Here is a 54,101-nt window from a genome sequence, read left to right on the forward strand (position 1 = left end):
AGTGACAGCGGGACCGCTCAGCGGCCTGGTGGTGGTCGACAAGCCCGCCGGGATCACCTCGCACGACGTCGTCGCCCGGGTCCGCCGGCTCGCCGGCACCCGCAAGGTCGGCCACGCGGGCACGCTCGACCCGATGGCGACCGGCGTGCTCGTGCTCGGCGTGAACCGGGCCACCCGGCTGCTGGGACACCTGCTGGTCACCGACAAGTCCTACGACGCGACGATCCGGCTCGGCGCGTCCACGACGACCGACGACGCCGAGGGCGAGGTGGTCGCCACGGCGTCGACGAAGGACGTCACCGACGAGCAGGTGCTGGCGGCGCTCAGCGGGCTCGTGGGCGAGATCGAGCAGGTGCCATCGGCCGTCTCGGCGATCAAGGTCGACGGACGCCGTGCCTACGAACGCGTCCGCGCGGGGGAGGCGGTCGAGCTGCCGTCCCGCAAGGTCCGGATCGACTCCATCGAGGTGCACGAGCTGCGCCTCGGTGATGATGGGGTGGACGTCGAGGTCTCCGTGCGCTGTGCGAGCGGCACCTACATCCGGGCGATCGCCCGCGACCTCGGTGCCGGGCTCGGCGTGGGCGGCCACCTCACCGCCCTGCGGCGCACCTCGGTGGGGGAGTTCGGCATCGAGACGGCGCGCACCCTGGAGCAGCACCAGGAGGAGCTGATCGTGCTCCCGATCGCGGAGGCCGCCCGGGCGAGCTTCCCGGCGTACGAGCTGGACGACTCGCAGGCCGCCGACGTGCGCGTCGGGCGCAAGCTGCCGGTCCAGCTCGGGCACGGCGGCCCCGTTGCGGTCTTCGCCCCCGACGGGGAGTTCCTGGCCCTCTACGAGCAGGTCGCGGACGCCACCGATCCGCTGGCAGCGGCGGTCGCGGTCTTCGTCTGAGGCCGTCGCCAGTAGTGTTCACGCCGTGCGAATCTGGCGTTCCCTCGACGACCCTCCGGCCGACCTCGGCCGCGTCGTCGCCGTCATCGGCAACTTCGACGGGGTCCACCTCGGTCACCGTCACGTGATCCGGCGCGCCCGCGAGCTCGCGGACGCCCAGGACCAGCCCGTGGTGGCGGTGACCTTCGACCCGCACCCGATGGCGGTGCTGCGGCCCGAGCACGCCCCGCTGGCGCTGACCGACATCGAGCGCCGCTGCTTCCTGCTCGCCGAGGCAGGGGTCGACGACGTGCTGGTGATCCCGTTCTCGCGCGAGATCGCCGCCTGGAGCCCGCAGGAGTTCATCGACCGGGTGCTGGTGCAGGGCCTGCACGCTTCGGCGGTGGTGGTGGGCGCGAACTTCCGGTTCGGTGCCCGCGCCGCCGGCGACGTGGCGATGCTGGCCGAGGCCGGTCGCAGCCAGGACTTCGCGGTGGACGGCGTCGAGCTCGACGGCGGCCCGCAGGTGTGGTCCTCGACGTACGTGCGCACCTGCCTGGCCGGCGGGGACGTGGAGGGCGCCGCCGAGGCGCTGGGACGCCCGCACTCCGTGGTCGGTCCGGTCGTGCGCGGCGAGCGCCGCGGTCGTGAGCTCGGCTACCCGACGGCCAACGTCGCGGCCCGCGGTCTCGCCGCCCCCGCCGACGGGGTGTACGCCGGATGGCTGACCGTGCTCGATCCCGCGACGGGCCAGCCCGCCGGTGAGCCGCTGCCCGCGGCGATCAGCGTGGGGATGAACCCGACCTTCGCGGGGGAGCGCGACCGCAGCGTGGAGGCCTACGTGCTCCCGGAGACCCCGGACGGCGAACCGCGCGACCTCGATCTCTACGACGAGACGGTGGCGATCTCGTTCGTCGCGCGGATCCGCGGGATGGTCAAGTTCGAGGGCGTGGACGCCCTGCTCGAGACGATGGCCGACGACGTCGTACGCACTCGTGCCCTGCTGGGCCTGGACCGGGGATGAGGCGCGAGAGGCCGGTCGAGACCCTGGCCGCGACCGACGCGTGGTTCCTGCGCAATGGCCTCTCCTACTTCGTGCCCGAGCAGCGCCGGTCCGCCCGGGAGGCGCTGCGCCTGCGCCGCACGCTGCCGCTGCTGCTGACCGGCGTGCTGGTCGCCGCGGCCGTGGGGCTGGGCCTGGCCTGGTTCACCGAGGAGCTCAGCCTGGCCCCGGCCACCCTGCTGACCGTCGCGATGCTCGCCGCGGTCTGGTACGCGCTCACGGCGCTCAACGTGCGCCCGATCGTCACCTGGGCCCTGTCGCGGACCTTCGGCGGGCTGCGCACGCTGCTGCCGATGATGAGCCGGGCGCTGCCGTTGCTGCTGCTGTTCGTGACCTTCCTGTTCATCAACGCCGAGGTCTGGCAGGTCGCGGCCACCCTGGACGGGGGAGTCCTGTGGCTGACCGTGCTGCTGTTCGCGGTGCTCTCGGTCGCGTTCCTGCTGGTGCGCCTGCCCGAGGAGGTGGACCGCACCGACGACGACGTGGACGACGCGTTCCTGCTCAGCGCCTGCGCCGGCACGCCCCTGGAGCAGGTCGCGCGCGAGCTGGTCGCGGACCCCGCGATCGACCCGCGGGCGCACGCCGAGGTCACCGGCTTCGAGCGGTGGAACCTGGTGCTGGTCCTGGTGATCGTGCAGACCGTGCAGGTGCTGCTGATCGCCGTCTCGGTGTTCGTGTTCTTCCTGCTGTTCGGGTCGCTGGTGATGACCGGTGACGTCACCCGGTCGTGGATCGGCGAGGAGAGCGTGCACTCGATCCCGTGGCTGCCGAACGTGACCCTGGAGCTGTTCCAGGTCTCGGTCTTCCTCGCCGCGTTCTCCGGGCTCTACCTGACCGTGTCCACGGTGACCGACGAGACCTACCGGGAGCAGTTCTTCTCCCAGGTGCAGCGCCAGCTCGAGCGGGCCGTGGGGGTGCGGGCGGTCTACCTCGCGCTGCGCGAGCGTGACCGTGCGGACCAGACCCCGATGACGCAGCCGATCACCCCTGCCGGCGGGTCCCTCTAGCCGGGGAGCTGGCGCTTCATCACCTTGCCGGCGTCGTTGCGGGGCAGGTCGTCGAGGACCACCACCTGGCGCGGGACCTTGTAGCCGGCGAGGTGCTTCTTCACGTGCTGCTTCAGGTCCTCGGGGGTGGCCGCGGCGTCCGGCCGGAGCACCACGTAGGCGTCGAGACGCTGGCCGAACTTCTCGTCCTCGACGCCGATCACCGCCGCCTCCACGACGTCGGGGTGGGCGTCGAGCGTCTCCTCCACCTCCAGGGGGTAGACGTTCTCGCCCCCGGAGACGATCATCTCGTCGTCACGGCCGACCACGTAGAGCCGCCCGGCCTCGTCGACCCGGCCGAGGTCGCCGGAGACCATGAAGTCGTCGTGGAAGGACTTCGTGTCGCCGGAGGTGTAGCCCTCGAACTGGCTGTCGCTGGACACGGTGATCCGTCCCACCTCGCCCGGCGCCACCTCCCGGTCCTCGTCGTCGAGGATGCGCAGCGTCGTACCCACGACCGGGCGACCGGCGGTGTCCGGGGCCACCCGGAGGTCGGCCGCGGTGGCGGTGCTGATCAGGCCGGCCTCGGTGGCGTTGTAGGAGTTGTGCACCACGTCGCCGTACCGGTCCATGAACGCGGTCACCGCGTCGGGGCGCATCCGGGACCCGCTGGCCGAGACGAACCGCAGCGTCTCCAGCCGGTAGCGGTCCAGGGTCTCCGCGGGCAGGTCCATGATCCGCTCCAGCATCACCGGGACCAGCGCGAGCCCGGTGGCGCGGTGACGCTCGACGAGGTCGAGGGTCGCCTCGGGGTCGAACCTGCGCCGCATCACCACGGTGCAGGCCATCGAGGCGGAGATCGCCAGCTGCCCGAAGCCCCAGGCGTGGAACATCGGCGCGGCCACCACCGTGGTCTGGCCGGCACGCCACGGGATCCGCTCCAGCATCGCGGCCAGTGATCCGGCGCCGCCGCCGGAGCGCCGGGCGCCCTTGGGGGTGCCGGTCGTGCCCGAGGTGAGCAGCACGGTCCGTCCCGGACGTGGCGGCGTCGCGGGCCTCTCGCCGAGGTGCTGCTCGATGAGTACGTCGAGCTGGTGGTCCGCCTTCGTGGGGGCGTGGGGGTCGTCGCGCCAGGCGAGCACCTCGACGAGACCGTCCACCCGGGACCGGGCCTCCTCGAGAAGCGGAGCGAACTCCTCGTCGTACACCACCAGACTGGCGTTCTCCCGCTCCAGCACGTCGCCGAGCTGCGGGCCGGAGAAGCCGGTGTTCAGCAGCAGCGCGTCCGCCCCGATCCTGGCGGCCGCCGAGAGCGACTCGACCAGGCCCCGGTGGTTGCGGCACAGGATGCCCAGCGTCCCCGACCGGTCGCCGAGCAGCTCGCCCAGCGCCACGGCCGCGGCGTCGCTGCGACGGTCGAGCTCGGACCAGGTCAGCTGGCCGCGTTCGTCGATCAGCCCGACGGCGCCGGGACTGCGGACGGCCGAGAGGCTGATCCCGGTCATCGCGTTGGCGCCCTGGCGGCGCAGGACCGCCGACTGGCGCAGGTACTTGTCCGGCCGCATCGGCGCGACCAGTCCGGCCACCACCAGGACGCGGAACGTCCACAGCAGCATCCGCAGCGCGTGCAGGGCCGCGCGCAGCCGGTTCATCCGAGCACCGGGAAGCGGCGCTCGCGCTTCAGCTCGTTCAGGGCCGTCTGCATCCGCTCGCGGACCGCCTCGTCCACCTCGGCGATGTCGGGGTCGGGCCCGAACTCCTCCACGATGTCGATCGGGTCCAGCACCCGGGTGCGGATCTTCGTGGGCAGCGGCAGGTTCGGCGGGAACGCCAGGGTCAGCCCGAACGGGAAGCCGAAGCTCACCGGCAGGTACTTCGTGCGGGTCAGCCTCTCCAGCCTGAGCAGCCTGGCCAGCAGCTCACCGCGGAACAGGTGGAGCTGGCTCTCCTGGCCGCCGATGCTGACCACCGGCACGATCGGCACCCCCGCGGCCAGGGCGGTGCGGACGTACCCGCGGCGACCGCCGAAGTCGATCAGGTGCGCGCGGGCCGAGGGGCGAAAGACGTCGTAGTCCCCGCCCGGGAACACGATCGTCACCCCGCCGGAGGCGAGCACGGCGTGGGCGTTCTGCCTGGTCGCGGGCAGGAAGCCGACCCGGCGCATCACCGGCCCCGCCGCCCCGAGGAACAACAGGTCGTGGGCCAGCACGTAGAGCGGACGCTCGGCCCCGAACGCCTCGTGGAAGGCCACGGCCAGGATCGGCACGTCCATCGCGATCAGGCCGCCGGAGTGGTTGGAGACCATCAGGGCGCCGCCCTCGGGGACCTTCTCCATCCCGGTCACCTCCGAGCGGAACCAGGTCCTGACCACCAGCCGCAGCAGCGGGATCAGTCCGGCGACGTACGCGCCGTCGCGGTGGCCTACCTCCCGGGAGCGGTCGCCGTCCTCCTCGGGCAGGTTGTCCATGAGGGCTCCAGGCGTCGACGGCACGGCGGCGTGATGGGCTACAACCTAGAACGTGTTCTCCTTTTTGGAAACGAGAACTGGAACACATTCCAGTTCTCGCTTGCCGCCGGCGGGTCCACGCCCCAGACTCTCGGGGGTGGAGCGGATGGAGGGTGTCGACGCGGGCTACCTCTACATGGAGACGCCCGCGATGCACATGCACACCCTCAAGGTCGCGATCCTGCAGCCGGCCCAGCCCTTCGAGCTCTCCCGTCTGGTCGAGGAGCTCCTGGCCCGGCTCGCCCAGCTGCCGCCGCTGCGTCGCCGGGTGCTGGTGCCCCCCTTCCACCTGAACCACCCGCTGTGGCTCGCCGACCGCGAGGTCGATCCCGACCGGCACGTGTTCTGGCACGAGGTGACCGGTGGGATGCCCGGCCTGGAGGAGCTGATCGGTCAGGTCGCCGGCACGCCGCTGGACCGGTCCCGGCCGCTGTGGGAGATGCACGTGTGCCAGCCGTTCGACGACGGGCGGGTGGCAGTGATCACCAAGATGCACCACGCGCTGGCCGACGGGGCTGCGGCGAACGCGTTGATGTCCGGCCTGGTCGACGGCGCCGCCGGCAACGAGGTCCCGCCACCCGCGCGGGAGCGTGACCTGCCGGCGCTCGAGCTGGAGCCCACCCCGTCGCGGCGCGACCAGCTGCGCTCGGCGCTGTGGGACGCGATCCGCCAGCTGGGCAGCGTCCCGGGCCTGGTCGGCCGGACTGTGAGCGCGGTGCTCTCGCTGCTGCGGCACAAGCGCACCTCCTCGGTCGCGGTGCCGCGGCCGATCCTCGACGTGCCGGACACGCGGTTCAACGGACCGCTCACCCCGCGGCGCAACTTCGCGACCTGCACGCTGTCCCTGTCTGACCTCAAGGAGGTGCAGCGCGCCCACTCGGTGACGCTGAACGACGTGGTGCTGGCCGTGGTGGCGGGTGCACTGCGCAGCTGGCTGCTCAGCGAGGGGGAGCTTCCCGACCGGCCGCTGGTGGCCGGCGTGCCGGTCGGCACCGACGCCCCGGGCGCCCCGCCGCGGCTGGGCGGGAACCGGGTCTCCAACCTGTTCACCTCGCTGGCCACCGACGTCACGGACGCGGGGGAGCGCTTGCAGGCGATCGCGCGGGTCACCCGGGAGTCGAAGGTCGTCCAGCGCACGCTCGGCCCCGACATGCTCGTGGACTGGGTGCAGTTCGCGCCCCCGGCGCCGCTGAGCGCGGTGATGCGGCTCTACTCGCGCAGTGGTGCGGCCGCCCGGCACCCGTCGCCGTTCAACCTGGTGGTCTCCAACGTGCGCGGGCCGGGCGAGGAGATCGACATCTCCGGAGCGCGGCTGTGCGACCTGTTCAGCGTGGGCCCGATCCTGGAGGGCATCGGCCTCAACGTCACCGCCTGGTCCTATGTCGACCGGATGAACTTCTCCGTGCTGGGCTGCCCCGACCTGGTGCCCGACCTGGCGCCGCTGGTGGCCGGGCTGCCGGTGGCGCTCGAGGAGCTGCGGTCCGCGACACGCAGTTGAGCGTTCTGCACACTATTCCGCATCGCGTAGTAGTGTGCAGCGCATGGACACCACCCAGCTCCTCAAGGGAGTGCTCGACCTGACGGTGCTGGCCGTGGTCGACGACGAGGACGGCTACGGCTACGACATCGTCCGCCGGCTCCGCGACCGAGGCCTCGACGAAGTCGGTGACGCCTCGGTCTACGGCACGCTCCGGCGGCTCTACGCGGCCGGCGCACTGACGTCGTACGTCGTGGCCAGCGAGACCGGGCCGCACCGCAAGTACTACGGGATCACGCCCGCCGGGCGGACCCAGCTCGAGCAGCAGCGCGACGACTGGGCGTCGTTCTCCACCACCGTCACCCGCATCCTCCAAGGAGCCACCGCATGAACACGGTCCTGTTCACCCCCGAGATCCGGCTCTTCGTCCGGGCCGTCCGTGAGCGGCTCGAGGACCTCACCGAGGAGGAGCGCGAGGAGCTGGTCGGCGGGCTCGAGGCCGACCTCAACGACCTGGTCGAGGACAAGGGCGTCGATGCGCTGCCCGACCCGGGGGACTACGCGCGCGAGCTGCGCGCCGCAGCGGGCTTCGACCCGGAGATGCGACCCGTGCGGCCGCACCGCAAGCCGGTGGAGCGGGTGACCGCGTTCCTCGACGCAGCCCACCTGCGGTGGGAGACGTCGGTCTCCGGCCTGCCCGGCGACCCCTGGGGCCTGGCCCAGGCGCTTCGCCCCGCCTGGTGGGTGCTGCGGGCCTGGGTGGCGCTGCAGCTCGTCGACCTGCTGTGGGGCAGCGGCTCCTACAACTTCGGCCTGTCCCCGATCCCGTCGTTGCTGGGGTGGGGTTGGGTCCTGCTGGCCGTGGCTGCGCTGGTGAGCGTCCAGATCGGCCGTGGCCGACTGTGGCCGGGACGCCCCGGCGGCGGTCTCGTCGGCCGGCTGCTGCTCCTCGCCGCGAACGCGCTGGCGCTGGCATGCCTCCCGGTCACGGTGACCAGCGTGGCGACGCCGGCCAGCCTGGAGGTCGGATGGGGCGACCCCGTCGCGAGCTACGAGCAGGGGCGCAACGACGCGTTGGGGGAGTTCGATCGCGCCGGGCTGTACGCCGACGGCCGCTGGGTCTCCAACATCTACCCCTACGACGCCGCCGGGCGCCCGCTGGTCGGCGTACAGCTGTTCGACCAGACGGGGAAGCCGGTCGACGTGCAGACGCAGACCGAGTGCGTCTACGTCGACGGCACGCCCGTCGACAAGGGGCGTGTCTACTACCCCTGGACGACGGCGGCCGGCCAGGCGCGCAACGTCTTCCCGGTCCCGAGCCGGGTCCAGGGCCCGGAGACCCCCGACCCCGATCCCGACGCGTTCGCCGGAACGGACCGTCCCGGCGTCGGGCAGTTCCCGCGGACCGAGGTGCCTGCGGCGAGCCTTCCCGGGGTTCCGGTGAGCCGGGCGACCACGCCGGCGAAGGCCTACGTGCCCGGAACCTCGCTGGGCGCGCCGATCAACCCGATCGACCAGGGCTGCTGATTTCGCCCACCGGTGGTGCGCTGATAGCCTTGGATAGTTGCCCGCAAAGGGTGACTTTGCCGTGCAACGGCCGCGGACAGATAGTGCCCGGGTGAACAGGCCCCGGCGCGCCGCGCAACGACCAAAGAGAGATGGGTAGTTCAACGTGTCGATCGGTACTGACGCAGAGACCAAGAAGAAGATCATCGCCGAGTACGCCACCGGCGAGGGTGACACCGGTTCCCCCGAGGTGCAGGTCGCACTTCTGAGCCACCGCATCGCTCACCTGACCGAACACCTCAAGCAGCACAAGCACGACCACCACAGCCGTCGTGGCCTGCTGCTGCTCGTGGGCCAGCGTCGTCGTCTCCTGAACTACCTGGAGAAGACGGAGATCGAGCGCTACCGCTCGATCGTCTCCCGCCTCGGCCTGCGTCGCTGAACCCGGAACGCACCCACCTCGGTGGGTGCGTTTCTGCTAGACCACAACTGAAAACACACCACACATCCCCAGGAGCGGCCCGCGGACGCCGGCCTCCGGTAGTGGCTCCCTCTGTGCTCTGGAAGAGCAACCGGAACTCGGTACAGAGTGAGCCTCGATCGAAGACCGGCCTTGACGCCACAGGCTCAAGAGCGCGCGGCTCGCTCCGCGAAGAGAAAGGGAATCCCTTGACTGAGGGCCCCGAGATCACAGTTGTCGAGACAGTTCTCGACAACGGCAAGTTCGGCAAGCGCACCATCAAGTTCGAGCACGGGCTGCTCGCCCGTCAGGCCGCTGGCGCCGTCACGGCGTACATCGACGACGAGACGATGATCCTGTCGGCGACCACCGCCGGCAAGCACCCCAAGGACCACTTCGACTTCTTCCCCCTGACGATCGACGTCGAGGAGCGGATGTATGCCGCGGGCCAGATCCCCGGCTCGTTCTTCCGCAGCGAAGGCCGTCCGGGTGAGGACGCGATCCTCACCTGCCGCCTCATCGACCGCCCGCTGCGCCCGACCTTCAAGAAGGGTCTGCGCAACGAGGTCCAGGTCGTCATCACCGTGATGGCGCTCGACCCCGACCACCCCTACGACGTGCTCGCGATCAACGCGGCGTCGCTGTCCACCCAGCTCTCCGGCCTGCCGTTCTCCGGCCCGGTCGGTGGCACCCGCGTGGCGCTGATCGAGGGCCAGTGGGTTGCCTTCCCGACGCACAGCCAGCTCGAGAACGCCGTCTTCGACATGGTCGTCGCCGGTCGGGTCACCGACACCGGTGACGTCGCGATCATGATGGTCGAGGCCGAGGCCCCCGAGAATGCGTGGAACCTCGTGCAGTCCGGCACCCAGGCTCCCACCGAGGAGATCGTGGCCCAGGGCCTCGACGCCGCGAAGCCGTTCATCAAGCAGCTCATCGAGGCGCAGGCCGAGCTGGCCAAGCAGGCCGCCAAGCCCGTCCAGGAGTTCCCGATCTTCCTCGACTACGAGGACGACGTGTACGCCGCCGTCGAGGCTGCCGCGAAGAACGACACCGCCGAGGCGCTGACCATCGCCGGCAAGCAGGAGCGCGAGGACCGCCTCGACGACATCAAGGCCGGTCTGCTCGAGAAGATCGCTGGTGACTTCGAGGGTCGCGAGAAGGAGATCGGCGCGGCGTTCCGCTCGCTGACCAAGCAGCTCGTCCGCGAGCGTGTGCTCCGCGACAAGATCCGCATGGACGGCCGTGGCCTCACCGACATCCGGACGCTGTCCGCCGAGGTCGGCGTGGTCCCGCGCGTGCACGGTTCGGCGCTGTTCGAGCGTGGCGAGACCCAGATCCTGGGCGTCACCACCCTGAACATGCTCACCCTGGAGCAGAAGCTGGACACGCTCTCCCCGGAGAAGTCGCGTCGCTACATGCACAAGTACGTCTTCCCGCCCTTCTCCACCGGTGAGACCGGTCGCGTCGGTTCGCCGAAGCGTCGCGAGGTCGGCCACGGTGCGCTCGCGCGCCGCGCGCTGCTGCCCGTGCTGCCTTCGCGTGAGGAGTTCCCCTACGCGATCCGCCAGCTCTCCGAGGCGATGGGGTCCAACGGCTCCACCTCGATGGGCTCGGTCTGCGCCTCGACCCTGTCGCTGCTCCAGGCCGGTGTGCCGCTGCGCGCCTCCGTTGCCGGTATCGCCATGGGCCTGATCTCGGGCGAGATCGACGGCAAGCTCGAGTACGTCGCGCTGACCGACATCCTCGGTGCCGAGGACGCCTTCGGCGACATGGACTTCAAGGTCGCCGGCACCCGGGAGTTCGTCACCGCGCTCCAGCTCGACACCAAGCTCGACGGGCTTCCCGCCGAGGTGCTCGGGGCCGCGCTGACCCAGGCCCGTGACGCCCGGATCGCGATCCTCGACGTGATGGCCGAGGCCATCACCGAGCCCGAGGAGATGTCGGTGCACGCGCCGCGCATCATCTCGGTGCGCGTGCCCGTCGACAAGATCGGCGAGGTCATCGGCCCGAAGGGCAAGGTCATCAACCAGATCCAGGACGACACGGGCGCGACCCTGTCGATCGAGGACGACGGCACGGTCTACATCGGTGCGACGAACGGCGAGGCGGCCGAGGCTGCTCGCCAGGCCGTCAACGCGATCGCGAACCCGACGATGCCCGAGGTCGGCGAGCGCTACCTGGGCACGGTCGTCAAGACGACCAACTTCGGTGCGTTCGTCTCGCTGCTCCCCGGCAAGGACGGGCTGCTGCACATCAGCAAGCTGCGCGGCCTGGCCGGTGGCAAGCGGGTGGACAACGTCGAGGACGTCGTCTCGGTCGGCCAGAAGCTCCAGGTCGAGATCGGCGAGATCGACGACCGCGGCAAGCTGTCGCTGATCCCGGTCGTGGACCAGAACGCCGAGACGGTCCCGTCCTCGGACGACGACTCCGCAGACGACTCCGAGTGACCGCAAGGTCTTGAAGGGTCTTCCTGACGGCGTACGCCGGACCGTCCTGAAGGGCGGTCTGCGCGTCGTCACCGAGCACATGCCGGGCGTTCGCTCGGCAGCGGTCGGGGTGTTCGTGCAGGTGGGGTCCAGGGACGAGGCGGCGCAGCTCAACGGCGCGTCGCACTTCCTGGAGCACCTCCTGTTCAAGGGCACCCCGACCCGCTCGGCCATGGACATCTCCGCCGCCTTCGACGAGGTCGGCGGGGAGTTCAACGCCTACACCGCTCGCGAGTACACGTGCTACCACGCACGGGTGCTCGACGAGGACCTGCCGATGGCGCTCGACGTCCTCGGCGACATGCTCACCTCCTCGCTGCTCACCTCCGCCGACGTGGAGGCCGAGCGCGAGGTGATCCTCGACGAGATCGCCATGCACGACGACGATCCCGACGACGTGGTGCACAACCTGTTCGCCTCGACGGCCTGGGCCGGCACTCCGCTGGCCCGGCCGATCGCCGGCACGGCCGAGTCGATCAAGGCTCTCTCCGCGACCCAGGTGCGCGGCTACTACAAGCGGCGCTACCGGCCCGAGGTGATGACGCTGGCCGTGGCCGGCAACGTCGACCACGCGGACGTCGTACGCCGTGCCCGGCGCGCGTTCGGGCGCAACGGCTTCCTCGCCGGCGATGCCAAGCCCGCGGGCCCACGCCTCGCCGAGCGGCCCCGGCCGCTGCGGCACGGCGAGGTGTCCACCACCCGGCCCTTCGAGCAGGTCAACGTCGTGCTCGGGATGCAGGGCCTGACCCGGTCCGACCCGCGCCGCTACACCCTCTCGATCCTGCAGACCGCCCTCGGCGGCGGCTCCAGCTCGCGGCTCTTCCAGGAGGTCCGGGAACGGCGCGGCCTGGCCTACTCGGTCTACTCCTTCGGTCTCGGCTACTCCGACGCCGGCATGGTCGGCGTCGCGGCGGGATCGCTGCCCTCCAAGGCCGAGCCCCTGCTGCGCGTCGTGCGCGAGGAGCTCGTCAAGGTGGCCGAGTCCGGCCTGAGCGAGGAGGAGGTCGAGCGCGGCAAGGGACAGGCCCGCGGCGGCCTCGTGCTCAGCCTCGAGGACAGCGGCTCCCGGATGACCCGCCTCGGCGAGGCGGAGCTGTTCCAGCACCGGCTGCGCTCGGTCGACGAGGTGCTCGAGAGCCTGGAGTCGGTCACCGTGGCGGACGTGCACGCCTTGGCGCGCGAGCTCTACACGCGACCGCAGACGCTGGCCTCCGTGGGCCCGGCCAGCTAGTCAGCCCGCTCTAGGGTTCGTCCACGGGATCAGGGCTGCCCCCGAGGTTGGGCACTTCGTTCGGCGCGATCTCACGGACCTGCCAGTGGTCGTCCGCCCACTCCCACACCTGGGCCTCGGTGAGTCCTTCACGCGACGGCGGGTTGTCCTGATCTTGGTTCTGATCCTCCGAGTGGGTCATCTTTGATGCGTACCCATATCGCCGGTGGAGTAGTCCGCCGGGACAGTGCGGGCGAGCTCGTCGGCACGGCGGACAGACCCGGTTCCTGAGCGGGGAGAGGGCGCCGAAGGTGAGCATCACCTTCCTGGGGTGGCATGGAAGCCGGGGCTACCGTCGATCGGACCGTGTTCTGGACCCGATTCCTGCAGGAGGAACCATGAGCGCCGTCCTCGAGATGCCGCACGTCACCGGCTGCACCGCCACCTCGTGTGGCTACAACCACGACGGCTGCCACGCGTTCGCCGTGAGCATCGACACCGGGGCGAACTGCGCCACGTTCCTGCCCACGAACGACAAGGGCGGACTCGACGTGGTGGCCCAGGTCGGGGCGTGCCAGCGCCAGGACTGCGTGCACAACACCGACCTGGAGTGCCTCGCCCCGGCGATCGAGGTGGGCGGCTCCTCCGACAAGGCCGACTGCCTGTCCTACCAGGCTCGCTGAGCCCCCGACGGGGCCGCGGGGCCGCCGCGGCCGGTGGGTAGCCTGAGCCCGTGACTCTCAAGGTGGGCGTGCTCGGCGCGCTGGGCAAGGTCGGACGTGCGGTCTGCGACGCGGTCGAGGAGGCCGCCCGCGAGGACGGCGACCTGGAGCTGGTGGCTCGCGTCGACGTGGGCGACGACCTGCAGACGCTGGTGGACAACGGGGTGCAGGCGGTCGTGGACTTCACCCATCCCGACGCGGTGATGGGCAACCTGGAGTTCTGCGTCTCCCACGGCATCCACGCGGTGGTCGGGACGACCGGCTTCGACGCGGACCGTCTCGAGACCCTGCGCGGCTGGCTGGCCGACAGCGAGGGCACCGGCGTGCTGGTGGCTCCCAACTTCTCCATCGGCGCGGTGCTGATGATGCGGTTCGCGACCGAGGCCGCGCGGTTCTACGAGTCCGTGGAGATCGTCGAGCTGCACCACCCCGACAAGGCCGACGCACCCTCCGGCACCGCACGTCGTACGGCGGAGCTGGTCGCGGCCGCCCGCGCCGAGGCCGGCCTCGGCCCTGCCCCCGACGCCACCTCGACCGGCCTCGAGGGCGCCCGCGGCGCCGACGTGGACGGCATCCGGGTCCACGGCCTGCGCATCCGCGGCCTGGTCGCCCACCAGGAGGTGATCCTCGGTGGCGTGGGGGAGACGCTGACGATCCGGCACGACTCGCTCGACCGGGTCTCGTTCACCCCAGGGGTCCTGCTCGGGCTGCGCAAGATCACCGGCCACCCGGGGCTGACCGTCGGCCTGGAGAGCTTCCTCGAACTGTAGGGATTCCGGATAGTCCGAGACAGTCCCGTCGTCAAACTGGCCGATCGGGGACGGAAACGTCGCGGACTATCCGGCCAGGTCAGCTCAGCAGCAGGACCACGGTCTCCGCGACACAGGCGGGCTTGTCCTCGTTCTCGATCTCGATGACGTACTTCAAGGTCAGTTGCTTGCCGGCGGGGATGTCGGCGAGGTCGCCGATGGTGACCTTGGCGCGCACCCGGGAACCGACGCGCACGGGGTTGGGGAAGCGGACCTTGTTGACGCCGTAGTTCAGCTTCGCGCCCGGGGTCTCGAGCTTGAAGACCTGGTTGCCCAGCCACGGCACGAGCGACAGGGTCAGGTAGCCGTGGGCGATGGTGCCGCCGAAGGGGCCTTCCTTGGCGCGCTCGACATCGACGTGGATCCACTGGTGGTCGCCGGTCGCGTCGGCGAACTGGTCGACCCGATCCTGGGTGATCTCGACCCAGTCACTGGTCCCGATCTCCTCACCGGTGGCGGCTTCGATCTCCTCGGACGTGGTGAACACGCGCATGTGCGGGACCTCCTGGGACGTTCTTCGGCTGGGTGTTGAATGGGTCTGTGCCCGAACCTATCGTTCTCACGCCCGACCTGGTCAGGGCCGTCCCCAAGGTGCTGCTGCACGACCACCTCGACGGTGGCCTGCGGCCCGCCACGATCGTCGAGCTGGCCGGGGAGATCGGGCACGACCTGCCTGCCGGCGACGCCGAGTCCCTCCAGCGCTGGTTCACCGAGTCCGCCGACAGCGGTTCCCTGGTGCGCTACCTGGAGACCTTCGACCACACCGTCGCGGTGATGCAGCGCGCCGACCACCTCAGCCGGGTGGCGCGCGAGTGCGTGGAGGACCTGGCGGCGGACGGGGTGGTGTACGCCGAGGTCCGCTACGCCCCCGAGCAGCACCTGCAGCAGGGACTCACCCTGGAGGAGGTCGTGCGGGCCGTCCAGGACGGCTTCGACGAGGCGATGGCGGCCTCGGGCGGGCGGATCGTCGTACGGCAGCTGCTGACCGCCATGCGGCACCAGGCACGCTCCCGCGAGATCGCCGAGCTGGCCGTGCAGCACCGCGACGACGGCGTTGCCGGGTTCGACATCGCCGGGGCGGAGGACGGCTACCCGCCCACCCGGCACCTGGATGCGTTCGAGTACCTCCAGCGCGAGAACGCCCACTTCACCATCCACGCGGGCGAGGCGTTCGGGCTGCCGTCGATCTGGCAGGCGATCCAGTGGTGCGGCGCGGACCGCCTTGGCCACGGCGTACGGATCATCGACGACATCGAGGTGCGCGACGACGGGACGGTCGGCCTGGGCCGGCTCGCCCAGTACGTGCGCGACAAGCGGATCCCGCTCGAGCTGTGCCCGCACTCCAACGTGCAGACCGGTGCGGTGAAGTCGATCGACGAGCACCCCATCGGCCTCCTCTCCGACCTGCGGTTCCGGGTCACGGTCAACACCGACAACCGGCTGATGAGCGGCACCTCGATGAGCAAGGAGATGTCCGCGCTGGTGGAGGCGTTCGGCTGGGACCTCGAGGACCTCGAGTGGGTGACCGTGAACGCGATGAAGTCGGCGTTCGTGCACTTCGACCAGCGGCTGCACCTGATCAACGAGGTGATCAAGCCCGGGTACGCCGCGGTGCGGGAACAGAGCTAGGTAGGCCTACCGGGGACTGGCGTGGTGCTCAGTAGGAGGGGGTACGTCGGACCCGAGCCGTGATCTGCCGGTGGGCGTCGTCGGGTGGGAGCACCCGGCAGCCGAGCTCCTCCGCGCGCCGGACGACCGAGCGCTGGGCCAGCAGCAGGTGCAGCCCGCGCCGGACCAGCACGAAGGGGGGCTTTCGGTGCTCGCGGAGGTCGCGGGCCAGCCGGCGCAGGAACGTCACGACGGGCTGCTGGGTGACGCACACGGCGTCGGCCACCAGGCCGCGGGCACGGCAGTCCGCGACGATCTCCTGCGCGAAGATGCCCTCGGCCACGAAGTGAGCCGCCCCCGCGAGGTCCAGCGCCCGGTGGGCGGTGCGCGCACTGGTCGCGATGTCGTAGACGGGGGCGTCGGTGCGGCCGCTCTCGCACAGCTCTTCGATCGCGGCCATCGCGGCGGTGTGGTTCCAGGAGCGCGCGTCGTCCCAGTCCACGATCGGCTCACCGCCCGCGAGGTCGATCCGGGGCAGCGACGGGTCGTCGCCGTCCTTGTAGAAGTCGTCGAGGCGGAGGACCGGCAACCCGAGCCGTTCCGCCAGCCGGGACTTGCCGGACCCGGAGGGACCGGCGAGGACGATCACCTGCGCGCGCACCCCGGGATCATTTCATCCCGTGCGTGGCGGCCTCGCCTCAGATCCCCATCGGGTGCCAGACGGTCTTCGCCTCCTGGAAGGTGGTCATCCGGTCGAGCGCGGGGGCGGCCAGCAGGTCCTCGGGCTGCGGGCGGCGTACGCGCTTGAGGTTCTCGGCCGCCTCGATCTCGAGGTTGCGCGCGAGCTCGGGGTCCTCGACCCCGGTGAGGTCGATGCCGTTGACGTCCATGTGACCGGCCAGCCAGGGCCCGATCTCGACCTGGGGGCCGGTGAGCACGTTGACGACGCCGCCGGGCACGTCCGAGGTGGCCATCACCTCGGCGAGGGTGATCGAGGTGAGCGGGTACGGCTCGCTCGCGATCACCACCGCGGTGTTGCCGGTGACGATGACGGGCGCGATCACGCTGACCAGCCCCAGCAGCGGCCCTCTGGGGGCCACCACCGCGATCACGCCGCTGGGCTCGGGGGCGGTGTGGTTGAAGTACGGTCCCGCGACCTGGTTGGCGCCGCCGGTGACCTGCGCGATCTTGTCGGCCCACCCGGCGTACCAGACCAGCCGGTCGACGGCGGCGTCGACGTAGGTGCGCGCCTTGGCCGAGGTGAGGCCCTCGGCGGTGCGCAGCTCGGACTCGAACTGCTCGCGGCGGTCCTCGAGGACCTCCGCGATCCGGTAGACCACCTGTCCGCGGTTGTACGCCGTGCGTCCCGACCAGCCGCCGAACGCCGCCCGCGCGGCCGTGACCGCGTCGCGGGCGTCCTTGCGCGAGGCGTGCGAGGCGTTGGCCCAGAACTTGCCCTTGGCGTCGTGGACCTCGTAGGAGCGCCCCGACTCCGAGCGGGGGAAGGCCCCGCCGATGTAGAGCTTGTAGGTCTTGCGTACGTCGATGCGTGTCACTTGAGGTATCCCTCCAGTCCGTGGCGGCCGCCCTCGCGGCCGTAGCCCGACTCCTTGTAGCCGCCGAACGGGCTGGCGGGGTCGAACTTGTTGAACGTGTTGGACCACACCACGCCGGCGCGGAGCTGGCCGGCCACCCACAGGGTGCGCGAGCCCTTGTCGCTCCAGATGCCCGCGGAGAGGCCGTACGGCGTGTTGTTGGCCTTCTCGACCGCCTCCTTCGGCGTCCGGAAGGTCAGCACCGAGAGCACCGGCCCGAAGATCTCCTCGCGGGCGATCCGGTGCGCCTGGGTGACGCCGGTGAAGATCGTCGGCGGGAACCAGAAGCCGCGCGACGGCAGGTCGCACTCGGGGGCCCAGCGGCCCGCGCCCTCGGCCTCGCCGACGTCGGAGAGCTCGCGGATCCGGGCAAGCTGCTCGGCGGAGTTGATCGCGCCGACGTCGGTGTTCTTGTCCAGCGGGTCGCCGACACGCAGCGTGCCCATCCGGCGCTTGAGCCGCTCGAGCACGTCGTCGGCGACGGACTCCTGGACCAGCAGCCGGGAGCCCGCGCAGCACACGTGGCCCTGGTTGAAGAAGATGCCGTTGACGATGCCCTCGACGGCCTGGTCGATCGGGGCGTCGTCGAAGACGATGTTGGCGGCCTTGCCGCCCAGCTCCAGGGTGACCTTCTTGGTCGACCCGGCCACCGACCTGGCGATGGCGCGGCCGACCTCGGTGGAGCCCGTGAACGCGACCTTGTCGACGCCGTCGTGGGAGACGAGCGCCTGGCCGGTGGCCCCGGCACCGGTGAGGATGTTGACCACGCCCGGGGGCAGGTCGGCCTGCTGGCAGATCTCGGCGAACAGCAGCGCGGTCAGCGGTGTGGTCTCGGCGGGCTTGAGCACCACCGTGTTGCCGGTCGCCAGCGCCGGGGCGATCTTCCAGGCCAGCATCAGGAACGGGAAGTTCCACGGGATGACCTGGCCGGCGACCCCCAGCGGCTGCGGGCTCGGCCCGCTCTGCCCATTTCCTGGCAGCGCGTACTCGAGCTTGTCGGCCCAGCCGGCGTAGTAGAAGAACGTTGCCGCCGCCTGCGGGACGTCGACGTCGCGGGACTCCTTGATCGGCTTGCCGTTGTCGATCGACTCCAGCACCGCGATCTCGCGGGCGCGCTCCTGGATGATCCGCGCGATCCGGAAGAGGTACTTCCCGCGCTCGGCGCCGCTCATCCGCGACCACACCCGGGTGTAGGCCTTGCCGGCGGCCTTGACCGCCGTGTCCACGTCGGCCGCGTCCGCCTCGGCGACCTCGGCCAGCACCTCCTCGGTGCTGGGGGAGATCGTCTTGAACGACCCGCCCGCGGCGGGGTCGACGAACTCGCCGTTGATGAACAACCCGTAGGAGGACTTGATGTCGACCACCGACCGCGACTCGGGCGCGGGGGCGTAGTCGAAGACCCCGCCGGCGGTCGAGGTGGTTGAGCCTGTCGAAACCACGATGTCTCCTAGTCCAGGGTGAAGTAGTCGGGACCGGAGTAGCGCCCGGTCGTGATCTTGGTGCGCTGCATCAGCAGGTCGTTGAGCAGCGAGGACGCGCCGAACCGGAACCAGTCCGGGTCCAGCCAGTCGGCGCCGGCGACCTCGTTGACGGTCACGAGGTACTTGATCGCGTCCTTGGAGGAGCGGATGCCCCCGGCCGGCTTCACGCCGACCATCTGCCCGGTCGCTGCCCGGAAGTCGCGGACCGCCTCGAGCATCACCAGGGTCACCGGCAGGGTCGCAGCCGGCTGCACCTTGCCCGTGGAGGTCTTGATGAAGTGGCCGCCGGCCATCATCGCCAGCCAGCTGGCCCGGCGTACGTTGTCGTAGGTCTGCAGCTCACCGGTCTCGAAGATCACCTTGAGGTGCGCGCGCGTGCCGTCGGGGCGGACGCAGGCCTCCCGTACGGCGACGATCTCCTCGAAGACCTGCAGGTAGTGGCCGGAGAGGAACGCGCCGCGGTCGATCACCATGTCGATCTCGTCGGCACCCGCCTCGACCGCGTCCTTGACGTCGGCCAGCTTGATGTCGCGGGCGGCGCGGCCGCTGGGGAAGGCCGTGGCCACCGAGGCGACGTGAACGCCCGAGGAGCCCAGGGTCTGCTTGGCGAACGGCACCATGTCGGGGTAGACGCAGACCGCCGCGACCGGGGGGCACGTCGGGTCGGCGGGATCGGGCCGCATCGCCTTGGAGGCGAGTGCCCGCACCTTGCCGGGAGTGTCCGCTCCCTCCAGCGTGGTCAGGTCGACCATCCGGATCGCCAGGTCGATCGCGACCTCCTTGGCGCCCGCCTTGATCGACCGGCTGCCCAGCCCGGCTGCGCGCTGCTCCACGCCCACCTGGTCGACACCGGGAAGGCCGTGGAGGAACCGTCGCAGCGAGCTCTCCGAGGACGTCACGTCGGGGAAGAAGCTCGTCGTTGCACTCTGCGTCGTCACCGAAGCAGTCTAGGCGTCCGCTCCTCGCGCCCATGCCCGGCGCGAGTCGTAAGGTCGGCACATGACCTTCGAGCTCTCCGAGGACCACGAGCAGTTCCGCCGCAGCGTGCGCGACTTCGCCGAGAAGGAGATCGCCCCGCACGCAGCGCAGTGGGACCGCGACCACCACTTCCCGGTCGACGTGGTCCGCAAGATGGGCGAGCTCGGCCTGTTCGGGCTCACCGCGCCCGAGGAGTACGGCGGCGCGGGGGAGGACGGCGACTTCACCAGCCTGTGCGTGGCGATCGAGGAGATCGGCCGCGTCGACCAGTCGATGGGGATCACCCTGCAGGCTGCCGTGGGCCTGGGGATCAACCCGATCCTGACCTACGGGACCAAGGAGCAGAAGGACACCTGGCTCCCCGACCTGGTCTCGGGGGAGAAGCTGGCCGGCTTCGGGCTCACCGAGCCCGGTGCCGGGTCCGACGCGGGAGCGACCCGCACCCGAGCGGAGCTGCTGGGCGACGAGTGGGTGGTCAACGGCAGCAAGCAGTTCATCACCAACTCCGGCTCGGAGGTCACCAGCGTGGTGACAGTGACGGCCCGCACCGGCGAGCGTCCCGACGGACGCCCGGAGATCTCCACGATCATGGTGCCGGCGGGCACGCCCGGCTTCACCGCGGAGAAGGCCTACGACAAGCTCGGCTGGCACGCCTCCGACACCCACCCGCTGTCCTTCGAGGACGCTCGGGTCCCCGCGGATCACCTGCTGGGGGAGCGCGGGCGGGGCTACGCCCAGTTCCTGGCCACCCTCGACGACGGCCGGGTGGCGATCTCGGCGCTCTCGGTCGGGTGCATCCAGGCGTGCCTGGAGATGTCGGTGGCCTATGCGGGGGAGCGGCAGACCTTCGGCGGCCCGATCGGGCGCAAGCAGGGGGTCGCCTTCCAGATCGCCGACCTCGAGGTGATGCTGCACGCGAGCCGCGGGCTGACCTACCGGGCGGCGGCGCTCAAGGACGCCGGCGCGCCGTACCAGCAGTTCAAGCAGGCGGCGGCGGTGGCGAAGCTCTACTGCACCGAGTCCGCGGTGACCGCGACTCGGATCGCGACCCAGGTCTTCGGTGGCTACGGCTTCATGGAGGAGTACCCCGTTGCCCGGTTCTACCGGGACGCGAAGGTCCTCGAGATCGGCGAGGGCACCTCGGAGGTGCAGCGGATGCTGATCGCGCGGGGACTCGGCCTGCCGGTGGAGTGAATGGTCGGCGTCCGACTCAGTCTGCGACGCTGAGGACCCAGGCTGCCTGGTCGCCTCGAGACTGCCGGTTCAGGGCGTCTGCCTCCCGGCGCCAGCTCCGGATCTGCGCCTTCGTGAAGCTCGACGACGTGGGGTCGATGAAGTGGGAGTGCTCCGAGACGAGCGGGATGTCGCGGGCGTACTGCTCGCTGGCCCAGAACTGCGCCTCGTTGGAGTCGTCCGCCACCGCCTCCACCCGCAGCCCCAGCTCCTCGCACATCAGGTCCATCGACCGGCGGGTGAACAGGGTCATGTGCCGGGGTGCGTCGCACCCGAGCCAACAGGTGCCGTAGCGCTCGAAGGCCACCGAGTCGATGGTGGGCGTCCGGACCAGGATCCGCCCACCGGGGGCGAGGCGCTCGCGGGCCTGCTGCAAGGTCTCGCGAGGGCTCGGCACGTGCTCCAGGCTGTGGTGCAGCATCACGAGGTCCCAGGTGCCCTCCACCTCGGAGAGCTCACGGCGAAGGAGCTGGGCGCTCCTGCCGATCCGTCGGTCTCCTGTCGCGAACGGGTCGATGCCGGTGACGCCTTCGAGACCCACCAGGTCCAGGGCGAAGACCAGCGTCCCGGAACCGGCGCCGACGTCGAGCACGGAGGTCTGCATTCCGCGGGGCAGCCCGGCGAGCCGGATCGAGGAGAACAGCGAGACCAGGGTCCGGAACTCCCGCGAGGGAACCACGGCCGCTGCCCTGCTCACGGCGCGGTGGGGACCGAAGAGCACCGAGCGCCCGACCAGCTGCACCACCTGGCGCACGCCTGCCCGGCCCATGACCGAGGCCGGGTCGTCGTCGAAGGAGTAGTAGGCCGAGGAGTCGTAGTAGCGGCCCATCGAGTCGGGGATCTCCTCGATGAACAGCGAGCCGCAGTGGTCGCACTCGAGGTAGGTGAACGACTCCGGCATCCCGAACATCCGCTCCGGGATCTCGAGACGGCGCGAAGCGACCACCTGCTGGCACACGGGGCAGGGACGGACCTGGCTCATGGAGTGAGCCTAGAGGTCGGTCCCTCTCGTGGGCCTGAGGTCCTCGAGTGCCGTCCCGGCCGGCCGTCTGAAGGAGAAGTGCCGGTGGGCGAAGTAGGTGGAGACGACGGAGAGCCCGCCCGCCGCGCACTGCGCGAGCACGACGTGGAGACCGGCCACCTCCACGAAGACCGGAAGCAGCACCGCGTTGAGGCCCAGCGCGGCGAGGTTGACGACCTCGAACCGGGCGAGGTCGGTCCAGACGTGACCGCTCACGCGGAAGACGAACCTGCGGTGGAGGACGAACGCGCACAACACGGCGACCACGTGGGACAGGCCCAGCGTCGCCATGTACCGAACGAACCCGTCGCCGAGCAGGTAGTGGAAGGCGATGAACAGTGCCAGGCCGTTGAGCGTGTTGAAGCCGCCCACGATCAGGAAGGCGATCCGCCGGTCCCTGAAGAGACGCAGGAACGGCCCGGGTGGGGCCTCCTCGGACGGTGGTTCGAGGGCCGCCATGCCGTGTCCGTCCACTCCCGAGGTTCGCCTGTGGCCTTGACTATAGTCGGGCTCGTGCCAGCCGATGTCGCCCCATCCGAGAGCGAGCACCTGGTATCCGTCGTGATCCCCTGCTACCAGGCCGCCAGGCATCTCCCGGCGATCATCGAGGAGATCGCCCGGTTCACGGCGACCTCGACCTCGCCCGGCGGCACCGCCTTCCGGGTCACTGAGGTCCTGCTGGTCCACGACTGCGGTCCCGACGACTCGGCGAGGGTGATCCGCGAGATGGAGGCGGCACACCCGTTCGTGCGCCCGATCTGGCTCAGCCGCAACTTCGGCCAGCACGCCGCCACGCTCGCCGGGATGGCTTCGGCCGGGGCGGACTGGATCGTCACGATGGACGAGGACGGCCAGCACGACCCGGCGTACATCGGGGGCATGCTCGACGTCGCGCTGGAGCGGCAGTCCAGCGTCGTCTACGCGCGTCCCACCAACGCCGCTCCGCACGGACCGCTGCGCAACACCGTGTCCTGGGGAGCCAAGCGGGTCGTCACGAGCCTCAGTGGGGGCGTGGACGCCTCGGTGTTCCACAGCTACCGCCTCATCCTCGGCGAGGTCGGCCGCAGCGTGGCCGCCTATGCCGGCTCGGGTGTCTACCTCGACGTCGCGCTGGGCTGGGTGGCCGACGGCGTGACCACTGCGCCGGTCAAGCTGCGGGACGAGGGGGAGGGGCGACGCTCGGGCTACTCCGCCCGAAAGCTGCTCTCGCACTTCTGGCGGATGGTGCTCACCGGAGGGACCCGCGGTCTGCGGATGGTCAGCATCCTCGGCCTGGTCTTCGCCCTCCTCGGGCTCGTCTTCGCCGTGTTCCTCGTCTACAACCAGCTCACCCACCCGACGCCGACTGCGGGCTGGACCTCGCTGATCGTGGTGATCCTGATCTCCACGGGCGCGATCCTCTTCTCGCTGGGCGTGATCGCGGAGTACGTCGGGGTGGCGGTCAACATGGCGATGGGCAAGCCGCTCTACCTGATCACCCAGGATCCCTCGAGGGGCCCCCTTGGCCGCGCCCGACCCCGCCCCTGAGGCTGCTCGTACCCGAAGGCGGCCCGGACGGGTCGCCCTGGTCGTGGGCGCCCACGGGCTCCTCGGCAGCGGGGTGTGCCGCCGTCTCCGGACGCTGGGGCGGGAGGTGCGCACCACCGTGGTCCCGTGGGGGGACCACGGTGGTTCAGTGGCGGCGCTGCTGGAGGCTGCGAACGCGTTGCCTGCCGAGGGGTGGGAGCTCTACTGGTGCGCCGGAGCCGGGGTGGTGGGCAGCACCGCGGAGGAGCTCGCGGCCGAGGTCAGGGTGCTCGAGGAGTTCCTCGGCCAGTGGCAGCCGGCTGCCAGCAGCGGGTCGTGCGGTCTCTTCCTCGCCTCGTCCGCAGGCGGGGTGTACGCCGGGTCGGCCGGTGCCCCGTTCACCGAGCACACCGTTCCCGTCCCGCTGTCGCCCTACGGGAACGCCAAGCTCGAGACGGAGGAGATCGCGACCGCGTTCGCCGTACGCTCCGGCGCGGCCCTGCTGGTGGGCCGGCTCTCCAACCTCTACGGCCCCGGCCAGGACATCACCAAGCCGCAGGGGCTGATCTCCCAGCTGTGCCGGGCCCAGCTGACCCGCCAGCCGCTGAGCCTCTACGTCTCGACCGACACCATGCGCGACTACCTCTACGTGGACGACGCGGCCGCGATGGCCGTCTCCGGCCTGGAGGCGGTGACGAGCCGCGGCGCCCGGGCGCTGAAGGTCCTGGCCAGTGAGCGGTCGACCACGATCGCCGCCGTGCTCGGCGATCTGCGCCACGTCACCCGCAAGCGCCCGCCGGTCGTCCTGGGCACCTCGCCCAACGCACGGTTCCAGGTGCACGACCTGCGCCTGCGCTCGGTCGCCTGGCCGCACACGGCCGCGTTCGTGCGCACGACCCTGCCCGCGGGCATCTCGGCGACGCTGGCCTCGGTCCGCTCCCAGGTGCTGGCCGGCTCCCACCCCGAAGGAAGCAGATGACCCAGTCGGTGACCGACCAAGGGACCGCGGTCGAGGGGGATGACCCGGACGTTGCCCGGCCCCGGGAGCGCACGCGGGCCAGGCTCGCGGGGGCCCTGGCGTGGCCCGGCGCCCTGGTGCTCACGGTCCTGGTGCTCGCGGCGGTGCCGCTGCTCTTCCACCAGCGCTACTACTTCTCCGGCGACACCCAGGCAGGTGCGGTGGGGCAGTGGTACTACCTCGGCACCCAGCTGCGCGAGGGCACCTGGCCGCTGCTGGACCTCGGGACCTGGCGGGCGGGGAACTTCGTCGCCGAGGGGCAGTGGGGACTGTTCAGCCCGCTGACCATCCTGTTCGCGCTGGTCACGACGGTCGTGCCGAACCTGGTCGTGTTCGTGACCGTGCTCAAGGCCGGACTGCTCGTGGCAGGGGCCCTGGGCCTCTACGTCCTGGCGCGCTCCTACGGCGCCTCGAAGCCCGCGGCGTACCTCGGCGGGGTGGCGGTGACCATCGGAGGTGCCACCCAGTACCTCGAGTCGCCCTCGTGGGTGACCGGCCAGATGGTCTGGGCCCTGCTGCCCTGGGCCTGGTGGTCGTTCAGGCGCCTCTCCGACCGGTCGGCCAGCCCCGCACCGGCACTGCTGTTCGGGTTCCTGATCGTCTCCGTGGGCTACGTCTACGGGACGCTCTACCTGATCGTGGTCATCCTGGCGTGCCTGCTGGACGCGGCCGTGGCCCGGCAGCGAGCGGCGTTCCTCCGGACCCTGGTGGCCGGGGCGCTCAGCGGCCTCGTGGCCGTGACGGTCTACCTGCCGGGCCTGCTCACCGCGAGCGTGACCACGCGCGGGACCTGGGAGGTGCTCAGCGACGGCCGGCTGCAGGGCGACGTCCCGGGCCTGCTGGCCTCGATGCTGCCCACCGTGATGTCACCGACCGCGGCCTTCGCGCCGGTGCACTTCGTGGCCTGGTTCCTGCCGATGCTGTGCTGGCTCGACCGCGAGCGGGTGCGCGAGCTGTTCCGGCCGATGCTCGGCGCCTACCTGCTGCTCGTGGTGTTCGTGGCCTGGACGATCGGGCCCAACCAGATGGGTCCGATCCGGTGGCCACTGAGGGTGATGCCCGAGGTCGTGCTGGTGGCCGTGCTGGTCACGGTGGTGCTGCTCTCCCGGGCGCTCGGCAGCCGGCCGCGGCGCTCCGCCCTCGTGATGAGCGCGGCCTGGGTCCTGGCCGCGGGCTTCCTCGTGGTGTCGAGGTTCTGGACCGAGAAGGCGATGACCGCAGTCTCGGTGCTCATCGTCCTCGCCGGGCTGGCACTGATGTGGCGAGTGGTCGAACGCCGTGGCTTCGGGCCGCTGGCCGCCGGTGTGGGAGCCGCGCTCTGCCTGGTCACGGTCGTGGTCCAGCACGCCTACTACCCGTCACCGTCCTCTGCGGACCGGCACATGTCCGCGGACCCCGCCGACTACCGGCAGGTCGCCTCCGACGCCCGGGGGGACACGATGCTGATCGGCGACCCGGAGCAGCTGGTCCTGGAGCGGCCGCGCGCCACCCGCGACCAGCTCGTCGGGTCCTCGTGGTTCCTCACCGACAAGCCGGTGCAGAGCGTCTACACCACCATCGGGTACACGGAGTACAACCGCCGCTACTGCTTCATCTACCACGGTGGGACGTGCCCGGAGGCGCTCGGGCGGCTGTTCTCCAAGGAGCCGGTCACGGGCCTCAAGCGCGTCGACCTCCTCTCGGTCAGCAGCCTGCACCTCGTGAAGAAGAACTGGCCGCGCGAGCGGCTGCTCGATCCGCCGAAGGGCTGGTCGGTGGGCGGTGAGAGCCGCTGGGCGGTGACCTGGGTGCGTGACGAGGTGCTGCCGCCCGCGGGCGGCGTGGTGTGGACCTCGCCGGGGCTGGAGGTCCGTGAGACCTCCGTGGAGACCCGGTCGGTGCGGCTCCGCGTGGGCTCCGTGCCGCAGGGAGGCGGCCAGGTCGTGCTCAGCCGGCTGGACTGGCCGGGCTACTCCGTCGACGGGGCCTCGCTGTCCGAGGACCCCGTGGACTCCTACCTGGTCACCCTCGACGTGCCCGAGAGCGCCAGTGGCAAGGAGATCGAGCTGAGCTGGTCCCCACCCGGCTGGGGGATCGAGGTCACCACGCTCACGCTGGCCCTGGGCCTGGGACTGCTGTGGTCCGTGGCTGCGGCCGCCCGGCCGCGGCTCGCCCGGTTGCGGTCGAGGCGGCGTCCTAAGAGGTAGCCGGCGCGTGCATCCGGCGGCCGAGGTAGAGGTAGACCAGCCGTCGCTGGAAGGCCCGCAGGGTGGCGCGCGCGTTGCCGAGGCGTACGTCGCGCCGGCTCAGCAGCCCGGGGGCGAGCTCGGCGAGCTGCCGGTGCATCTCGGCGGCGGAGCGGGCCTGCTCACGGGCCAGGGAGACGCTCCACTGCGTCGCGCTGATCCGGAACGACGCCAGTGCCCCGGGGGCGGTGGCGAGGTCGCCGTCGAGCAGCACCCGGCAGTAGGTCGCCTGGTCGATCATGAAGCCGGGGTCGCCGTGCCATCCGCCCGCGGCCTCGAGCGCCTGCCGCCGGATCATGGTGCAGCACGGCTCGCCGAAGATGTTGGCCCCGCGCAGCACCGAGCGGCGTACCGCCTCGCGGCCGCTGACCCGCCCGGAGAGACCCGCCAGGCCGTGCTCGCGCACCACCGGGCTGCCCGAGGCGTCGACGATGTCGCGCGCCGAGACGACCATCGCCACGCCCTCGCCGTGCTCGTCGAAGGTGGCGACCTGGCGGGCCAGTGCCTCGGGGTGCAGCAGGTCGTCGCCGCAGACGAGCTTGACCAGCTCACCGCGGGCCTCGGAGGTGACCCTGTTCCAGTTCCGCTCGGCTCCGCCGCCGGTCGGCGTCACCAGCAGGCGCAGTCGGGGGTCGGCGGCGAACTCCTGGAGGATCTCCCAGGTGCCGTCGGTGGAGCTGTGGTCGGCCACGACCACCTCGAAGTCGTCGTAGGTCTGGGCGAGCACGGACTCGAGGGTCGCCCGGACGTACTGCGCGTTCTGGTAGGTGGGGATCACCACCGAGACGCGGACCGGCGCAGCCATCGCTCAGCTCTCGGTTCGCGGTGTGGTGCTGCCGGCCAGGGAGGCGGTGAAGGCCTGCGCCTCGTCCCAGGTGGCGAGCAGGCCCTGGTCGCGGACCTCGGCCAGCGTCGGGGCCGCCTCGTCCTTGGGGGAGAGCAGCGTGGGCAGGGGGCTGCCGTCGCGGGCGGTGGTCGGCCACTCGATGCCGATCTCCGGGTCGAGCGGGTGGATGCCGTGCTCACGGCCCGGGGCGTAGGGCGCCGAGCACAGGTAGTTCACGACCGTGTGGTCCTCCAGCGCGAGGAACGCGTGGCCGAGCCCCTCGGGCAGGTAGACCGCCCGGCGGTCCACGTCGTCGATCAGGACCGCGTCCCACTGGCCGAAGGTCGCCGACCCCACGCGCAGGTCGACCACCACGTCGAAGGCAGCGCCCTGGACGCAGGTGACGAACTTGGCCTGGCTGGGCGGTAGCTGCGCGAAGTGGATCCCGCGCAGGGTGCCGGCGGCCGAGACCGAGCAGTTCGCCTGGGCGAGGCGGAAGGGGTGGCCGGTGGCCTCCACGAAGTCGTCCTCACGGAACCACTCCAGGAACACCCCCCGGTCGTCCCTGTGCTGGACAGGGGTGAGCTCGAAGGCACCGGACACGGAGAGCGGGCGAACCATCACCGCCGAAGATTAACGGGTCGCTACCCTCAGTGCGTGACATGGCTGGTAGCAGGAGCGCGCGGAATGCTGGGCACGGACCTCTGCAGGGAGCTCGGTGCCCGTGGCATCGACTTCACGGCCCTGGGCAGGGGGGACCTCGACCTGCTCGACGCCGGTGCGGTCGGTGCCGCGGTGGCGGGGCACGACGTGGTCGCCAACTGTGCTGCCTGGACGGCGGTCGACGACGCCGAGACCCAGGAGGCCGAGGCCTTCGAGGTCAACGCCGTCGCGGCGGGCCTGCTGGCGCGGGCAGCCCGGGCCAACGGCGCCCGGATGGTCCAGGTCAGCACCGACTACGTCTTCGCCGGTGACTCCACCACGCCGTACGACGAGGAGGCGGCGCTCGCTCCGCGGTCGGCCTACGGGCGCACCAAGGCGGCCGGTGAGTGGGCCGTGCGGGCCGAGGCGCCCGAGGACCACCTCGTCCTGCGCACCGCCTGGCTGTACGGCGCACACGGCGGCTGCTTCCCACGAACGATCGCCCGGGTCGCCGCGGAGCGCGGAGCGGTGAGCGTGGTCGAGGACCAGGTCGGCCAGCCCACCTGGACCCGTGACGTCGCCGACCTGATGATCCGCCTCGTCGAGGCGGATGCCCCCTCCGGCACCTGGCACGCCACCTCGGGAGGGACGGCCTCCTGGTTCGAGTTCGCCCGGCGCGTCGTCGAGGCGGCCGGTCAGTCGCCTGACGTGGTCAGCCCCACCGACTCGGCGACGTTCACCAGGCCGGCGCCGCGCCCGGCGTACTCCGTGCTGGGACACCGCCGGTTCCACGAGCACGGCATCGCGCCGATCGGGGACTGGCAGGAGCGCTGGGAGGCGGCGTCCTCAGAAGTCCTGGTCGATCATCTGCAGTAGGTAGGACCCGTAGCCCGACTTCAGCAGCGGCTCGGCGCGCTCGCGCAGCTCGTCGTCGGTGAGCCAGCCCTGGCGCCACGCGACCTCCTCGGGCGCGCCGATCTTGAGGCCCTGCCGGTGCTCGATGGTGCGGATGAAGTTGTTGGCGTCGTTGAGCGAGTCGAAGGTGCCGGTGTCCAGCCAGGCGGTGCCGCGCTCGAGCACCTCCACGGAGAGCAGGCCGCGGTCGAGGTAGTGCCGGTTGACGTCGGTGATCTCGTACTCGCCGCGGTCCGAGGGCTTCAGGCCCCGGGCGATCTCGATCACCTCGTTGTCGTAGAAGTACAGACCGGGGACGGCGAAGTTGCTCCGTGGCCGCTGCGGCTTCTCCTGCAGCGAGATCGCCTTGCCGTCGGAGTCGAACTCCACGACGCCGTACGCGCTGGGCTCGGAGACGTAGTAGGCGAAGACGGTGGCGCCCTCGCGGGTCTCGAAGCGGCTCAGCTTGCGCCCGAAGCCGGGGCCGTAGAACAGGTTGTCGCCGAGGATCAGGGCACTGGAGTCGTCGCCGATGAAGTCCGCGCCGATGGTGAACGCCTGGGCCAACCCGTCGGGGGAGGGCTGCTGGGCGTAGGTCAGCGAGATGCCGTAGGCGCTGCCGTCGCCGAGGAGCCGCTGGAAACCCTCCGCCTCGTGGGGGGTGGTGATGATCAGGATGTCGCGGATCCCGGCGAGCATCAGCGTGCTCAGCGGGTAGTAGATCATCGGTTTGTCGTAGACCGGGACCAGCTGCTTGCTGATGCCCAGGGTCAGTGGATGGAGTCGGGAGCCGGTTCCACCGGCGAGGATCAGGCCGCGCATGCGTTCATCTTGTCAACTCGTTGCGTAGCCTGCACCCATGGGACTGAGACTCGGCCGGATCGGAGGCGAGGCGGCCAAGTTCTCGGTGGTGAACCTCGGGGCCACGGTGGTCGCGGTGGTGCTGTTCAACGTCCTGGTCCACGGCGTGCCGATGGCCTTCAACCCCGGGCCGCTCAACGGGTGGCCGGTGACGTCCTGGTTCATCGCCAACTGCGTCGGGATGGGGCTGAGCTTCTACGGGAGCCGTCGCTACGCGTTCAGGAACCGCCGGCCCTCGGGCGTGGGCGGTGGTGCCCTGAAGTACGCCGTGGTGAACCTGGCCTCGTTCGTCATCCCGATGGCCTGCCTGTGGATCACGCGCAACGTCCTGGACTGGCAGTCGGCGCTCGCCGACAACGTCTCGGCCAACGTCGTCGGGGCCGCCCTCGGGATGGCGTTCCGGTTCTGGGCGTTCCGCCGCTTCGTCTTCAAGCGGAACCCGATCGCGCTCGGCGCCGGGCCGGGGTCAGCGGTTCCAGAACTCCGTCCACACGAACCCGAGCTCGTCGAGCATCAGCCGCAGCAGGGGAAGGCTGATGCCCACGACATTGTGGGGGTCCCCGGTCACGCCCGAGACGAAGGCTCCGCCGAGACCGTCGAGTGTGAAGGCGCCCGCCACGGCTGAGGGCTCGCCGGTGGCGACGTAGGCCTCGATCTCCTCGTCGGAGACCTGCGCGAACCGCACCTGGGTGGCCGCGGAGCGGGCCAGCCAGACCTCGCGGTGGGTGTCGATCACGCAGTGACCGGTGTGCAGCACGCCGGCCCGGCCGCGCATCTTCTTCCAGCGGGCGATCGCCTCGGCCTCACTCGCCGGCTTGCCGAGGATCTCGCCGTCGAGGGCGAGGACCGAGTCGCAGCCGATCACGATGGCCCGCTTCTGCCCGGCCGCCACGGCGACAGCCTTGAGCTGCGCCAGCTTCAGCGTGTAGTCGGCCGGCTCGGTGTGCTCGAGCTGGGACTCGTCGACGCCGCTGACCACCACCTCGGGGGAGAGGCCGGCATTGCGCAGCGTCTTGAGCCTCGCGGGGGAGGCGGAGGCGAGTACGAGACGCGGAGGGGTGGCCACGATCGGGCAGCCTAGTCGCCGGCCCCGACAGGCCGGGACTCGCTCTGCAGCCTGGCCTCGAGGTCGCGGCGGAACCGGGGGTCCACCAGCGGGTGGGTGGTCCGGTGGACGGAGCGCTGCACGATCTCGAGCACCACGGTGTCGGCCTTGAGGATCTCCCGGATCAGGGTGTCGCGCGGGTTCGCCTCGGCCCACAGGAAGCTGCCCTCGGCGAACGCGTGCTGCAGGGTGGGCAGGCCGTAGTAGGCGAAGGAGTCGCCGGCCAGCAGGGTGCGGCCCGGGACCAGCCCGGCCGCGGGCCGGGTGCGCCAGGTGTTCAGGCCGTAGGTGTCCTTCTCCGGCCGGTAGCGAGCACTACCCGGCTTGGCGGTGACCGACGTGCCGTCGACGACCACCCCCGGCGCCTGCTCGCGGAAGAACAGCCCCGCGAGCACGGTCAGGTCGCCGCGGCGCTCCTGAGGGGTGGGGGTCAGCGCGAGCGGGGTCTCGGAGCCGGTGAGCTTGCGGCGGAGCAGGTCGGTGAAGACGGCGCTGCCGCGGTTGCCCCAGTGCGTGTCGGTCTTCCAGTACAGCTGCTCGCCCCGCTCGCTCCTCGCGCCGAGTCGCTGGTGCAGCGGCACCGAACGGGGGTGGTCGATCGCGTCGAGGGCGGCAGCCTGGCCAGCCATCCCGCGGCGCGCGCACTCCCCGTGGGGCAGGGCCTCGGGCAGGGCGTCCTGCTGCACCGAGGACTTGTTGGGTGCGACCGCGAACACCACCGCCCGCCCGGACCGTTCGATCACCTCGGCGAGCCTGGCGAGGTTGCGCAGCCCCCGGGCGAAGCCCGGGCCCGCCTCGCAGGCGCTGTCGAACTCAGGGCCGTAGAACAGGTAGCCCTGCTTGCCGCGGACGACCTCGGGTGAGCGGGTGACGACCTCGCCGTCGGGCTTCGTCTCGGTGCGCCCCATCGTGGTGGCGGTGCGGGGGAGCGAGTCGAGCGCGAAGTAGTCGATCCACGAGCTGAGCCGGACGGCCTGCTGGCGCCCGGGCAGGTGGTCGGCCGCCCACACGGGCACGGCGTCGAGGAGGTCCCAGCCCTCGGCCGGGTCCGGGGCCGGGGCGAGCGGCCGGTTCTCGAACGCGACGGGTCGCTGGCCGGCGGCGTACAGCATGGCCGGGCCGAAGACGAAGCTCGCCGCGACGAGCAGAGCGAGCAGGCGGTAGGGCTTGTCCATGGTCCTCATCAGAACTGGAAGTACAGGAAGGGGCTGAAGGACCCGGCCACCACGGCGAGCGCGGTGTACGGCGAGACCGCCAGGGCGACGAGCCGGGCACCGAGCTGTCGACGGGGCGGGGTCTCGTCGAGGCCGTCGATGACGCGACCCACGACCAGCGACCCCGGAAGGGCCACGATCGCCAGGAGCAGGGCCAGCAGCGCCACGGTCCGGAAGTCGAGCAGCAGGACGAGGTCGGGGGAGGCGCCCAGGAACGGCTCGCGCAGCCGGTCGGGCACGAGCATCGCGCGCATCATCACCCCGGCGTTGTTCAGGTCGGAGGCCCGGAACAGCACCCACCCGAAGACGACCAGCACGAAGGTCACCAGGCGGCGTACGACGACGTAGCCCTCGAGACGTGCCAGCCCGGTCGCGCGCTCGATGATCAGCAGCGCGCCGTGGTAGATCCCCCACAGGATGAACGTCCACGCCGCGCCGTGCCACAACCCGGTGGCGAAGAAGACGATCACTAGGTTGCGGTAGGTCTTGGCGGTGCCGTGGCGGTTGCCGCCCAGGGAGATGTACAGGTAGTCGCGGAACCAGCGCGACAGCGACATGTGCCAGCGCCGCCAGAAGTCGGTGATCGAGACGGCGGAGTAGGGCCGGCGGAAGTTCTCCGGGAGCCGGAGGCCGAACATCAGGCCCAGGCCGATCGCCATGTCGGAGTATCCGGAGAAGTCGAAGTAGATCTGCCCGGCGTAGGCGAGGGCGCCGATCCAGGCGGTGGTGAAGGAGGGGTCCTCGCTGGCGAAGGCGACGTCGGCCAGGGGCGCCAGGGAGTCGGCGATGACCACCTTCTTCGTCAGCCCCCACGCGAACCGCGGGAAGCCGTCGATGAAGTCCTGGAGCTTGTCGCTGCGCTGGTTGCGCAGCTGCTCGTCGATCTCGTGGTAGCGGACGATCGGCCCGGCGACGAGCTGCGGGAACATCGCGATGTAGGTGGCGAACGTCAGCGGGTTGCGCATCGGCGGCCGGGTGCCGCGGTAGACGTCGACGACGTAGGAGAGGTGGTGGAAGGTGAAGAAGCTGATCCCGATCGGCAGCGCCAGGTGGATCACGCTGACCTCTCCGAGGCCGAGGTTCTCCGCGATCGTGTGCGCGACCTGGGAGGCGAAGCCGAGGTACTTCCACACGGCCAGCACAGAGAGGTCGGCCACCACCGTGAGGACCATGATCGTCCGCGGCGTGGGCCGGGTCCCGCGGCTTCTGGCCGCGCCCACCGCCAAGCCCGCGAGGTAGTTCAGCGCCATCAGCGCCAGGAGCAGCAGGACGAACTGCTTGCCGCCCACGGCGTAGAAGGCGATGGAGAACACCGCGAGCACGGCGTTGCGGAAGTGGTGCGGCAGCACCCACCGGACGATCAGGATCGCGGGCAGGAAGTACCAGAGGAAGAGCGAGCTGGCGAAGGACAAGTCGGTGGGCTCCTGGACGGTCGCGGACGCGGACGCGGGTGAACCCTAGGGCTCAGCGCGCGTGCTGCCGCCACACGTCAGGTCCGTGGGCATGGGGCGCCCGCAGCTTGCGGTGGTGGCTGCTCCACGACGACCTGGTCTCCCCGGCCTCACCCTCGGCTGCTCCGGCCATCGCCGAGACGACGGTGACCAGGGCGGCCAGCTCCTCGGCAGTGGGGTCGCCCTTGACGACCCGCAGCAACGGCGCCTGCGGCTCGGGGGCCTCGGCGCCCTCCTCGCTCACCTGGTCGCTCACCTCGTCGCTCACAGCGGGATGTTCCCGTGCTTCTTGGGCGGCAGCGTCTCCCGCTTGGAGGCGAGCAGGCGCAGCGCGCGGACGATCTCCACCCGGGTCTCGTGGGGGGTGATCACCGCGTCGACGTAGCCGCGCTCGGCCGCGACGTAGGGGTTGGCGAGCCGGTCCTCGTAGTCCGCGACGAGCTCGGCCCGGCGGGCCTCGACGTCGCCGCCGTCGTCGGCGACCTTGGCGAGCTCCTTGCGGTGCAGGATGTTCGCGGCCCCCTGGGCGCCCATCACCGCGATCTGGGCCGTCGGCCAGGCGAGGTTCATGTCGGCTCCGAGGTGCTTGGAGCCCATCACGTCGTACGCCCCGCCGTAGGCCTTGCGGGTGATGATCGTGACCAGCGGGACGGTGGCCTCGGCGTAGGCGTAGATCAGCTTCGCGCCGCGGCGGATGATGCCGTTCCACTCCTGGTCGGTGCCCGGCAGGAAGCCCGGGACGTCGACGAAGGTGAGCACGGGGATGTTGAAGGCGTCGCAGGTGCGCACGAAGCGGGCGGCCTTCTCGGAGGCGTCGATGTCCAGGGTGCCGGCGAACTGCATCGGCTGGTTGGCCACGACACCGACCGACTTGCCCTCGACCCGGCCGTAGCCGATCACCATGTTGGGCGCGAAGAGCTCCATCACCTCGAGGAACTCGCCGTCGTCGAGCACCGACTCGATGACCGACTTCATGTCGTAGGGCTGGTTCGGGGAGTCCGGGATCACCGTGTCCAGCGCACGGTCCTCGTCGGTGATCTCGAGCGTGCCGCCGCCGAGCTGGTACTCCGCGTACGACGGCGGGTCGTCCTGGTTGTTCTGGGGCAGGAAGGAGAGCAGCGCCTTGGTGTACTCCAGGGCGTCCTCCTCGTCGCTGCCCATGTAGTGCGCGTTGCCGGACTTGGTGTTGTGCGTCCGGGCCCCGCCGAGCTCCTCCATCGTGACGTCCTCGCCGGTGACGGTCTTGATCACGTCGGGCCCGGTGATGAACATGTTGGAGGTGCCGTCGACCATGATCGTGAAGTCGGTGACCGCGGGGGAGTAGACGTGCCCGCCGGCGCAGGAGCCCATGATCAGGCTGATCTGCGGGATCACGCCCGAGGCGTGCACGTTGCGCCGGAAGATCTCGCCGTAGAGACCGAGGGAGACGACGCCCTCCTGGATGCGGGCGCCGGCGCCCTCGTTGATCCCGATGATCGGGCAGCCGGTCTTGATCGCCAGGTCCATCACCTTGCAGATCTTCTCGCCGTAGACCTCGCCGAGCGAGCCGCCGAAGACGGTGAAGTCCTGGGAGAACACGCACACCTGGCGGCCGTCGATGGTCCCGTAGCCGGTGATCACGCCGTCGCCGTAGGGGCGGTTCTTCTCCAGGCCGAAGGCCACCGACCGGTGCCGGGCCAGCTCGTCGAGCTCCACGAAGGAGCCGTCGTCGAAGAGGTGCTCGATCCGCTCGCGAGCAGTCCACTTCCCCTTGGCGTGCTGCTTCTCCACTGCCTTGGCCGACCCGGCGTGGACCGCCTCGTCGATCCGGCGGTCGAGATCGGCCAGCTTGCCCTCGGTGGTGTGGATGTCGATGTCCTCGGGGACCTCGGTGCCAGCACCTGGTTGTGCGCTCACGACTGTCGACTCCTCCTGGCCCCGTGGAGACGGGCCGGTGTCCGTGGCGGTGTAGCCACCCGTTGATTCCTGCGTCAATCTAGTGGCCATGACCGAGCAGCAGGACAGCCGCCCACCGATTGGCCCGGCAACGGCCGGTGAACGCTGGCGCGTGGAGGTGGTCGAGGAGACCACCTCCACCAACGCAGACGTCGCCGAGCGCTTCCGCGGCGGCGAGCAGGAGGGACTGGTCCTGGTCGCGGAGCACCAGACCGCCGGGCGCGGTCGGCTGGGCCGGACCTGGGAGACCCCGGCCCGCGCGTCGCTGACGGTCTCGATGCTGCTGGTGCCCGAGGGGGTCCCGGCCGAGCGCTGGCCCTGGCTCCCGCTGCTGACGGGGATCGCCGCCGCCGGGGCGGTACGCCGGGTCACCGGGACCAACGTCGACCTGAAGTGGCCCAACGATGTGCTGGCCGGGGGGCAGAAGCTGGGCGGGATCCTGCTCGAGCGCGTCGAGCGGCCCGGTGGTGCCGCCGCGGTCGTGGGGATCGGCCTCAACTGTGCGCAGTCCGGTGACGAGCTCCCGGTCCCCGAGGCCACCTCGCTGGCGATCGTCACCGGCGGTGCCGTCGACCGCAGCGCGCTGCTCACCGCGCTGCTCGAGGAGCTGGGCACGTGGTACGACCGGTGGCGTGCCGGTGACGACCTGCGCGAGGTCTACCTCCAGCTGTGCGCGACCCCCGGCCAGCAGGTGCGGGTCGAGGTGCCCGGCGGGGTGGTGCTCGGGACGGCCGTGGACGTGGACGCCGACGGGCGGCTCGTCGTACGCACCGAGGAGGGTGAGGAGCACCTCGGCGCCGGGGACGTCGTACACGTCCGCAGGCAGTAGCCGAGGCGCCGCCGGGTGCCCCGCCAGGTTTTCGCGACACGACTTCCCGGCAGCCGCACCGTGGCATGATCGCGCTGTGGCCATCTCGCGCAAGCTGCTCAACGACGGTGAGCACGTCATCCTCAGCACCCGCACGCACGTCAAGGCGTTGCTGCTGCCTGTGGTGGCGCTGCTGGTCGTGGCCGGGCTCGCGGGATACCTCTCCAGCCTGCCGAACGGCGCGAACGCCGACGTGTGGCGCTGGGTGGTCTGGGCGATCGCGGCGGTGCTGATCGTGTGGTTCAGCCTGGCGCCGTTCCTGCAGTGGCTGTTGACCACCTACACCTTCACCACGCGGCGACTGATCACCCGGACCGGGGTGCTCACCCGGCGCGGGCACGACATCCCGCTGAACCGGATCAGCGACGTCTCCTACGAGAAGAGCCTGATCGACCGGATGTTCGGATGCGGGACCCTGGTGGTCTCCGACGCCAGCGAGCTCGGCCGGGTGGAGCTGCGCGACATCCCCCGGGTCGAGCAGGCCCAGCTGACCGTGAGCGAAGAGCTCTACCACCGCACCAGCGCCTCCGGGACCCATGACGGATCCTGAGGACCTCGAGCGCGCGATCATCGGTTCGGCCCCCAACCTGACCGGTGAGCAGGTGACCGAGCCGACCGGTCTCACGGTCCAGCACGCGCAGCGGCTGTGGCGGGCGCTCGGCTTCCCAGAGGCCGGCGACGCCCCCGCGTTCAACCGCGCCGACCAGGAGGCACTGGTCCGGGTCGCGTCCATCGTGGAGAAGGGCGGGCTCGACTTCGACACGATCGTGCGGATGACCCGCGCGGTCGGCCAGACGATGGACCGCCTCTCCGAGTGGGAGGTGGCCACCCTGTCCGCCGTCCTCGACAAGTCCGCGACCGCCGCGGCCCAACGGGACCAGGCACTGGACCTGGTCAAGGCGATCGGTCCCGACTTCGAGGCGCTGCTGGTCTACGTCTGGCGCCGGCACCTGCTCGCCGCGGTCACCCGGGTCGACAGCCTCCAGAGCGCGGACGACGAGCAGGTCGCCGAGGCCACCGTGGGGTTCGCCGACCTGGTCAGCTTCAGCGCGCTGACCAACCAGCTCGCGGAGCACGAGATCGGCGACCTGGTCGAGGTGTTCGAGGGGCGCAGCCACGACGTGGTCTCGCTGCACCGCGGACGAGTGGTGAAGACCCTGGGCGACTCCGTGCTCTTCCTGGCGCCGAGCCCGGCAGCGGCGGTGGAGATCGCCTGGGACATCGTCCAGGTCATCGGCGGCGACACCCGGCTGCCCGACGTCCGCGTCGGCCTGGTCACCGGGTCCGTGGTGCTGCGGATGGGCGACGTCTACGGCCCCGCGGTGAACCTGGCGGCACGCCTGGTCGCGGTCGCGCGGCGCAACCGGGTGATCACCGACAAGCACACCGCCGCGGCGCTGGACCGCGACAGCTACGAGACGCGTGTGCTGCCCGCCCGGCCGGTGCGCGGGTTCGGCGACCTCGAGCCCGTCGCCGTACGCCGCACCAGCCGCTGACCCCGCGTGCGGGATCGGCCACCGGTCACAGGAAGTCGGCGGGGTCGAACTCCTCGATCGGGATGACCCGCAGCCGCGGCAGCCGCTCGTTGAACGCGAGCACGTCGTACTCGAGGTCGAAGAACTCCAGGCCGCGCTCGATCAGCGAGGTGAACCCACTGTTCTTGAACTCGCGGAACGCCATCAGCCCGGCCCTGCGGCCGTCGAGCAGGCGTTCCATCTGGGGCAGGAAGTCGCCGTCGTTGCTGACCAGCATCACGTCGGCGTCCCGGCGCGCGAGCTCCTCGAGCGTGCGCTGGATGGCGAGGTCGACGACCTTCTCGTTCTGGGCCCCGGACAGCGGGATCGGCCGGTAGCCGATGCTGGTCAGCGCCTGGATGAAGCTCATCGGCAGCTCGTCCTTGACCGCCAGGAAGAACAGCCCCTTGGCCGGCTGGCGCCAGGTGGCCTCCGCGAAGGTGAGCAGCCGCTCCCAGCGGGGCCGTTCGGTGGGGTTCGGGCGGCGACCGAAGATCGAGGCGCCGAGCGTGGCGTCGATGTTCTCGCCGTCGACGAGGACGTAGCTGGTGCGCTGGGAGTCCAGTGGCATGGCACGACCCTAGGGGAGTCCGGCCGCCGGCGGTCGGTGGATAGGGTCAGCGCGTGACTTCTGCGGCGACATCGGGCCAGACATCGGGCCGGACACCGGGCCAGGCACCGGGCCGGGCCCCCACCGTGGCCGTGATCGGCGGCGGCCAGCTGGCCAGGATGATGGCCGAGCCCGCCGCCGCGCTCGGGATCCCGCTGCGCCTGCTGGCCGAGGCGCCCGGCGTGAGCGCCGCGCAGGTGATCCCCGACCACCTCGTCGGCGACTACACCGACCTGGAGACGCTGCGCGAGGTCACCCGCGGCTGTGCGGTGGTCACCTTCGACCACGAGCACGTCCCCACCGACCACCTGCACGCGCTCGAGGCCGACCTGGCGGTGCGTCCGGGCCCCGAGGCGCTGGTGCACGCGCAGGACAAGGGCGTGATGCGGGCCCGCCTGGCCGAGCTCGGCATCCCGTGCCCGCGCAACGCGCTGGTCGCCGACGTCGACGACGTCGTGGCCTTCGCCGAGTCGGTGGGCGGGTGGCCCTGCGTCCTGAAGACCACGCGCGGCGGGTACGACGGCAAGGGAGTCTGGTTCGTCGAGGGCCCCGAGGACTGCGCGGCCGCCTTCGAGTCGGGCACAGCCGTCCTCGCCGAGGAGCGCGTCGACTTCCGGCGCGAGCTCTCCGCGCTGGTGGCGCGCTCGCCCTCGGGCCAGGTCGCCGCCTGGCCGGTGGTCGCCTCCACCCAGCGCGACGGGATCTGCCACGAGGTGATCGCCCCGGCCCCTGACCTCGACCCCGGGCTGGCCGTGCAGGCACAGCAGATCGCGATGCGGGTCGCCGGCGAGCTCGGCGTCACCGGCGTGCTGGCGGTCGAGCTGTTCGAGACCAACGACGGCAAGGTGCTGGTCAACGAGCTCGCGATGCGGCCGCACAACACCGGCCACTGGACCCAGGACGGCGCGGTCACCAGCCAGTTCGAGAACCACCTGCGCGCGGTGCTCGACCTCCCGCTCGGCGCCCCGGACGCACGGGCGCCGTGGACGGTGATGGTCAACATCCTGGGCGGCGACCGCCAGACCGGGCACCTCTACGACGGCTACCCGCACGCGATGGCCCGCGACCCGCGGCTGCGGGTGCACCTCTACGGCAAGGAGCTGCGGCCGGGACGCAAGGTGGGACACGTCAACGCCTACGGCGACGATCTCGAGGACTGCCTCGAACGTGCCCGGCATGCGGCAGCATGGTTTGCAGGAGACCTCGGCGAGGAGAGCGAATGAGCAGCACGGCAGCACCCGAGGGCCCCGCCCGCGTCGGCATCGTGATGGGCTCCGACTCGGACTGGCCGGTGATGAAGGCGGCCGCCGAGGCGTGCGAGGAGTTCGGCATCGCCTTCGAGGCCGACGTCGTCTCGGCGCACCGGATGCCCGACGAGATGCTCGCCTACGGCCGCGAGGCCGCCGGTCGAGGCGTCCAGGTGATCATCGCCGGGGCCGGGGGAGCGGCCCACCTTCCCGGGATGCTCGCCGCGGTCACCCCGCTGCCGGTGATCGGCGTGCCGGTGCCGCTGAAGTACCTCGACGGGATGGACTCCCTGCTCTCGATCGTGCAGATGCCGGCCGGTGTCCCGGTCGCGACGGTGGCGGTGGGCAACGCGCGCAACGCGGGCCTGCTCGCCGTACGCATCCTGGGAGCGGGCGACCCGGCCCTGCAGCAGCGGATGGTCGACTTCCAGGCCGAGCTGCGCGACGCCGCCCACGCCAAGGGCAGGACCGTCCGCGACGCCGCGGGCAAGCCACGCCGTACCGGCTTCTGAGCGACTCGCTGCCAGCCCGTACGGCGGCGGGATCAGCCGCCGGCGGCGACGCGGTAGCGCTCGGCCAGCTCGGCGAACAGCTCCCGCAGCTCGGGCGGGTCCAGCACCTCGAAGCCCACCTCGAGGCTGGTGAGGAAGCCGACGAGGTCGCCCAGGGACCCGCTGCCGGTCTCCAGCACGCACCGGTCCGGGCCCTCGGGGGTCAGCAGGCCGGCTGCGGGCGGGATCCGGTCGCCGATGCCGGCGGCGGAGACGTGCAGCCGGACGCGCGCGGGGTGGGGCCAGCCGGTGGAGCTGGTGCCGCGGACCACGTGGCGCACGACGTCCTCCGGCGGTTCGCGTGGGGCGAAGCGCGGGCCCGGGGGCAGGCGCGGCTGCACGCGGTCGGCGCGGAAGGTGCGCCAGTCCTCCCGTTCGCGGTCCCACGCCACGAGGTACCAGCGGCGGCCGGTGTAGACGAGGCGGTGCGGCTCGACGTCGCGCCGGCTCGGCTCGCCCTCGTGTCCGAGGTAGTCGAAGCGCAGCCGCTCGTGGTCCCGGCAGGCGGCCGCCACGGTCGTCAGGGTCTCCGCGGCCACCGTCGGTCCCCGGCTCGCGGCGGAGACGGTGGCCAACCGGAGCGCGTCGACCCGGTGCCGCAGCCGCGAGGGCAGCGTCTGCTCGAGCTTGGTCATCGCCCGCAACGACGTCTCCTCGATCCCGGTCACGGACCCGGAGGCGGCGGCACGCAGCCCGAGCGCCACCGCGACCGCCTCGTCGTCGTCGAGCAGGAGAGGGGGCAGCACCGAGCCGGCGCCCAGCCGGTAGCCGCCGGTGATCCCGGTGCTGGAGTGCACCTGGTAGCCGAGGATCCGGAGCCGCTCGATGTCGTTGCGCACCGTGCGGGTGGTGACCTCGAGCCGTTCGGCGAGAGCGGACCCCGACCACTCGCGGCGTGCCTGGAGCAGCGAGAGCAGCCGCAGCAGTCGAACCGAGGTGTCCAGCATCGGCCCAGTCTGGCAGCCATTGAGGAACCGCAGGTTCCGCAAGTCGATCTAGCGTGGAATCACCGACACCGAGGAGAGGAAAGGCCGATGAGCCTTCGAGGATTCGCAACGCTGAACATCTGGGCCGCGGACGTGCCGGCGGCCGTCGAGTGGTACGCCGACCTGCTGGGCCAGGACGCCTACTACCGCGTGCCGGGGCCCGACGGGCGCACGGCGTACGCCGAGTTCCGGATCGGCGACTACCAGGCCGAGCTGGGCATCATCGACAGCCGCTACCGGCCGCCGTCGTCGGCGACCGAGCCGGGAGGCGCGCTGATGCACTGGCACGTCGACGACCTCCAGGGCACCTTCGACCGCCTGCTGGCCATGGGCGCGAAGGAGTACCAGCCGATCACGGCGCAGGGCGCCGGCGAGGGGTTCGTCACCGCCTCGGTGGTCGACCCCTTCGGCAACCTGCTCGGGGTGATGACCAACCCGCACTACCTGGAGATCCTGGCGGCGGGTCGCTGAGGCTCAGTCGCGCACGCGGCCGCGCATCGCCTTGACCTGGGAGCGGCGCTTCTTGCCCTCGATCCGGCGCCGCTGGGAGCCCCTGGTCGGCTTGGTCGGGACCCGGGGGAGTGCGGGTGGGGCCAGCGCCGTGCGCAGCCGGTCCGCGAGGCGCTGGCGAGCGGCGACGCGGTTGCGGTGCTGGGAGCGGTGCTCCGAGGCGGTGACCACGATCCGCCCGGAGCCGAGGGCGCGCAGCGCCCGTTCGCGCATCGCGTCGGTGAGCACCGAGGACGCGGACACGTCGAAGACGACCTCGACCCGGCTGTCCGTGGTGTTCACCGACTGGCCGCCCGGGCCCGAGGAGCGGGAGAACTGCTCCACGATCTCGCCCGCGGGGACGACCAGCCCCTGGGGCAGTCCCGGCCCCGGGCGCAGGACGAGGTCCTGACCCGGCTCCGGGTCGTGGCTCGACCTCGGCACGGATCAGCCGCCGGCCGGGCGCTTGCGCCACTCGATGGCAGGGCAGGTGTCCATCACCATCGGCACGCCGGCCGCGCGCGTCCGGTCGAAGGCCGCCTCGTCGATGACGCCGAGCTGGAACCAGACGGCCTTGGCGCCGACAGCGACCGCCTCGTCCGCGAACTGTCCGGCCGTCTCCGAGCGCCGGAAGACGTCGACCACGTCGATCCCGAACGGCACCTCGGCCAGCGAGGCGTAGCCCTGCTCGCCCAGCACCGTGGGGGCGTCGGGATGGATCGGGACGATCTTCTTGCCGCGCTGCTGGAGCAGCGCGGCGATGCTGTACGCCGTCCGGCTGGGGTCACCGGACAGGCCCACCACCGCCCAGGTGGTGCACTCGTCGAGCATGAACCGGACCGCTTCGTCGTCCTGCCACTTCGCCATGCGGCAACGCTAACCCGGCCGTGCCCACAGGGGTCCCCCGTGGGCTGCGACGAGAGGGGCTCGTCGTCTAGGTTCGAGCGCACTGACGAGCCGAGGAGCACCATGAGCGAGACCGGAACGACGCAGCCCGCAGGCCTGACCGTGGCGGTCACGGGCCCGACAGGGGAGATCGGGCTCGCGTTCCTGCGGGCACTGGAGCGCTGCGACCGGGTTGCCGAGGTCCGGGGAATGGCGCGGCGGCCGTTCGACCCGCAGGCCAAGGGGCTCGCCAAGACCGTCTACGTCCAGGGCGACGTGCTCGACCGGGAGGCGATCGACCGGCTGGTCGAGGGGGCCGACGTCGTGGTGCACCTGGCGTTCCTGATCTTCGGGTCCCCCGAGGAGAGCCGTGCGGTGAACCTGACCGGCTCGCGCAACGTGTTCGAGGCCACCGTGGCGGCGGGCGCGAAGCGTCTCGTCTACACCTCCTCGGTGGCGGCGTACGGCTTCCACGCCTCGAACCCCCAGCCGCTCCACGAGGACGTCGGGCCGGCAGGGACCGAGGAGTTCTACTACTCGGCGCAGAAGGCCGAGCTGGAGGCCACGCTCGCGGACTCGCTGGCGGGGAGCGACGTGGAGGCCTACGTGTTCCGCCCCTGCGTCGTGGGCGGTCCCGACTCGCCCGCCCTGGTGAGCAACATCCCCTACCTCGGCACACCTTCGCTCGTGCCGGCGGTCATCCGCAGCCTCCTCGACCGGGTGCCCCAGCCCGGTCCGGTCATCCTCGATCCCGGCACCCCGATGCAGCTGGTGCACGCCGACGACGTGGCGGACGCACTGGTGCGCGCGGTCGAGGGCGCGGGCGAGCCCGGCTACTACAACCTCGCCGCTGAAGGTGAGTTCACGATGCGCGACCTGGCCCGCGAGCTGGGCTGGCACAGCATCCCGGTCCCCGCGGTGGCCGTCGACGTGACCGCCGAGCTCGTCGGGCGGCTTCCGGCGATGCCCTCCCAGGTCGAGTGGATCCAGGCAGCCAGGGTCCCGGTCGTGATGGACACCAGCCGGGCACGGGAGGTGCTCGGTTGGCGGCCCGAGCACGACACGATGGCGACGCTGCAGGCGACGGTCCGGGGCGCCCGGGAGGCGGGGATCGTGACGGCCACCGGGCGCACCGCCACCTGACGTGGCATCGGACTCCGGCCCCCTGCCGATCGAGCAGATCGGCCCGGACCTGCACCGCTACGTCGCGCGCGTGCTGGCCGAGAGCCTCGACCTGCCCCTGGACGCGGAACTGGAGCGGTGGTGCCGCGAGATGATGGCCGCGCCCGGGCGCACGACGTACGCCGTCTTCGACGGGTGGGACATCGTCGCGGTCGCCTCCTTGCTGGTGGAGGGCGGCTCGGCGTACCTGTCGGGCTCCGCGACGCTCCCGCGGTGGCAGGGGCGGGGGATCCACGCCGCGCTGGTCGCCCGCCGGATCGAGGACGCCGCCCGGCTGGGGGTGCGTGACGTGCACACCGAGGCGGAGGCCGGGGAGCCCGGGATCGGCCCGTCGAAGGCGCCGGATCTCGCTCAGTAGGATCAGGGCATGACTGACTTCCCCCTGTTCGCGTTGTCCGAGGAGCACCAGGCGATCCGTGAGGCCGTCCGCGCGGTCGCCGAGGCGAAGATCGCCCCGTTCGCCGCCGAGGTCGACGAGGACGCGCGCTACCCCGAGGAGGCGGCGAAGGCGCTGCTGGCCGCGGACTTCCACGCACCCCACATCCCCGAGGAGTACGGCGGCGCCGGCGCCGACGCGCTCGCCACCGTGCTCGTGATCGAGGAGGTGGCCCGGGTCTGCGTGAGCTCCTCGCTGATCCCGGCCGTGAACAAGCTGGGCTCGCTGCCGGTGCAGATCTCCGGCTCGGAGGAGCTGAAGGCGAAGTACCTCGGCAAGCTCGCTGCCGGCGAGGGCGGGTTCTCCTACTGCCTCTCCGAGCCCGACGCCGGCTCGGACGCGATCGGCATGAAGTGCCGCGCGGTCCGCGACGGCGACCACTGGGTGCTCAACGGTGTGAAGCGCTGGATCACGAACGCGGGCGAGTCGGAATACTACACGGTGATGGCGGTGACCGACCCCGAGGCGCGCTCCAAGGGGATCTCGGCGTTCGTGGTGGAGAAGTCCGACGAGGGCGTCTCCTTCGGCGCGAAGGAGAACAAGCTCGGCATCAAGGGCTCGCCCACCCGCGAGGTCTACCTCGACAACGTGCGGATCCCGGCCGACCGGATGATCGGGGCCGAGGGCACCGGCTTCTCGACCGCGATGAAGACCCTCGACCACACCCGCGTCACCATCGCCGCCCAGGCGGTCGGCGTGGCCCAGGGAGCACTCGACTACGCGCTGGAGTACGCCAAGGAGCGCCAGCAGTTCGGCAAGGCGATCGCGGAGTTCCAGGGCCTGCAGTTCATGCTCGCCGACATGGGGATGAAGGTGGAGGCCGCGCGGCAGATCACCTACGCCGCCGCCGGTCGCTCCGAGCGCGGCGACAAGGACCTGACGTTCTTCGGTGCGGCAGCCAAGTGCTTTGCCTCCGACGTGGCGATGGAGGTCACCACCAACGCGGTCCAGGTGCTCGGCGGCTACGGCTACACCCGCGACTACCCGGTGGAGCGGATGATGCGCGACGCCAAGATCACCCAGATCTACGAGGGCACCAACCAGGTGCAGCGGATCGTGATGGCACGCCAGCTGCTGGCTGGGATTCAGTCCGAGCTCTGACACGGGGCCGTGCGGGGCCTGCCTATGCTGCACAGATGGAGTCCATCCATGGCTGACCTCGCCGAGCTCGACCGGTTCCTCGCCGGTGCGCAGGTGCACCCGGACGTGTTCGCGCTGCGGCCCGACTACCGGGCGATGCTGCTCGCCGTCGACGGGCTGGTCCCCGGGCCGAGCGGCCAGGCCGGCATCGCGGCGCTCGAGGCCGCGGAGCGGGCAGCCGTGGCGGCGCTCGAGGCTCACCCCGTCGACCAGCTCCCGCACGTGGCCGCGTGGCGGGAGGCCTACCGGGCGTTCGGGGCCAAGCCGCAACGGACTCGCAACAGCCTCGAGGCGCTGCTGCGCCGAGCGGGCGACGGGTTGCCACGGGTGAACGGGCTCACCGACCTCTACAACGCCGTCTCGGTGCTCCACCAGCTGCCCATCGGCGGTGAGGACCTCACCCGGTACGCCGGTCCGCCCCGGCTCGTGCGTGCCAACGGCAGCGAGCCGTTCGACACCGTGGCCGGGGGAGCCGAGGTGGTCGAGCACCCCGAGGCCGGTGAGGTCGTGTGGTGCGACGACGCGGGGGTGACCTGCCGTCGCTGGAACTGGCGGCAGGCCCGCCGTACCCAGCTGAGCGACGAGACGACCACCGCGCTGTTCATCCTCGACGCGCTCGACCCGATGACCGACGACGAGCTCGAGGCCGCCACCGAGGACCTCGTCGGGCACCTGACCGGGCTGGGTCCCGAGGTGCTGGTCGCCCGTCGCCTGCTCTCACCCGGCTGACGCCGGCTGGGTGAGCCGAGCCCCTCAGGGGTTCTCCGCGGACTCCTCGACGGTCAGCTCGGCCGTGGGGACGGCCTCGAGGCGCTCGTCGGGGATCGGCTCCCCGCTTCGCACCGAGAGGCCGTAGGTGCCGTCGGCGAGGCGCTGCTCGGCGCGCTCGATGGCGGCGAGGCGGGTCCGCAGGGACGCCTCGACCGCGTCGTCGACGCCCTCGGACTCCAGCGGCTGCGCCGAGTCCCCGGTGTCTCCCGGCTCCTGCTCGCTCTCCCGGTCCTGGGTGCCGGACCTGGTGATCTCGGCGAGCATGGCCTCCACCTCGGCTCGCTCGGTCTCGAGCAGGGTGCGTGCGCGGGCTGCGTCCATGTTCGGGGTTCCTGTCCTAGGTGGGGCTACGGCCTTTCATTCCTACGCCGGGCGGGGGGCGATGTCGAGTTCGCCCCCGGACAGCCGCTCGTGGGTCCTCCCGGTGACCCGGCTGCCGAGGCGGGTGGCGCACCGGACCTGTGCGTCACGACGTACGCGAAGCTCGAGAAGTCTGTTTACGACGTAAGGCTGCGGGTACCGCCAGAGGAATGCGAGACCCGCAGCCTACGAGAGGATCAGAAATAATGGATGAGAACCAGGCCCAGGACCTGATCGGAAGGACCGCCTACTCGAACGAGGGGGAGAAGATCGGCAAGGTGGGACAGGTGTTCCTCGACGACCAGACCGGTCGCCCGGAGTTCCTCACTGTCAACACCGGTCTGTTCGGCAACAAGGAGTCGTTCGTGCCGGTAGAGGGAGCCTCGGTCGATGGCGAGAACGTCACCGTCCCGCACGCCAAGAGCAAGGTGAAGGACGCGCCGCAGGTCGATCTCGACGATGGCCACCTCGACGAGGCGGACGAGCGCCGGCTCTACGACTACTACGGCCGCAGCTACGGTGACGCCGGCCAGACCCAGGCGGCTCAGGGCCAGGCAGCCCAGACCGGGACGGGACAGGCCCAGACGGGACAGGCCCAGACGGGCCGGGCCGACCGTGACGTGGCAGGGGCGGGCCACGACACCTCGGGCCCGACCACCGACGACGCGATGACCAGGTCGGAGGAGCACCTCAAGGTCGACAAGACGAAGCAGGATGTCGGCCGCGCCCGGCTGCGCAAGTACGTCACGACCGAGACCGAGACGGTCTCCGTGCCGGTCCGCAAGGAGCGCGCCGTCCTCGAGACCGAGCCGGTCGATGCCTCGAACGTCGGCGACGCCAAGGACGGGCCTGCGATCTCCGAGGAGGAGCACGAGGTCATCCTCAGCGAGGAGCGAGTCAACGTCGAGACGGTCGCAGAGCCGGTCGAGCGGGTGCGTCTGGGCAAGGAGACCGTCACCGACGAGGAGACGGTCAGCGAGGAAGTCCGCAAGGAGAACATCGAGGTCGAGGGAGACGTCGACCGCCGCTGAGACACGGCACGTGGTGCCGCGGGTCTCGGCCTGCGGCACCCGGCCTGCTCGCTCCGGCAGCGGACCTCACCGCCACCCGGACTCCTCATGAAAGGAATCTCGTCATGTCCCAAGACTCAGGCACAGGACGTCGCGACACCGGAGCCTCCGCTCTCGGAGCCGAGACCGGAGGCGTCGAAGGGTCCCGGCCGGACCACCGGGATCGCCGGGACCAGGAGCACCATGCCCGGGAGAAATTCGGTGGCCTCAACATCGGCGCCGCGTTCTTCGGCTGGATCGTCGCCATCGGGATGGCGATCCTGCTGACGAGCATCGTCGGTGCGGTCGGCGCCGCCGTCGGCTACAACGGCAACCTCACGCAGTCCGACGCCCAACGGCAGGCCGGGACGATCGGGATCACGGCCGCCGTGGTGCTGGGGGTGGTCCTGATGGTTGCCTACTACGCAGGCGGTTATGTCGCAGGTCGCATGTCGCGCTTCGACGGTGGCCGTCAGGGCGTGGCGGTATGGCTGATCGGGCTCCTGGTGATGATCGCCGCGATCGTCGTCGGGGCGGTCTTCGGTTCGAAGTACAACATCTTCGACCGGGTCAGCCTGCCCCGGATCCCGGTCACCCTGGACGCACTCAGCTGGGGTGCGGCCATCACGGGCATCGCCGTGCTGCTCCTGACCCTGCTGGCAGCCGTGCTGGGTGGCAAGCTCGGTCACCGGTACCACGACCGCGTCGACCGCGCGGCGGGCCGCTGACGCGACGGATCGGGCTCAGCACTCCATCCGGATGAGCTCGATGCGGTTCAGCAGGTCCTCGAGAGACTCCTCGAACTCCTCGGCGGCGTGGTCCTCGGTCAGGGCGGCACGCAGCTCCCGCACGGTGGGATGGCGAGGAGCGCTCTCGTCGACGTTCTCCTCCTCGACCACGTCGAGGGGGCCGAGGTCGGCGCCGAGCATGGCCACCTCGAGCAGCAGGTGTCCGAGCAGGAAGCTGCTGAAGCAACGGTAGGAACGCACGGCGGCGTCGTGGCTGAAGCCCTCGTCGATCAGTCCGCGCAGAAATGCCTCGACCCAGTGCAAGCTGCGCAGCGGCGGCCGCAGCCACGGTGCCTCGGCGGGGCGGGAGGCCACGAGGGGGAAGGCCTTGGGGTGGGACAGCGCCATCCGGCGTACGCCATGGGCGAGTCGCTGGAGGAAGTCCTGCCAACCGGCGCTCGGCCGGTCGATCACGTCCGCGTCGTCGGCCAGCGAGTCCGTCATGGCGTCGGCGATGGCGTCGAGCAGGGCCTCGCGGCCGGACAAGTAGCGGTACAGCGACATTGCCTCCACGCCGAGGACGCTGCCCAAGCGGCGCATCGAGAGACCGACCACCCCGAACTCGTCGATGTAGGCCAGGGCGGCAGAGACGATCCGCTCCTGGGACAGGGCGACCCGGACCGAGGGGAGCTCGTCCCCCTCGATGACCGCCCTGTCGACGTCGAGGCCCACGGCGGCGGACTCGTTCTGCTCGCTCAGCTCACCGTCCTCGGACAGCTTGCCGGCATCGTGGGCTCCCGCCTCGTCGGCGTCGGACTCCCGTGCCATCACATCTCCTGGGTGCCTCGTTGCGTTGAACCCAAGGTAGAGCCGTCGCGACGGATCCGACAGCCCGGGTTGTTGGTGGGGTGGCGTCCGACGCGGTCAGGGACGCCCCGACACCAGCACCGCCCGCAGGGTTCTCACGGTGTCCAGGGAGAGACCGAGACCGTGAACGAAGTAGCCCTCGATGTCGCCGTACGACGCCCGCACCTGGTCCAGCGCCGACTCCAGGTAGCTCTCCTGCACGCCCACGACCGGACGCAGCAGCTCGGGGTCACCGCCGGCCTCGCGGAACTGGTCCAGCCAGGGCTGGGTCATCGGCAGCAGGTCGGTGTTGGTCTGGAGGTACTCCGTCATCACGTCCTCCTCGCTCACCCCCAGCAGCAGGAGCAGCGCGGCGCTCGCCCAGCCGGTGCGGTCTTTGCCGCTGGCGCAGTGGAAGAGCACGGCCCGCCCGTCGGCGGTCGCCACCGCCGTGAACAGCCGGGCATAGGCCGTGCGCGCCGAGGGCAGGCTCACGAAGCCGCGGTAGGCGTCCTCGAAGTGGCGCTCCGCCCGGCCGTTCCCGAGGTGCTCGCCGGCCAGCTCCGGTCGGGTGAGCATCTCCCGCAGCTCGGCCGGTGGCGAGGTGTCGCGGTCGGCGAGCACGTCGAGCTGCTCCACCGGCAGGCCCTCGGGAAGGACATCGGGCCGGGCGTCGATCTCGCGGGTGGTGCGCAGGTCGTAGACGGTGCCGATGCCCAGCTCGGCGAGGGCCGCGAGGTCGGGCTCGGTCAGCCCGGTGAGCTCGGCGGAGCGGTAGACCAGGCCCGTGCGGGTGCGGGCGCCGTCCCCGGTGGGCCAGCCGCCGAGGTCGCGCAGGTTGGGCGCGGTGGGGATCGTGATGCGTGGTCGGGGGTCGGTCATCGGCGCCACGGGTCCTCTCGCTGCCACAGGGTCGGGAAGCTGATCTCGACCCCCTGGGCGCGGCCGAGCTCGTCGAGCACCCGCATCGTCGCGTGCAGGTCGTCGCCGGCGTACGGCAGGGCCCGCAGGTCGCGGTCGAGCGGGCGGAAGAAGTCGTCCCAGTGGGTCAGCACGACCCTGCTCGCGCCTACCGCCTCGACGGTCTCGGCCCAGTAGGTGCGGATGTAGTCCTCGCTCTGCACCCCGAGCTGACCCACGCCGAGGTAGGCCACCTGCGCCGTGTGACCGGTCAGTGCTCCCGTGACGTAGCCGGCGCTGCCCTGGAGCAGGGCAGTGCTCCCGCTGGTGTGCTCGACCAGGACCGACCAGGCCTCCCCGCACCGGTACGCCGACATCCTGGCCGGCGGGACGAGGGGCTCCTCGATCCGGCCCGGGCTGCGGTCGGGTGGACAGTGCCGTGACTCCACCAGGGTCAGCGTGAACGCGCCGTAGGTGACGGGCTCGCCCGGCGTCGCCACCCGGATCCGGTCGGCGGGGAGACCGTGGCCGCGCCCGATGTTGGCCGCCGACTCCCCGCCGAGCAGCACGGCGCCGGTGCGCTCGGCCACCACTGCGGCGTCGAGAGCGTGGTCGTAGTGGGTGTGCACCGGGAGAAGGGCGTCGAGCCGGCCGACCCCGGCACGCGACAGGGCGGAGTCGATCCGCTCGAGGTCGGGGGAGAGCCTCCCGAACGCCGTCCTGAGCAGGCTGGGGCGGGAGAAGAACCCGTCGGTCATCACCGCCGACTCGCCGTCGTCGAGCAGCAGGCTCGCGACGCCGAGGAAGGTGACCCCGAGCCCGTCCTGCGCCGGGGGCACGTCGAACCGGTCGGCGTAGGTCGCGAGATCGGGCCGACCGGGCTTGAGGCGCATGGTGCGCACGTTAGCGGGGGAGCCGCGTACGCGGTCACCTCACCGGTCGGCGGCCACCAGCAGGTCGCGGGTGATGTCGGGGATGCCGGCGGCACCGACGAGGCCCATCGTCAGGTCGAGCTCGGCGATGATGTTCTCCAGCACCTGCCGGACACCGTCGGCGCCGGCGAGCGCGAGGCCATAGAGGTGCGGGCGGCCCACCAGGCAGGCGTCGGCGCCCAGCGCCAGGGCGAGGAACACGTCCGCGCCGGTACGGATGCCGCTGTCGAACAGGACCGTGGGCTCGGGACCGACCCGGTCGCGGATCGCCACGAGCGCGTCCAGCGACGCGATGCTGTGGTCGACCTGGCGGCCGCCGTGGTTGGACACGATCAGCCCGTCCACCCCGGCCTCGAGGGCGGTGGCCGCGTCGTCGGGGTGCAGGACGCCCTTGAGCAGGATCGGCAGCGTCGTACGGCTGCGCAGGGTGGCGAGGTGGTCCCAGGACAGCGCGGGGTTGGAGTAGATGTCCAGGAAGGTCTCCACCGACGCCCGCGGCTCCTTCGAGCGCAGGTTGTCCAGGAACCGGCCCGGGTGGTTGCGGGTGATCGAGAGCAGGCTGCGGATGGCGTCGGCGGTCACCTTCACCTTCTCCGCGGGCCGGGAGGCGGACGCGGCGATGCGCTCACGCACGATCTCCAGGAACCGCGGGTCGGAGGTGTACTGCGCGATGCCCTCGCCCTGCGCGAACGGCAGCGACCCGAGGTTGAGGTCCTTGGGACGCCAGCCGAGTGTCGTGGTGTCCACGGTGACCACGAGTGCCTTGGCCCCGGCGGCCTCGGCGCGCCGGATCATCGAGTCCACGAGGGGCTCGTCGATCGACCAGTAGAGCTGGTACCAGAACGGGGTGTCGCCCATCGCCTCCGCGGTCGCCTCCATCGGGCTGCACCCCTGGGAGGAGAAGACGTACGGCGTGTCGGCGGCCGCGGCCCCACGGGCGATGTGCACGTCGCTGTCGCGCCGGATCAGCGCGCCGGCACCCACCGGCGCGACCATGATCGGTGCGCGCAGGGGAGTGCCCAGCACCGAGGTGCCCAGGTCGCGGGTGCTGGTGCCGTGCAGCATCCGCGGCACGATCCGCCACCGTTCGAACGCCGACCGGTTGTGCCGCATCGTCGCGCCCTCGCCGGCACCCCCGGCGACGTAGGCCCAGGCCTTGCGCGACATCGCCTGCCGGGCACGTTCCTCCAGCAGGGCCGCCTCCACCGGCACCGAGGGAGCCTGGCCGAGCACGCCGGCCCGGTAGACGATGCCCTGCCGCTCACGGCCGGGCCCGATCTCGGGTCTCGCCGCGTCCGCCGGCGCGGACTGGGTCGCAGCGGGGTGGGTGGTCGGCGAGCCTGCCTGTCGCTGGTCGGTCATGGTCCTAGAAGAACCGACGGGTCAGCGCGCGCTTCCAGCGGGGGTAGGGGGCGTTCAGCAGCGGTGCGTCGACCAGCCACGACGGCCGCTTCCACACGGCCCGGCGGTGGCTGAACGTCTCGAAGCCCGCCTGGCCGTGGTACGCGCCGTACCCGCTCCCGCCGACCCCGCCGAACGGCAGCGAGGAGATCAGCAGGTGGCTGAGCGCGTCGTTGACGCACATCGCGCCCGACGAAGTGTTCGCCAGCACCTGCTCGACGGTCTCGTCGGAGGAGGTGAACAGGTAGAGCGCGAGGGGCTTGTCGCCCGCGTTGATCGCGTCGGTCACCTCGCTGAGCTCCTCGAACCTGAGCACCGGCAGCACCGGGCCGAAGATCTCCTCGCTCATCACCCCGGCCTCGCGGGTGACGTCACGCAGCACGGTGGGGGCGATGTAGCGACCCTCCACGTCGACCTGCCCGCCGCAGACGACCTCGTAGCCGCCCTGGTCCAGCAGGTTCTTGACCCGCTGCGCGTGCCCCGGGTTGATGATCCGTCCGAAGTCCTTGCTGGCCCGCGGGTCCGACCCGTACCGCTTGGCGACCTCTCGCCCCATCGCCGCGAGGAACTCCTCCTCGACGTCCGCGTGCACGTAGACGTGGTCGGCGGCGACGCAGGTCTGCCCCGCGTTGAGGAACTTCGCGAAGGCGACCCGGCTGGCCGCGAGCTTGATGTTGGCGTCGGCGGTGACGATCACCGGGGACTTCCCACCGAGCTCCAGCGTGACCGGCGTGAGGTGCTTGGCGGCGGCGGTGGCCACGATGCGGCCGACGGCCCCGTTGCCGGTGTAGAAGATGTGGTCCCAGCGCTGGTCGAGCAGCAGCGTGGTCTCCGGGATGCCGCCCTCGACCACGGCCACCGCGCTCTGGTCGAGGTATCGAGGCAGGAACCTCGCCATCGCGGCCGAGGTCGCCGGAGCGACCTCCGAGGGCTTGCAGACCACGGCGTTGCCGGCCGCGAGCGCCGCCGCCAACGGCGAGACCAGCAGCTGCACGGGGTAGTTCCACGGCGCGATGATCAGCACCACGCCCAGCGGCTCGCGCACGATCGAGGCCTTGCCGGGCTGCAGCAGTGCCGGCGCACGCCGCCGCTCCGGCTCGACCCAGCGGCCGAGGTGCCGCTGCAGGTCCTCGATCTCGCGTCCGGTGGCGCGCAGGTCCGCGGCCCAGGCCTCGAACGGCGCCCGGCCGAGGTCCTTGCGCAGCGCCTCGACGAGCTCCTCCTCGCACTCCACCAGCATCCGGCCGAGCGCGGCGAGCTGCTGGTGGCGCCACTCCAGGGACTTGGTGCGCCCCGTCGCGTACGTCGCCCGCAGCCGCGCGAGCAGCTGGTCGGCCTCCACGGGGGAGAACCGGGGCTCCTCCGACGAGGTGGCGGGGGTGCTCAGGGAGGGGTTGGCGACCTGACTCATCAAGGGGCTCCAGGGGTCGGGGGTGGTGCTTCGGTGGCTGCTTCTGGCACGGGCGTCCGGGGACTGCGCGGGTCCAGGGGTGCCAAGGCTGTCGGAGCGAGTGCAG

Annotated in this window: 58 protein-coding genes and 1 pseudogene (1 of these 59 cut by a window edge); 31 read left to right on the top strand and 28 right to left on the bottom strand. The window is 71.3% G+C overall.

All coding sequences use genetic code 11. The features are described 5' to 3' along the window. The 4 genes in view from rbfA to AC4BGB_RS17785 are tightly spaced (at most 25 nt apart) and all read left to right on the top strand, a layout consistent with a single transcriptional unit that may run on beyond the window. On the top strand, window positions 1-5 hold the final stretch of the coding sequence (rbfA, locus tag AC4BGB_RS17770; protein ID WP_490548264.1) for a 30S ribosome-binding factor RbfA. It extends 502 nt beyond the left edge of the window; 5 of the gene's 507 nt are visible here — the last part of the coding sequence; its start codon lies beyond the left edge, outside the window; it ends in the stop codon at window positions 3-5. Further along, on the top strand, window positions 2-892 hold the full coding sequence (gene truB, locus AC4BGB_RS17775) for a tRNA pseudouridine(55) synthase TruB (protein ID WP_490548266.1): 891 nt from the start codon (window positions 2-4) through the stop codon (window positions 890-892). The genes rbfA and truB overlap by 4 nt, the downstream gene beginning before the upstream one ends. Before the next feature lie 25 nt (window positions 893-917). After that, complete coding sequence (locus AC4BGB_RS17780; RefSeq protein ID WP_490548267.1) at window positions 918-1,895, top strand: bifunctional riboflavin kinase/FAD synthetase; 978 nt, start codon at window positions 918-920, stop codon at window positions 1,893-1,895. Beyond that, window positions 1,892-2,941: a hypothetical protein gene (locus tag AC4BGB_RS17785; protein ID WP_490548268.1), complete on the top strand. Its 1,050-nt coding sequence runs from the start codon at window positions 1,892-1,894 to the stop codon at window positions 2,939-2,941. The genes AC4BGB_RS17780 and AC4BGB_RS17785 overlap by 4 nt, the downstream gene beginning before the upstream one ends. On the opposite strand, the gene AC4BGB_RS17790 is transcribed toward AC4BGB_RS17785, so the two are convergent. Together AC4BGB_RS17790 and AC4BGB_RS17795 are read right to left on the bottom strand one after the other, a co-directional pair. After that, a complete protein-coding gene (locus tag AC4BGB_RS17790; RefSeq protein WP_490548269.1) occupies window positions 2,938-4,572 on the bottom strand; it encodes an AMP-binding protein in 1,635 nt (544 codons plus the stop codon). The genes AC4BGB_RS17785 and AC4BGB_RS17790 overlap by 4 nt on opposite strands. After that, the gene (locus AC4BGB_RS17795; protein ID WP_490548270.1) at window positions 4,569-5,387 is read right to left on the bottom strand and encodes a 1-acyl-sn-glycerol-3-phosphate acyltransferase; all 819 of its coding nucleotides are present in this window, start codon (window positions 5,385-5,387) and stop codon (window positions 4,569-4,571) included. Before AC4BGB_RS17795 ends, AC4BGB_RS17790 begins: the two co-directional genes overlap by 4 nt. Before the next feature lie 145 nt (window positions 5,388-5,532). Here AC4BGB_RS17795 and AC4BGB_RS17800 point away from each other — a divergent pair, with 145 nt between their 5' ends. From AC4BGB_RS17800 to AC4BGB_RS17825, 6 genes are all read left to right on the top strand, one after another. After that, a complete protein-coding gene (locus tag AC4BGB_RS17800) occupies window positions 5,533-6,924 on the top strand; it encodes a wax ester/triacylglycerol synthase family O-acyltransferase (RefSeq protein ID WP_490548465.1) in 1,392 nt (463 codons plus the stop codon). A gap of 43 nt (window positions 6,925-6,967) precedes the next feature. Further along, entirely contained in the window at window positions 6,968-7,294 is a 327-nt protein-coding gene (locus tag AC4BGB_RS17805) for a PadR family transcriptional regulator (RefSeq protein WP_490548271.1), read from the top strand. Then, window positions 7,291-8,430 (top strand): hypothetical protein, encoded by a 1,140-nt coding sequence (locus tag AC4BGB_RS17810; protein ID WP_490548272.1) that lies wholly within the window; start codon window positions 7,291-7,293, stop codon window positions 8,428-8,430. Before AC4BGB_RS17805 ends, AC4BGB_RS17810 begins: the two co-directional genes overlap by 4 nt. Before the next feature lie 145 nt (window positions 8,431-8,575). Further along, window positions 8,576-8,851, top strand: coding sequence for a 30S ribosomal protein S15 (rpsO, locus tag AC4BGB_RS17815; RefSeq protein WP_490548273.1), 276 nt, complete (start codon window positions 8,576-8,578; stop codon window positions 8,849-8,851). Window positions 8,852-9,078: 227 nt separating this feature from the next. Then, window positions 9,079-11,316 carry a polyribonucleotide nucleotidyltransferase gene (locus tag AC4BGB_RS17820; RefSeq protein WP_490548274.1) on the top strand — a complete coding sequence of 746 codons (2,238 nt, stop codon included), beginning with the start codon at window positions 9,079-9,081 and terminating at the stop codon, window positions 11,314-11,316. A 10-nt stretch (window positions 11,317-11,326) separates the two neighbouring features. Continuing rightward, the gene (locus AC4BGB_RS17825; protein ID WP_490548275.1) at window positions 11,327-12,586 is read left to right on the top strand and encodes a M16 family metallopeptidase; all 1,260 of its coding nucleotides are present in this window, start codon (window positions 11,327-11,329) and stop codon (window positions 12,584-12,586) included. Window positions 12,587-12,596: 10 nt separating this feature from the next. On the opposite strand, the gene AC4BGB_RS17830 is transcribed toward AC4BGB_RS17825, so the two are convergent. Next, window positions 12,597-12,767, bottom strand: a complete 171-nt coding sequence (locus tag AC4BGB_RS17830) for a hypothetical protein (protein WP_490548276.1) — start codon at window positions 12,765-12,767, stop codon at window positions 12,597-12,599. 196 nt (window positions 12,768-12,963) lie between these two features. Between AC4BGB_RS17830 and AC4BGB_RS17835 the strand changes: the two genes are divergently transcribed. Both AC4BGB_RS17835 and dapB read left to right on the top strand, forming a co-directional pair. Then, entirely contained in the window at window positions 12,964-13,248 is a 285-nt protein-coding gene (locus AC4BGB_RS17835; protein ID WP_490548277.1) for a DUF1540 domain-containing protein, read from the top strand. Window positions 13,249-13,298: 50 nt separating this feature from the next. Then, on the top strand, window positions 13,299-14,057 hold the full coding sequence (gene dapB / locus AC4BGB_RS17840) for a 4-hydroxy-tetrahydrodipicolinate reductase (RefSeq protein ID WP_490548278.1): 759 nt from the start codon (window positions 13,299-13,301) through the stop codon (window positions 14,055-14,057). A 79-nt stretch (window positions 14,058-14,136) separates the two neighbouring features. Here the strand turns inward: dapB and AC4BGB_RS17845 are convergent, their stop codons facing one another. Beyond that, window positions 14,137-14,589 carry a MaoC family dehydratase gene (locus AC4BGB_RS17845; RefSeq protein ID WP_490548279.1) on the bottom strand — a complete coding sequence of 151 codons (453 nt, stop codon included), beginning with the start codon at window positions 14,587-14,589 and terminating at the stop codon, window positions 14,137-14,139. Between the two features lie 47 nt (window positions 14,590-14,636). On the opposite strand from AC4BGB_RS17845, the gene AC4BGB_RS17850 reads away from it, so the two are divergent. Then, window positions 14,637-15,725: an adenosine deaminase gene (locus tag AC4BGB_RS17850; protein ID WP_490548280.1), complete on the top strand. Its 1,089-nt coding sequence runs from the start codon at window positions 14,637-14,639 to the stop codon at window positions 15,723-15,725. A gap of 28 nt (window positions 15,726-15,753) precedes the next feature. Here the strand turns inward: AC4BGB_RS17850 and AC4BGB_RS17855 are convergent, their stop codons facing one another. Genes AC4BGB_RS17855 through deoC form a run of 4 tightly spaced genes read right to left on the bottom strand, consistent with a single transcriptional unit; the run spans window position 15,754 to window position 19,718 of the window. Further along, on the bottom strand, window positions 15,754-16,365 hold the full coding sequence (locus AC4BGB_RS17855) for an ATP-binding protein (protein WP_490548282.1): 612 nt from the start codon (window positions 16,363-16,365) through the stop codon (window positions 15,754-15,756). A gap of 37 nt (window positions 16,366-16,402) precedes the next feature. After that, window positions 16,403-17,260, bottom strand: a complete 858-nt coding sequence (locus AC4BGB_RS17860; protein ID WP_490548283.1) for an aldehyde dehydrogenase family protein — start codon at window positions 17,258-17,260, stop codon at window positions 16,403-16,405. Then, window positions 17,257-18,738: an aldehyde dehydrogenase family protein gene (locus tag AC4BGB_RS17865; RefSeq protein ID WP_490548284.1), complete on the bottom strand. Its 1,482-nt coding sequence runs from the start codon at window positions 18,736-18,738 to the stop codon at window positions 17,257-17,259. Before AC4BGB_RS17865 ends, AC4BGB_RS17860 begins: the two co-directional genes overlap by 4 nt. 8 nt (window positions 18,739-18,746) lie before the next feature. Next, complete coding sequence (deoC, locus tag AC4BGB_RS17870; protein WP_490548285.1) at window positions 18,747-19,718, bottom strand: deoxyribose-phosphate aldolase; 972 nt, start codon at window positions 19,716-19,718, stop codon at window positions 18,747-18,749. Window positions 19,719-19,779: 61 nt separating this feature from the next. On the opposite strand from deoC, the gene AC4BGB_RS17875 reads away from it, so the two are divergent. Then, window positions 19,780-20,952, top strand: coding sequence for an acyl-CoA dehydrogenase family protein (locus AC4BGB_RS17875; protein ID WP_490548286.1), 1,173 nt, complete (start codon window positions 19,780-19,782; stop codon window positions 20,950-20,952). A 16-nt stretch (window positions 20,953-20,968) separates the two neighbouring features. On the opposite strand, the gene AC4BGB_RS17880 is transcribed toward AC4BGB_RS17875, so the two are convergent. Continuing rightward, window positions 20,969-21,973: a class I SAM-dependent methyltransferase gene (locus AC4BGB_RS17880; RefSeq protein ID WP_490548288.1), complete on the bottom strand. Its 1,005-nt coding sequence runs from the start codon at window positions 21,971-21,973 to the stop codon at window positions 20,969-20,971. A 9-nt stretch (window positions 21,974-21,982) separates the two neighbouring features. Further along, window positions 21,983-22,471 (bottom strand): GtrA family protein, encoded by a 489-nt coding sequence (locus AC4BGB_RS17885; RefSeq protein ID WP_490548289.1) that lies wholly within the window; start codon window positions 22,469-22,471, stop codon window positions 21,983-21,985. A 54-nt stretch (window positions 22,472-22,525) separates the two neighbouring features. Between AC4BGB_RS17885 and AC4BGB_RS17890 the strand changes: the two genes are divergently transcribed. The 3 genes from AC4BGB_RS17890 to AC4BGB_RS17900 are packed head-to-tail and all read left to right on the top strand — an operon-like array spanning window position 22,526 to window position 26,722. After that, entirely contained in the window at window positions 22,526-23,539 is a 1,014-nt protein-coding gene (locus AC4BGB_RS17890; protein WP_490548290.1) for a glycosyltransferase, read from the top strand. Further along, window positions 23,514-24,497: an NAD-dependent epimerase/dehydratase family protein gene (locus AC4BGB_RS17895; protein WP_490548291.1), complete on the top strand. Its 984-nt coding sequence runs from the start codon at window positions 23,514-23,516 to the stop codon at window positions 24,495-24,497. The genes AC4BGB_RS17890 and AC4BGB_RS17895 overlap by 26 nt, the downstream gene beginning before the upstream one ends. Further along, a complete protein-coding gene (locus AC4BGB_RS17900) occupies window positions 24,494-26,722 on the top strand; it encodes a hypothetical protein (protein ID WP_490548292.1) in 2,229 nt (742 codons plus the stop codon). The genes AC4BGB_RS17895 and AC4BGB_RS17900 overlap by 4 nt, the downstream gene beginning before the upstream one ends. Here AC4BGB_RS17900 and AC4BGB_RS17905 read toward each other — a convergent pair. Continuing rightward, window positions 26,712-27,566, bottom strand: coding sequence for a glycosyltransferase family 2 protein (locus AC4BGB_RS17905; protein WP_490548293.1), 855 nt, complete (start codon window positions 27,564-27,566; stop codon window positions 26,712-26,714). The two genes, AC4BGB_RS17900 and AC4BGB_RS17905, sit on opposite strands and share 11 nt — an antisense overlap. A gap of 3 nt (window positions 27,567-27,569) precedes the next feature. Next, complete coding sequence (locus AC4BGB_RS17910; protein ID WP_490548466.1) at window positions 27,570-28,208, bottom strand: dTDP-4-dehydrorhamnose 3,5-epimerase family protein; 639 nt, start codon at window positions 28,206-28,208, stop codon at window positions 27,570-27,572. Window positions 28,209-28,244: 36 nt separating this feature from the next. Between AC4BGB_RS17910 and rfbD the strand changes: the two genes are divergently transcribed. Next, window positions 28,245-29,105 carry a dTDP-4-dehydrorhamnose reductase gene (rfbD, locus tag AC4BGB_RS17915; protein ID WP_490548294.1) on the top strand — a complete coding sequence of 287 codons (861 nt, stop codon included), beginning with the start codon at window positions 28,245-28,247 and terminating at the stop codon, window positions 29,103-29,105. Here rfbD and rfbA read toward each other — a convergent pair. Continuing rightward, a complete protein-coding gene (rfbA, locus tag AC4BGB_RS17920) occupies window positions 29,076-29,945 on the bottom strand; it encodes a glucose-1-phosphate thymidylyltransferase RfbA (protein ID WP_490548295.1) in 870 nt (289 codons plus the stop codon). The genes rfbD and rfbA overlap by 30 nt on opposite strands. A 37-nt stretch (window positions 29,946-29,982) precedes the next feature. Between rfbA and AC4BGB_RS17925 the strand changes: the two are divergent. Continuing rightward, window positions 29,983-30,402 (top strand): annotated as a pseudogene (locus AC4BGB_RS17925) (GtrA family protein); the annotation flags it as partial. Window positions 30,403-30,450: 48 nt separating this feature from the next. On the opposite strand, the gene AC4BGB_RS17930 reads toward AC4BGB_RS17925, so the two are convergent. Genes AC4BGB_RS17930 through AC4BGB_RS17950 form a run of 5 tightly spaced genes read right to left on the bottom strand, consistent with a single transcriptional unit; the run spans window position 30,451 to window position 35,650 of the window. Beyond that, the gene (locus AC4BGB_RS17930; protein WP_490548296.1) at window positions 30,451-31,050 is read right to left on the bottom strand and encodes a Maf family protein; all 600 of its coding nucleotides are present in this window, start codon (window positions 31,048-31,050) and stop codon (window positions 30,451-30,453) included. Between the two features lie 11 nt (window positions 31,051-31,061). Continuing rightward, window positions 31,062-32,264, bottom strand: a complete 1,203-nt coding sequence (locus AC4BGB_RS17935) for an alginate O-acetyltransferase AlgX-related protein (RefSeq protein WP_490548297.1) — start codon at window positions 32,262-32,264, stop codon at window positions 31,062-31,064. A gap of 8 nt (window positions 32,265-32,272) precedes the next feature. After that, window positions 32,273-33,715: an MBOAT family O-acyltransferase gene (locus AC4BGB_RS17940; protein WP_490548298.1), complete on the bottom strand. Its 1,443-nt coding sequence runs from the start codon at window positions 33,713-33,715 to the stop codon at window positions 32,273-32,275. Between the two features lie 52 nt (window positions 33,716-33,767). Beyond that, the gene (locus tag AC4BGB_RS17945; protein WP_490548299.1) at window positions 33,768-34,022 is read right to left on the bottom strand and encodes an acyl-CoA carboxylase subunit epsilon; all 255 of its coding nucleotides are present in this window, start codon (window positions 34,020-34,022) and stop codon (window positions 33,768-33,770) included. Beyond that, entirely contained in the window at window positions 34,019-35,650 is a 1,632-nt protein-coding gene (locus tag AC4BGB_RS17950; RefSeq protein WP_490548300.1) for an acyl-CoA carboxylase subunit beta, read from the bottom strand. Before AC4BGB_RS17950 ends, AC4BGB_RS17945 begins: the two co-directional genes overlap by 4 nt. An 88-nt stretch (window positions 35,651-35,738) precedes the next feature. On the opposite strand from AC4BGB_RS17950, the gene AC4BGB_RS17955 reads away from it, so the two are divergent. The 3 genes from AC4BGB_RS17955 to AC4BGB_RS17965 all read left to right on the top strand — a co-directional run bounded on the left by AC4BGB_RS17955 (window position 35,739) and on the right by AC4BGB_RS17965 (window position 38,053). Next, a complete protein-coding gene (locus AC4BGB_RS17955; RefSeq protein ID WP_490548301.1) occupies window positions 35,739-36,518 on the top strand; it encodes a biotin--[acetyl-CoA-carboxylase] ligase in 780 nt (259 codons plus the stop codon). A gap of 76 nt (window positions 36,519-36,594) precedes the next feature. After that, the gene (locus tag AC4BGB_RS17960; protein ID WP_490548302.1) at window positions 36,595-37,107 is read left to right on the top strand and encodes a PH domain-containing protein; all 513 of its coding nucleotides are present in this window, start codon (window positions 36,595-36,597) and stop codon (window positions 37,105-37,107) included. After that, window positions 37,094-38,053 carry an adenylate/guanylate cyclase domain-containing protein gene (locus tag AC4BGB_RS17965; RefSeq protein ID WP_490548303.1) on the top strand — a complete coding sequence of 320 codons (960 nt, stop codon included), beginning with the start codon at window positions 37,094-37,096 and terminating at the stop codon, window positions 38,051-38,053. The genes AC4BGB_RS17960 and AC4BGB_RS17965 overlap by 14 nt, the downstream gene beginning before the upstream one ends. A 25-nt stretch (window positions 38,054-38,078) precedes the next feature. On the opposite strand, the gene AC4BGB_RS17970 is transcribed toward AC4BGB_RS17965, so the two are convergent. Next, on the bottom strand, window positions 38,079-38,642 hold the full coding sequence (locus tag AC4BGB_RS17970; RefSeq protein WP_490548304.1) for an NYN domain-containing protein: 564 nt from the start codon (window positions 38,640-38,642) through the stop codon (window positions 38,079-38,081). A gap of 125 nt (window positions 38,643-38,767) precedes the next feature. Here AC4BGB_RS17970 and AC4BGB_RS17975 point away from each other — a divergent pair, with 125 nt between their 5' ends. Both AC4BGB_RS17975 and purE read left to right on the top strand, forming a co-directional pair. After that, the gene (locus tag AC4BGB_RS17975) at window positions 38,768-39,904 is read left to right on the top strand and encodes a 5-(carboxyamino)imidazole ribonucleotide synthase (protein ID WP_490548467.1); all 1,137 of its coding nucleotides are present in this window, start codon (window positions 38,768-38,770) and stop codon (window positions 39,902-39,904) included. Continuing rightward, window positions 39,901-40,440: a 5-(carboxyamino)imidazole ribonucleotide mutase gene (purE, locus tag AC4BGB_RS17980; RefSeq protein ID WP_490548305.1), complete on the top strand. Its 540-nt coding sequence runs from the start codon at window positions 39,901-39,903 to the stop codon at window positions 40,438-40,440. Before AC4BGB_RS17975 ends, purE begins: the two co-directional genes overlap by 4 nt. A gap of 32 nt (window positions 40,441-40,472) precedes the next feature. On the opposite strand, the gene AC4BGB_RS17985 is transcribed toward purE, so the two are convergent. Beyond that, window positions 40,473-41,426, bottom strand: a complete 954-nt coding sequence (locus AC4BGB_RS17985) for a helix-turn-helix transcriptional regulator (protein ID WP_490548307.1) — start codon at window positions 41,424-41,426, stop codon at window positions 40,473-40,475. 87 nt (window positions 41,427-41,513) lie between these two features. Between AC4BGB_RS17985 and AC4BGB_RS17990 the strand changes: the two genes are divergently transcribed. Continuing rightward, entirely contained in the window at window positions 41,514-41,936 is a 423-nt protein-coding gene (locus AC4BGB_RS17990) for a VOC family protein (RefSeq protein ID WP_490548308.1), read from the top strand. Between the two features lie 3 nt (window positions 41,937-41,939). Here the strand turns inward: AC4BGB_RS17990 and arfB are convergent, their stop codons facing one another. Together arfB and AC4BGB_RS18000 are read right to left on the bottom strand one after the other, a co-directional pair. Next, the gene (gene arfB / locus AC4BGB_RS17995; protein WP_490548309.1) at window positions 41,940-42,398 is read right to left on the bottom strand and encodes an alternative ribosome rescue aminoacyl-tRNA hydrolase ArfB; all 459 of its coding nucleotides are present in this window, start codon (window positions 42,396-42,398) and stop codon (window positions 41,940-41,942) included. 3 nt (window positions 42,399-42,401) lie between these two features. Further along, the gene (locus AC4BGB_RS18000; RefSeq protein WP_490548310.1) at window positions 42,402-42,821 is read right to left on the bottom strand and encodes a CoA-binding protein; all 420 of its coding nucleotides are present in this window, start codon (window positions 42,819-42,821) and stop codon (window positions 42,402-42,404) included. A 102-nt stretch (window positions 42,822-42,923) separates the two neighbouring features. On the opposite strand from AC4BGB_RS18000, the gene AC4BGB_RS18005 reads away from it, so the two are divergent. Genes AC4BGB_RS18005 through AC4BGB_RS18020 form a run of 4 tightly spaced genes read left to right on the top strand, consistent with a single transcriptional unit; the run spans window position 42,924 to window position 46,326 of the window. Continuing rightward, the gene (locus tag AC4BGB_RS18005) at window positions 42,924-43,982 is read left to right on the top strand and encodes an NAD-dependent epimerase/dehydratase family protein (protein ID WP_490548311.1); all 1,059 of its coding nucleotides are present in this window, start codon (window positions 42,924-42,926) and stop codon (window positions 43,980-43,982) included. A 1-nt stretch (window position 43,983) separates the two neighbouring features. Beyond that, window positions 43,984-44,379, top strand: a complete 396-nt coding sequence (locus tag AC4BGB_RS18010) for a GNAT family N-acetyltransferase (RefSeq protein WP_490548312.1) — start codon at window positions 43,984-43,986, stop codon at window positions 44,377-44,379. A gap of 9 nt (window positions 44,380-44,388) precedes the next feature. After that, window positions 44,389-45,558, top strand: coding sequence for an acyl-CoA dehydrogenase family protein (locus AC4BGB_RS18015; RefSeq protein WP_490548314.1), 1,170 nt, complete (start codon window positions 44,389-44,391; stop codon window positions 45,556-45,558). 48 nt (window positions 45,559-45,606) lie between these two features. After that, the gene (locus AC4BGB_RS18020) at window positions 45,607-46,326 is read left to right on the top strand and encodes a B3/B4 domain-containing protein (protein WP_490548315.1); all 720 of its coding nucleotides are present in this window, start codon (window positions 45,607-45,609) and stop codon (window positions 46,324-46,326) included. 24 nt (window positions 46,327-46,350) lie between these two features. Here AC4BGB_RS18020 and AC4BGB_RS18025 read toward each other — a convergent pair whose 3' ends face one another. Next, on the bottom strand, window positions 46,351-46,689 hold the full coding sequence (locus AC4BGB_RS18025; protein ID WP_490548316.1) for a TraR/DksA family transcriptional regulator: 339 nt from the start codon (window positions 46,687-46,689) through the stop codon (window positions 46,351-46,353). Between the two features lie 245 nt (window positions 46,690-46,934). On the opposite strand from AC4BGB_RS18025, the gene AC4BGB_RS18030 reads away from it, so the two are divergent. Continuing rightward, window positions 46,935-47,759: a DUF2382 domain-containing protein gene (locus tag AC4BGB_RS18030; protein ID WP_490548317.1), complete on the top strand. Its 825-nt coding sequence runs from the start codon at window positions 46,935-46,937 to the stop codon at window positions 47,757-47,759. Between the two features lie 104 nt (window positions 47,760-47,863). Further along, entirely contained in the window at window positions 47,864-48,505 is a 642-nt protein-coding gene (locus tag AC4BGB_RS18035; protein ID WP_490548318.1) for a hypothetical protein, read from the top strand. A 15-nt stretch (window positions 48,506-48,520) separates the two neighbouring features. Here AC4BGB_RS18035 and AC4BGB_RS18040 read toward each other — a convergent pair whose 3' ends face one another. The 5 genes from AC4BGB_RS18040 to AC4BGB_RS18060 all read right to left on the bottom strand — a co-directional run bounded on the left by AC4BGB_RS18040 (window position 48,521) and on the right by AC4BGB_RS18060 (window position 53,995). Beyond that, the gene (locus AC4BGB_RS18040; RefSeq protein ID WP_490548319.1) at window positions 48,521-49,333 is read right to left on the bottom strand and encodes a TetR/AcrR family transcriptional regulator C-terminal domain-containing protein; all 813 of its coding nucleotides are present in this window, start codon (window positions 49,331-49,333) and stop codon (window positions 48,521-48,523) included. A gap of 96 nt (window positions 49,334-49,429) precedes the next feature. After that, window positions 49,430-50,233 (bottom strand): tyrosine-protein phosphatase, encoded by an 804-nt coding sequence (locus AC4BGB_RS18045; RefSeq protein ID WP_490548320.1) that lies wholly within the window; start codon window positions 50,231-50,233, stop codon window positions 49,430-49,432. Then, window positions 50,230-51,144 (bottom strand): MBL fold metallo-hydrolase, encoded by a 915-nt coding sequence (locus AC4BGB_RS18050; RefSeq protein WP_490548322.1) that lies wholly within the window; start codon window positions 51,142-51,144, stop codon window positions 50,230-50,232. Before AC4BGB_RS18050 ends, AC4BGB_RS18045 begins: the two co-directional genes overlap by 4 nt. Before the next feature lie 39 nt (window positions 51,145-51,183). Beyond that, window positions 51,184-52,545 (bottom strand): alpha-hydroxy-acid oxidizing protein, encoded by a 1,362-nt coding sequence (locus AC4BGB_RS18055; protein WP_490548323.1) that lies wholly within the window; start codon window positions 52,543-52,545, stop codon window positions 51,184-51,186. 4 nt (window positions 52,546-52,549) lie between these two features. Next, on the bottom strand, window positions 52,550-53,995 hold the full coding sequence (locus AC4BGB_RS18060; protein WP_490548324.1) for an aldehyde dehydrogenase family protein: 1,446 nt from the start codon (window positions 53,993-53,995) through the stop codon (window positions 52,550-52,552). Window positions 53,996-54,101 lie beyond the last annotated feature (106 nt).

This window comes from Nocardioides sp. Z30_9 (assembly GCF_058215735.1).

What these genes read in the sequence shown, in the direction of transcription:
- AC4BGB_RS17795 (WP_490548270.1), bottom strand. Translation starts at nt 5,387, where the DNA reads ATGGACAACCTGCCCGAGGAGGACGGCGACCGCTCCCGGGAGGTAGGC.
- AC4BGB_RS18050 (WP_490548322.1), bottom strand. Translation starts at nt 51,144, where the DNA reads ATGCGCCTCAAGCCCGGTCGGCCCGATCTCGCGACCTACGCCGACCGG.
- AC4BGB_RS17845 (WP_490548279.1), bottom strand. Translation starts at nt 14,589, where the DNA reads ATGCGCGTGTTCACCACGTCCGAGGAGATCGAAGCCGCCACCGGTGAG.
- AC4BGB_RS18055 (WP_490548323.1), bottom strand. Translation starts at nt 52,545, where the DNA reads ATGACCGACCAGCGACAGGCAGGCTCGCCGACCACCCACCCCGCTGCG.
- AC4BGB_RS18040 (WP_490548319.1), bottom strand. Translation starts at nt 49,333, where the DNA reads ATGGCACGGGAGTCCGACGCCGACGAGGCGGGAGCCCACGATGCCGGC.
- AC4BGB_RS17935 (WP_490548297.1), bottom strand. Translation starts at nt 32,264, where the DNA reads ATGGACAAGCCCTACCGCCTGCTCGCTCTGCTCGTCGCGGCGAGCTTC.
- AC4BGB_RS17970 (WP_490548304.1), bottom strand. Translation starts at nt 38,642, where the DNA reads ATGCCACTGGACTCCCAGCGCACCAGCTACGTCCTCGTCGACGGCGAG.
- AC4BGB_RS17910 (WP_490548466.1), bottom strand. Translation starts at nt 28,208, where the DNA reads ATGGTTCGCCCGCTCTCCGTGTCCGGTGCCTTCGAGCTCACCCCTGTC.
- AC4BGB_RS17875 (WP_490548286.1), top strand. Translation starts at nt 19,780, where the DNA reads ATGACCTTCGAGCTCTCCGAGGACCACGAGCAGTTCCGCCGCAGCGTG.
- AC4BGB_RS17835 (WP_490548277.1), top strand. Translation starts at nt 12,964, where the DNA reads ATGAGCGCCGTCCTCGAGATGCCGCACGTCACCGGCTGCACCGCCACC.
- AC4BGB_RS17785 (WP_490548268.1), top strand. Translation starts at nt 1,892, where the DNA reads ATGAGGCGCGAGAGGCCGGTCGAGACCCTGGCCGCGACCGACGCGTGG.
- AC4BGB_RS18060 (WP_490548324.1), bottom strand. Translation starts at nt 53,995, where the DNA reads ATGAGTCAGGTCGCCAACCCCTCCCTGAGCACCCCCGCCACCTCGTCG.
- AC4BGB_RS18030 (WP_490548317.1), top strand. Translation starts at nt 46,935, where the DNA reads ATGGATGAGAACCAGGCCCAGGACCTGATCGGAAGGACCGCCTACTCG.
- AC4BGB_RS17885 (WP_490548289.1), bottom strand. Translation starts at nt 22,471, where the DNA reads ATGGCGGCCCTCGAACCACCGTCCGAGGAGGCCCCACCCGGGCCGTTC.
- AC4BGB_RS17955 (WP_490548301.1), top strand. Translation starts at nt 35,739, where the DNA reads ATGACCGAGCAGCAGGACAGCCGCCCACCGATTGGCCCGGCAACGGCC.
- AC4BGB_RS17790 (WP_490548269.1), bottom strand. Translation starts at nt 4,572, where the DNA reads ATGAACCGGCTGCGCGCGGCCCTGCACGCGCTGCGGATGCTGCTGTGG.
- AC4BGB_RS18045 (WP_490548320.1), bottom strand. Translation starts at nt 50,233, where the DNA reads ATGACCGACCCCCGACCACGCATCACGATCCCCACCGCGCCCAACCTG.
- AC4BGB_RS17805 (WP_490548271.1), top strand. Translation starts at nt 6,968, where the DNA reads ATGGACACCACCCAGCTCCTCAAGGGAGTGCTCGACCTGACGGTGCTG.
- AC4BGB_RS17830 (WP_490548276.1), bottom strand. Translation starts at nt 12,767, where the DNA reads ATGACCCACTCGGAGGATCAGAACCAAGATCAGGACAACCCGCCGTCG.
- AC4BGB_RS17990 (WP_490548308.1), top strand. Translation starts at nt 41,514, where the DNA reads ATGAGCCTTCGAGGATTCGCAACGCTGAACATCTGGGCCGCGGACGTG.
- AC4BGB_RS17900 (WP_490548292.1), top strand. Translation starts at nt 24,494, where the DNA reads ATGACCCAGTCGGTGACCGACCAAGGGACCGCGGTCGAGGGGGATGAC.
- AC4BGB_RS18015 (WP_490548314.1), top strand. Translation starts at nt 44,389, where the DNA reads ATGACTGACTTCCCCCTGTTCGCGTTGTCCGAGGAGCACCAGGCGATC.
- AC4BGB_RS17800 (WP_490548465.1), top strand. Translation starts at nt 5,533, where the DNA reads ATGGAGGGTGTCGACGCGGGCTACCTCTACATGGAGACGCCCGCGATG.
- AC4BGB_RS17905 (WP_490548293.1), bottom strand. Translation starts at nt 27,566, where the DNA reads ATGGCTGCGCCGGTCCGCGTCTCGGTGGTGATCCCCACCTACCAGAAC.
- AC4BGB_RS18025 (WP_490548316.1), bottom strand. Translation starts at nt 46,689, where the DNA reads ATGGACGCAGCCCGCGCACGCACCCTGCTCGAGACCGAGCGAGCCGAG.
- AC4BGB_RS17810 (WP_490548272.1), top strand. Translation starts at nt 7,291, where the DNA reads ATGAACACGGTCCTGTTCACCCCCGAGATCCGGCTCTTCGTCCGGGCC.
- AC4BGB_RS18000 (WP_490548310.1), bottom strand. Translation starts at nt 42,821, where the DNA reads ATGGCGAAGTGGCAGGACGACGAAGCGGTCCGGTTCATGCTCGACGAG.
- rfbA (WP_490548295.1), bottom strand. Translation starts at nt 29,945, where the DNA reads ATGCGCGGCCTGATCCTCGCCGGTGGAACCGGCTCCCGACTCCATCCA.
- AC4BGB_RS17880 (WP_490548288.1), bottom strand. Translation starts at nt 21,973, where the DNA reads ATGAGCCAGGTCCGTCCCTGCCCCGTGTGCCAGCAGGTGGTCGCTTCG.
- AC4BGB_RS17965 (WP_490548303.1), top strand. Translation starts at nt 37,094, where the DNA reads ATGACGGATCCTGAGGACCTCGAGCGCGCGATCATCGGTTCGGCCCCC.
- AC4BGB_RS18035 (WP_490548318.1), top strand. Translation starts at nt 47,864, where the DNA reads ATGTCCCAAGACTCAGGCACAGGACGTCGCGACACCGGAGCCTCCGCT.
- AC4BGB_RS17985 (WP_490548307.1), bottom strand. Translation starts at nt 41,426, where the DNA reads ATGCTGGACACCTCGGTTCGACTGCTGCGGCTGCTCTCGCTGCTCCAG.
- purE (WP_490548305.1), top strand. Translation starts at nt 39,901, where the DNA reads ATGAGCAGCACGGCAGCACCCGAGGGCCCCGCCCGCGTCGGCATCGTG.
- AC4BGB_RS18020 (WP_490548315.1), top strand. Translation starts at nt 45,607, where the DNA reads ATGGCTGACCTCGCCGAGCTCGACCGGTTCCTCGCCGGTGCGCAGGTG.
- AC4BGB_RS18005 (WP_490548311.1), top strand. Translation starts at nt 42,924, where the DNA reads ATGAGCGAGACCGGAACGACGCAGCCCGCAGGCCTGACCGTGGCGGTC.